The following is a 42,181-nucleotide window of genomic DNA, read 5'->3' as shown; positions in this document are numbered from 1 at the left end:
ACATCCCCGCCTGGCACGAAGTCCTCAACACCGACGCCGCCCGCTACGGCGGCAGCGACATCCACAACCCCCACCCCCGGGCCCACGACGGCGGCCTGCGCCTGACGCTCCCGCCCCTGGCCACCATCTGGCTCCGCCCCTCCTGACGCGCTCTCGCCCCCGCGCCAGGGGCGGCGGGGGCGAAGAAACCGGTCAGGGAGCGGTCGGCTTGCCCGCCGTGCCGATCCAGGTGTGGAACAGCGCGCCGAGATCCTTCCCGGACAACCGCTCGGAGAGGCGAATGAACTGGGCGGTGGTGCCATGGCCGCCACGGTGCTCAGTGGCCCAGGTCCGCAGGATGCGGAAGAACACCCCGTCCCCCACAGCCGTACGCAGCTTCTGCAGAGCCATCGCACCCCGCGCGTACACGGGCGTGTCGAAGATGTGCGCCCCACTCCCGGGATCCGCCGGCGGAAACGCCCACAGACCGCTGCCGGCAGGACTGGCGTACAGGGAGTCGAACGTCTGCTGCGCCGTCTTCCCACCGTGCTGCTCGGCGTACAGCCACTCGGCATACGTCGCGAAGCCCTCGTTGAGCCAGATGTCCTTCCACGCGGTGAGACTGACGGAGTCCCCGAACCACTGGTGCGCGCTTTCGTGGACGAGGGTGCTCAGGTCGGGCGCGGAGTCATAGACGGGACGCGTCTGGGTCTCCAGCGCGTATCCGACCTGCGGAGCCCGGTCGACGATGGCCCCGGCGGCCCGGAAGGGGTAGGGCCCGAAGACACCGCTCTCCCACGCCAGCACGGACGGCAGCTTCTTCAGTACGGGCGCCGCGGCGGTCGCCTCACGGGGGTCGACGGCGTTGTAGACCTTGAGTCCGTCGCGGGTGGTGTACTGCTCGACCTTGAACTTGCCGACCGTCGCCGTGGCGAGGTAGGCCGCCATCGGCTCGGACTGCCGCCAGCGGAACGTCGTACGGCCGTGGCTGGTCGACTGTCCGCGGAGGATTCCGTTGGCCACGGCGGTGTGTCCCTTGGGGACGGTGATGGTGAAGTCGTAGGAGGCCTTGTCCTTGGGGTGGCTGTTGGCGGGGAACCACGTCATGGCGCCCTGCGGTTCGCCGGCCACGAACGCGCCGTCGTCGGTGGGGATCCACCCATCCGAGGAACCGTCCGGGTCGGTGGCCGGCTTGGGCGTGCCCGAGTAGGTGACGGTGACTCGGAATTCCTGGTTCCGCCGGAGGGAGTGGCGGGGGGTGACCACCAGTTCCTGGCCGTCACGCCGGTAGGACGCCTTGGCGTGGTCGACGGTGACGCCGGTGACCTTCAGCCCTTTGAGGTCGAGGTCGAAGCGGGTCAGTCGCTGGGTGGCCCGGGCGGTGATGACCGCTTTGCCGTCGAGGTGGCGGCTCTGGGGGTCGTAGCCGAGGGTCAGGTCGTAGTGCCGGACGTCGTAGCCGCCGTTGCCCGAGAGCGGGAAGTACGCGTCCCCCGCACCGGACGAGCCCACCGTACCGGCCGCCGCCGGGCCCGCCGCGACGAGCAGGGCCGCGACGGCGACGGGAACCGCGGCCACAACTGCCTCCCTTCGAAGGACAGTTGTGCGTCTGGTGGTCTGATGCGGACGTGGCGTCACGTTGGCTCCTCCGGTGCGACGGCAATCAGGTGATCAGGGGATCAAGTGATCAATGACGCACAGCCTATGAGCCCCGCGGGCCGGTGACCCTCATCATCTGGTCAAGTCACGGCCGGGGGCGGTGCACACGCACCGTCGTACAGGAGGGACCCGGCAGGAAGTTCGAGGCCACGCCCGGATCAGCGGGCCAGGCGGCCCAGCAGGGACGAGGCGGACAGGATGCCGAGGACCGCGGCCAGGGCGAGCACCCCGTAATCGAGGGCCAGGTGGGCGTGTGTGCCGAGCAGCAGGCCGCGCAGCGCGTCCACCTGGTAGCTCAACGGGTTGACCTTGCTGATGGCCTGGAGCCAGCCGGGCATGACCGCCACCGGATAGAGGGCGTTGGAGCCGAAGAACAGCGGCATCGTGATGGCCTGGCCGATGCCCATCAGCCGGTCCCGGGTGAGCACGATGCCCGCGATGGTCATCGAGAGACAGGAGAAGAAGGCGGAGCCCAGGACGACGGCCACCGCCACGCCCAGCAGACGGAGCGGGTTCCAGGTCATCGCGACCCCGAGCAGCGCCGCGATGACGACGACCACCACCGCCTGGATCAGCGCCTTGACCCCGGCGGCGAAGGCCTTGCCGGTGATGAGTGCCGAGCGCGGGGTCGGGGTGACGAGCAGTTTGGTGAGGATCCCGGCGTCCCGCTCCCAGATGATCATGATGCCGTAGAAGATGGCGATGAACATCGCGGACTGGGCGATGATGCCGGGCGCCAGATAGTCGAGATAGGGGATGCCGCCGGTGGGTATCGCCCTGATCCGGGTGAAGGTCTCGCCGAAGATCAGCAGCCAGAGCGCCGGCTGGACCGCCCTGGTGTACAGCTCGGTGCGGTCGTGGCGCAGCTTCTGCAGTTCGACCGCGCACATCGCGCCGACCCGGGCGGGCAGCACCCGCCAGCCGGTACGGGCCCGTGGTGGGACGACGAGCAGGTCGAGGCCGCCCGGGTGGATGCGCTCAGCCGACACGGGACGCTGTACGACGGGTGCTTCGGACATCGCTGAAGTCTCCTGACTGTTCGTCAAGGCCGCTGTCGGCGATGTCGCGGAAGACGTCCTCCAGCGTGGGCAGTTCACCGTTCTTCCCCGCGCCGCGCCGCTCACCGAGGCCCCTGCGCAGCTCGTCGGGGGTGCCCAGGGCACGGACGCGGCCGCGGTGCATCAGCGCGACCCGGTCGCAGTACTGGTCGGCCTCGTCCATGTAGTGGGTCGTCACGAGGACGGTCATTCCGGTGGCGGCGCGTACGGCGTTGATGTGCTCCCACACGCTGGTGCGGGCGATCGGGTCGAGGCCGATGGTCGGTTCGTCGAGGATCAGCAGCCGGGGTGCGCTCACCAGTGCCTGGGCGAGTTCGAGGCGGCGGACCATGCCGCCGGAGTACGTCTTGGCGAGCCGGTCGGCCGCGTCGGTGAGGTCGACCGCCGCGAGCGCCTGCTCGACGCGTGCCGCGCGCTCCTTGCGGGCGACGTCGAAGACGCGGGCGAACAAAACCACGTTCTCCCGGCCGGTGAGCCCCGCGTCGGCGGACAACTGCTGCGGTACGTAGCCCAGCAGGCGGCGTACCGCCATGCGTTCGCGGGTGGCGTCGTGCCCGAAGACGCGGACCATGCCGGTGGGGACCGGCAGGAGTGTGGTGATGCAGCGGATCGCGGTGGTCTTGCCCGCGCCGTTGGGCCCGAGCAGTCCGAAGACCTCTCCGTCGTGGACGGAGAGGTCGAGGCCGTCGACCGCGGTGGTCTCACCGAAGGCGTAGACGAGCCCGGCGCAGCTGACGGCCTCCGTGCCGGCATCCGCCACCGCCACGGTCTCCGTGTCCGTCGCCGTTTCCCTCTCCGTCTCCGTCTTCCCGGTGGGGTCTCCCCCGCCCGTCGGGTTCCGCGTCATGTCTCCTCGGCCTCCTCGTGCAGGTTCACCGCCAGCTTGCGGAGGGCCGGAAGGGCCGCCTCCAGGGCCGCGCGTTCGGCCTCGTCGAGACGGGCCACCTGGCGGCGTACGAGAGCCGTGCGCCGCTCGCGCCAGTCGCGCAGTCGTGCGTCCGCCGCCGGTGTGGGCAGCAGGCGTGCCGCCCGCCGGTCGGCCGGGTCCGTCTGGCGGTTCAGATAGCCGTCCCGGGCCAGTTGGTTGACCAGCGTCGAGACCGAATTGCCCGCCAGGTAGAGCTCCTTGGCGGCCTCCGACACACCGATGCCGGGGCGGGCCACGACCAGCCGCAGCAGCTCGACCTCCGCGCCGCGCAGCCGCGGCGCGGTCGTGCCACTGCGCAGTCGGCGCCGGATCAGTCGCTGCACTCCGGCCAGGGCGTCTGCCAGTGCCTCGGGAAAGCTCTCGGACTCCACCTTCCGAGAATAGCTCTGTATCAGAGGTAACGAGGGAAAGGGAGGGTCAAGAACCGCTCACCGGCAGGCCCGCCTGCCGGGCCGCGGCGCACCGCACCCCCTGGTGGAGAGCCCAGCCCGCGTGATGGAGTCTCCCCAGCCCACTCCGGGCGCCAGGACAAGGAGACCTCCGTGACCGCGATCGAGACCGATGCCACGCTGCCGTGGCCCCATCCCCCGGTGAAGGTCGGACTGGTCGGTGCCGGGCCCTGGGCACGGGCCGTGCACGCGCGCGTGCTCGCCGCCGGGCCCGAGACACGGCTGACCGCGGTGTGGGCGCGACGCGCCGAGGCGGCCCGGGAGACGGCCGAGCCCCACGGGGCCGCGGCGGTCACGCGTTTCGAGGAGCTGCTCGACGGCTGCGAGGCGGTCGCGTTCGCCGTTCCGCCCGCGGTGCAGGCGGAACTCGCTCCGCTGGCCGCGAAGGCGGGCAAGGCACTGCTCCTGGAGAAGCCGCTCGGTGTGGATCTGGCGTCGGCGCGGCGCCTCGCCGACGCCGTCGACGAGGCCGGGGTCGTCTCCCAGCTCGTTCTGACCAACCGCTACCACCCGGCCACCCGGGAGTTCCTGAGCAGAGCGCGGGAGCTGGAGATCACGGGGGCCCGTTCGTGTCTCCTGCACGGGGCGTTCCTGGGCGGCGAGTTCGCGACCACCTGGCGGCTCGAGCACGGCGCCCTGCTCGACCTGGGTCCCCATCTTCTGGATCTCCTGGACGCCGCCGTCGGACAGATCGTCCGGGTCCGCGGCACCGGTGACCCCCGCCGCTGGATCGAGCTGACCTGCGAGCACGCCAATGGTGTCGTCAGTCAGGCCTCACTGTCCGGATCGGTCCACGTCGAGCACGGCAACACGCGTATCGAACTCTTCGGTCCGCAGGCCCCGCTGGTGTACGACGCCACCGAACTCGACCACGAGGAGACCTGGCCGGTGCTGCGCCGGGACTTCGCCACGGCCGTACGCACCGGGGTGTCCGGCGAGCTCGACGCCCATCGGGGACTTCACCTCCAGACGCTGATGGCGCAGGCCTCGGAGAGCTGACGCCCGGCACGGAAGGTCACGTGTAGCGTCGCAGCGCCGGCGCCGCGACGGCCAGGATCGCCATGGCGACGACCACCAGCAGTCCGCCGCCCGCGACGGCGGCGCGGGCGCCCAGGACGGAGCCGGCCGTTCCGTGCAGGACGTCGGCCAGCCGCGGGCCGCCCGCGACCACCACGGTGAACACGCCCTGCATCCGGCCGCGCATCTCGTCCGTGGCGGCCGACAGCAGGATCGCGCCGCGGAAGACCATGGAGACCATGTCGGCGACCCCGGCGGCGGCGAGGAACGCCACGGCCACCCAAAGGCTGGTGCTCAGGCCGAAGCCGGTGATCGCCGCTCCCCAGGCCATCACCGCGGCGATCACCATGAGCCCGTGCCGACGGGCCCGGGAGAACGTGCCCGACATCAGTCCGCCGATCACCGCGCCGATCGGGATCGCCGCGAACAGCAGGCCGAGCGCGAGCCCTTCCCCATAGGGCGCGTAGGTTTCGGCGGCCAGCTGCGGGAACAGGGCCCGGGGCATGCCGAGGACCATGGCGATGATGTCGGCGAGGAAGGACAGCAGCAGCACCTTGTGCAGCGCGATGTACCGGAAGCCTGCGGCGACCTCCCGCCAGCCCGCCCGTTTGGCCGCGGAGCCCGTCAGGGGCGGCAGTGCGGGCAGCCGCATCACGGCCCACACGGTGACGCACAGCGCCAGGGCGTCGATCAGATAGAGCTCGTCCAGGCCGATAACGGGGATCAATGCACCCGCGAGCAGTGGCCCCGCCACCAGGCCCGTCTGCATGACGGTCGAACCGAGCGCGTTCGCCGCGGGCAGTTCGTCCTCGGGGACGAGCCGGGCGATGGAGGCGTTGCGGGCCGGGGAGTTCAGTCCGAAGAAGGCCTGCTGGAGGGCGAGCAGCGCCATCAGGACGAACACCGAATCGAGTCCGACGACGGCCTGTATCCAGAACAGCACCGAGGTGACGGCTATGCCGGTGTTGGTGATGAGGAGCAGCTTGCGCCGGTCCATGCTGTCGGCGACCGCGCCGCCCCACAGCGCGAAGACCACGAGCGGCAGCAGTCCGGCCAGGCTCGCGTAGCCGACCCAGGCCGAGGAGCCGGTGATGTCGTAGATCTGCTTGGGCACGGCGACGGCGGTGAGCTGGCTGCCCACCGCCGTGACGATGGTGGAGGACCAGAGCCTGCGGTACGCGGGGCGGCGCAGCGGGCGGGTGTCCATCGCCCAGCGGCGCCAGCCGGTGCGGTCCGCTCCCGCCGCCTCGTCGTGTTCGGCGGATCCGGCCGCCGAACCGCTCCCGGCCCCGCCGTCCGTCCCTCGGTCGATCCCACCGTCCGTCCCGCCGTCCGCCCCGTCCGTACTGCTCCTGCTCGTGTCCACGACCGTCCTGGCTGCTCGATACATCTTTCAGTTGTCAGGGTTCACTATCGCGTACGCCGTCTCAGGCGTCGGCGATCAGCAGGGTGCCCATGGTGATCATCGTCGCGGCGACCACACCGTCCAGGACCCGCCACGACGACGGCCGGGCGAGGAAGCGGCCGAGCAGCCGGGCGCCGAAACCCAGCGCGGCGAACCAGCACAGGCTGGCCAGGGCGGCCCCGAGCCCGAAGGTCCAGCGCAGCGGGCCGCGGTCGGCCGCGAGGGAGCCGAGCAGGAACACGGTGTCGAGATAGACGTGCGGGTTGAGCCAGGTCATCGCCAGACAGGCGAGGACGATCTGCCGCCGGGAGCCCGCCGTACCGGCCGCAGCCTCCAGCGCCGAGGGCCGCAGCACCCGCCGTGCGGCCAGGATTCCGTAGCTGAGGAGGAATCCGCCCCCGATCACTCCGACCGCCGTGAGCGCCTCGGGCCGGGCCACGACCACCGCGCCGACCCCGCCGACGCCCAGCGCGATGAGCAGCGCGTCGGACACCGCGCAGATGCCCACCACCGCCAGGACCGCTTCGCGGCGGATCCCCTGGCGCAGTACGAAGGCGTTCTGGGCGCCGATGGCGACGATGAGGGTGAGGCCGGTGCCGAACCCGGCGGCTGCGGCGGTCAGAGCGTTGTTCATGCCAGAGACGCTAGGAACACGGCCGTCAAGAGTACAGCTAAAGATTCTTACGTATCATTAGCGCCTGTGATGACGGATCTCCCTCTCGACCAGGTACGCACCTTGCTCGCGGTGGTCGACGAGGGCACCTTCGACGCGGCGGCCGCCGCTCTGCATGTGACGCCCTCGGCGGTCAGCCAGCGTGTCAAGGCACTCGAACAGCGCACCGGCCGGGTCCTGCTGATGCGGACGAAGCCGGTGCGTGCGACCGAGTCCGGCGAGGTCGTCGTGCGGTTCGCGCGCCGGCTGGCCCGGCTGGAGCGCGACGCCCGTACCGAGCTCGGCATGAGCGAGGCCGGGGAGCCGACGCGGCTGTCGATCGCGGTGAACGCCGACTCGCTGGCGACCTGGTTCCTGCCCGCGCTCACCCGCGTACCGCGCGAGCTGCGGCTCTGTTTCGAACTGCGCCGTGAGGACGAGGACCACACGGCCGCCCTGCTGCGCGAGGGGGTGGTGATGGCGGCGGTGACCTCGTGGCCGGACCCGGTGGCGGGCTGTTCCGTGCGCGCCCTGGGCCGCATGCGCTACCTCGCGGTGGCCGGGCCGGACTTCGCCGGGCGGTGGCTCGGCGCGGGAACGGACGCGGCGCCGGACGAGCTGATCGCCGACGCTCCGGTGGTGGCCTTCGACCGGAACGACGATCTCCAGGACGAGTTCGTCCGGGGCCTTGGGGGCGGTCCCGGAGCGAGCGCGCTGCGGCACTTCATGCCCACCTCGGAGGGGTTCGTGGACGCCGTCGTCGCCGGACTGGGCTGGGGCATGGTGCCCGAGGTGCAGGCCGAACCGCTGCTGCGGGCCGGACGGCTGGTCCACCTCGCGCCGGACCGGATCGTCGACGTACCGCTCTTCTGGCAGCAGTGGAAACTCGACTTCCCGGCCCTCGCGGCGGTGGCCGAGGCCGTGACGGCCGTCGCCGCGGAGACCTTGAGACGCTGAGCACCGAAATGCCCGGACTCGCACACGCCGAGACCCAAGGGCGCCGTGGAGCAACATCTGCGCGGGGCTCCTGAACGGGGCGCGGGCGCGGTATCTTCGCGCTGGGCGACGCTGAGTACGGCCGTACACGGCCGGATGCGGCCGAGTGCAACTCCAAGCGACCATCACGGCTGGCGTCGAGGTGCGGGTGGGTACCCGTAAGGCGCATTCTTGCTGTGGAAACCCCCTGACGGCGGGCGGACGAGGGCAGACCGATGACTGGGAGCGCCGAGCGTGAGGACCAGGCGCTGAATAGCCTGGCCGCCCTGCTCAGCGGGTCCGTTGCGGACGCGATCCGGGCGGCCCGCGGCTTCGCGGGGGGTGTGTATCTGCGCTCCAGCACCCCCGAACTGCTGCGGCTGGCCGTGCTGGCCGGGTTGCCGGGACAGTTGTTCCGTCCCTGGTGGCGCATGCCACTGGGCCGGCCGTTCCCGGCCGCCGACGCGCATCGGCTGGGCGTGGAGGTGCTGCTCACCGACGCCACCGAGACGATGCGCCGCTACCCGCAGCTCGCGGCGGGGCTGCCGTTCCAGTTCGGTTCGTTGTACGTCCCCGTCGTGGGCGCCTCCTCGTCCTTCGGGGTCCTGACGGTGCTGCGTCCCTCGGCCTCGGACGCCACGGACGTACTGCCGGACCGTGACCGGATGACGGCGGTGGCGGAGAACCTGGGGACGGCTCTGTCGGTCCTGGAGAAGGACGGCGCCGAGGTCGTCTGGGACGGGGAGCCGATGTGCGTACGGCCGCCCGTCGAGGGGCTGCCGCGTCGCTATGTCGGCCGGTTCACCTGGGACCCGGTCACGGGCGAGGTCACCGGGGACGACGCGCTGTGGGCCCTGCTCGGCACCGGCGCCGGTGTCTTTCCCTGGACGCCGCAGGCGCTCACCCACATGCTGGCCCTCGACGATCCGCACATGCTGCTGGCCGCGCTGCACGAGACCGCGGCGGGGCGTCCCCCGGCCCACCCGCTGCCCGTGCACACGGTCAACGGCGGGCTGCGGCTGCTGGAGTTGTGGACCTCGGGCAACGCGCTCGTGCCGCCGTACGCGGTCGGCGGAGCGGTGGTCGATCCGGGCCCGGGCTCGGCGGCGGACGGCGCCGCGGACCTGCTCCCCGAGGGCGTGTTCGCACTGGACCGGCTCGGGCTGATCACCTACGTCAATCCGCGCGCCGCCGAGCTCCTCGGCCGGCCGCGGCCGGAACTCCTGGGGCGACCGCTGTGGCAGGCCGTGCCCTGGCTGAACCAGCCGTCCTACGAGGATCATCTGCGCGGCGCGCTGCTGTCACCGGAGCCGGTGCACTTCCAGGTCGCCCGCCCGAGCGGGGACCGCCGGACACCCGCGGCGGCCCACGGCGACACCTGGCTGACGATGTCCGTGTATCCCGGCCCCGGCAGTCTGACCTGCAAGCTGATCCCCATGGGGCGGGTCGCCGACACCACGGAGGCCCCCGAGGCCGCACCGCTCCACGGCCGGCCCGTGGCGGACGGGTCCGGCATCGCCGAGCCCGCTACCGCCATCACCACGACGGCGCTGTACCGGCCCGTCGTCCTGGCCATGGCCCTGACCGAGGCCGTGACGGCCCGGCAGGTGTCCGAGACCGTGATGCGGGAGCTGCTGCCCGCGTTCGGCGGACGGCGCCTGGCCATCTACCTGTTGCAGGACCGGCGCCTGTACCTGGCCTGGGAGACCGGCTTCCCGCAGGGGTTCCTCGCGCCGTTCGACGGGGTGGGACTGGACGCCAAGCTGCCCGGGGTGGAGACGCTCACCACCGGCCGCCCGCTGTTCTTCGAGTCGATGCCCCAACTGGCCGCCGCCTACCCCGGCATCCCGCTGGACGCGAAGGAGGGTGCCCGGGCCTTCCTGCCGCTGATCGCCTCGGGGCGGCCGGTCGGTTCCTGCATCCTCGGCTTCGACCGGCCGCGCGACTTCAGCACGGAGGAACGTTCCGTACTGACGGCGCTCACCGGACTCATCGCGCAGGCCCTGGAGAGGGCACGGCGCTACGACTCCGAGGCCGCCCTCGCCCGTGGCCTCCAGGAGGCGCTGCTCCCGCACCGGCTGTCGTCGCACCCGCAGGTGGAGACGGCCGGGCGCTATCTGTCCGGCACCAAGGGGATGGACGTGGGCGGCGACTGGTACGACGTCGTGGAGGCCGGTGACGCGCTGGCCCTGGTCATCGGCGACGTCCAGGGCCATGGCGTCCAGGCGGCGGCCACCATGGGCCAACTACGCAGCGCGGTACGGGCGTTCGCGCTCAGCGACCACCCTCCGGACGTGGTGATGAGCCATACCAACCGGCTGCTCATCGACCTCGACCCGGGCCAGTTCGCCAGTTGCTGCTACGTCAGGCTGGACCCGGTGACCGGAGTCGCCCGGGCCGCCCGCGCCGGGCACCCGCAGCCCCTGCTGCGCCGCCCCGACGGCCGCACCGAGCTCCTCGACCTGCCCGGTGGCGTGGTGCTCGGCGTGGCCCCGCGGGCCCGCTACCCGGTGACGGACCTGCTGCTGGAACCCGACGCCGTGCTGGCCCTCTACACGGACGGTCTGGTCGAGCGCCCCGGGGCCGACATCGACGACGGGATCGAGAAGATCCGCGCGACGCTGTCCCGCGCGGGCACCCCGCACGCCCGGCCCGGCGCCTCCTCCCTGTCCGGCACCGCGGACCTGCTGACCGAGGAGGCCCGGCAGGCCACCGAGCGCCCCGACGACATCGCACTCCTGCTCACCACCCGCCGCTCCACCCGCAAGGTCCGCCACTGACCCGCCGAACTCACCAGCCTGCTCCCTCGACAGCAATGGTTCAGGACCTTCGTGCCCGTGCCCTGAACGGCGACGTGATGGGCGCCCCACCACCGTCGGAAGTCGGGGTCCTGAAGTGACAGCTCGCCCGCTTCAACGCAAGGCCTTGAACGGTCCTTCCAGAGCCGCCCACTGCAACAGCATGATCGTCTTGGCGTCGGCGATCTCCCCGGAGCGGATCATGGCCAGTGCGGTACGGAAGGGCAGTTCGACGATCTCGATGTCCTCGCCCTCCTCGTCGAGGCCGCCGCCTTCGTGGGTGCGGGTGGACGGGCCGTAGGTGGCGGCGTAGAAGCTGACCCGCTCGGTGACCGAACCCGGGCTCATGTAGACGTCGAAGACGTGCTGCACGTCGCCGACGGTGTGCCCGGTCTCCTCGATGACCTCGCGCCGTACGGCGACTTCGGGATGCTCGTCGTCCTCGTCGAGCAGGCCGCCCGGGGTCTCGACCAGCATGCCGTCGGGGTGGCCGTTGGTGTACACGGGGTAGCGGAACTGCCTGGTCAGCAGCACGGTTTCGCGCTCGGCGTCGTACAGCAGGAGGGTGGCTCCGTTGCCGCGGTCGTGCGTCTCGCGTTCCTGGGTGCTCCAGGTGCCGTCGGCGTGCCGGAAGTCGAAGGTGGTGGTGCGCTCCACGTACCAGTGGCTGGACAGGAGGGTGACTTCGCGGACCTTGACCCGGGGGTTGCCGGTCAGATCGCGGCCGACGCGGTCGAGTCCGGTACGGCCCCGGCGGTCCGGGGTGTCGATTCCTGCGGTCATCGTGTGCGGGCCGGGCGGAGGCGGGAGAAGTGGTTCATGACCACTGTCTACCATCCCGGCCCGAACATCGAGGCCACAGCGGGGCTTCGCCCGTCTAGGCTCACGGCATGGAACAGACGGAGATCATCCTGCGCGCCATCGGCGTGCTCACCGAGACCAACGCGATGGTGCGCAGGATCGCCCAGGACGAGAACGCCGAGGTCGACTCGGCCGAGACCCAACTGGGCGCGCTCGTCACGGAGGTGTTCCCCAGGGTGGAGGTGCCAGGGGACGCCGGTCCCGCGGAGGCCGGGCAGGCCGTCGCGGACGCCTACCTCCCCGCCACCATCTCGCTCGTGGGCGCCTTCGCGTTCCTCTTCTCCGAACTCGCCGACCTCCACGACTCCGGACGCACCGACGTCAAGACGGCCGACCTGCTCCAGGACCTCGCCCTGCGCATGTCGAGGGCCGACAACACCTAGGACCTGCCAGGGCTGTCCCCATCCCGGGGCTGAGGCCGGCGCGAGGGTTTGCGGGCCCGGGCGTTCCTCGGTGCGGAACGCCCGGGCGCCGGTCAACTCTTCTGCTCCACGCGCACCCAGTCGACCTCGGCCCGCACTCCCCCGGCCGCGACCCGGTCGACACTTGACTGCGGCAGCCCCCAGTACGGAGTGGTGACCTTGTTCCATCCCGCGGGGTAGGCGCCGCCCAGGGCGAGGTTGAGGATGACGTACTGGCTGTGGTCGAAGACCCATTGGCCGCGGGTCGATTCCAGCTTGTTGCGCGTCGTCTCCTGGACCAGGGCGTCGTCGACGTAGAAGCGCATGGCAGTCGGTGTCCACTCCACGGCGTACGTGTGCCACTGGTCGGCACGGCCCCCCGCGGGGTAGGTCTGGCGGGCACCGATGTTGCCGTCGGCCGAGTAGCCGGGGCCGTGCAGGGCCGTGCTGGTCCAGTCCCCGTAGCCGATGTTCTCCATGATGTCCGTCTCGCCGGATGCCGGCCACGACACGGACGGGTCGTCGACGTTGCTGCCCAGCAGCCAGAACGCGGGCCAGAAGCCGTCGCCGACCGGCAGCTTCATCCGGGCGCTGACCCGGCCGTAGGTGAAGTCGAACTTGGTGTGGGTGTCGATCCGCCCGGAGGTGAGGTCGTAGGTCCCGCCCCCGGCCTGGGTGCAGCCCTTGCAGTACTTGGCCTTCAGGAGAAGGCTCCCGTTCTCGGTGCTGATGTTGTCGGTGTTGTCGACGTACGCCTGCGACTCCCCGTTGACCGGCCCCATCTCCTGTCCGGTTCTGACGACGCGCCACTTGGAGCGGTCGAGACTCGCGCCCGTGAAGTCGTCGAAGAACGTCGTCCGGTACGTGCCCGACTGTTCCCCGGGCAGTGCGGGATACGCGGCGGCGGCGCTGCCTCCCGTACCCCAGACCTGGAACTCGTAGAGGGAGTAGCCGAACTGGGCGGTCGCGGGCGCGGGGTTGTAGAAGGACCGGCGTTCCTTGCCGAGCATCCGTACATAGCGGCCGGTCGCGGGCTGCGGGAGGGTGACGGAGTCGTGGCGGCCCACCGCGTCCGCGGGGGACTTCACGTCGGCGCGGCGGGCGGCGACCTCGGCGGCCGACGGCTGGTAGACGGTGCGCCAGGTTCTGTTGTCGTCGGAGACCTGGATTTGGTAGTCGACCGCGTAGGCCGCCTCCCAGTACAGGTCGACGGTGTTGATGGTCGAGGTCGCGCCCAGGTCGACGGAGATCCACCGGTCGGCGTTCCAGTCACTGGACCAGCGGGTCGAGTCGGCCTTGAGGTCGGCCGGCCAGCCTCCGTCGGTCACGAACGCGGGTGAATTGCCCGCGTGCTGGTAGAGGTTGGAGTAGGCCGGGTGGTTCAGCGCGAGGTTGGTGCGGGTGGTCGAGGCCGGGGCCGGTTCGCCGCCGTAGACCTTGAACGCGTACAACGAGTAGCCGTACGCGGTGGCCCGTTCGACGCCGCGCAGCCGTACGTAGCGGCCGGTGACCTCCTGCGGATAGGTGTGGGCGGTGACCGAGCCTCCGGAGCCGCTGGTCTCGGTGAAGAACGGCGTCCAGTCGGTGCCGTTCCTGGACGCCTCCAGGACGTATCGCTTGCCGTAGGCGGCCTCCCAGTCCAGGACGACCCGGTCGATGCGGAGCGTGGCACCCAGGTCGATACGGATCCAGGCGTCGTCCGCGAACTGGCTCGACCAGCGGGTCGAGGCGTCGCCGTCGAAGGCGAGGCCCGGCGTGGTGCCGGGGTTCTCGCTGCCCGAGGCGGTCACGGCGCCGGGGTTCGCGGAGTAGGCGGCCGCGGCCCGGTCGGTGTCCCAGGTGGCGTCGGCGGCCGCGGCGACGTGCTCGGGCGCCGGGACGGCGAAGGCCGGTGCCGGCGAGAGCAGTGACAGGGTGGCGAGGGCGATCATCAGCGTGCGGTGGGTGCGGGATGGCATGCGGCTCTCCTGAGGGAGGTTGGGGGTGCCGGTTCCGTGCTGATGTGCGGGTTGGTCACGCGGTGACGTCGAGGTGCTCCGGCGCCGATCGAGCGCCGTTTCCTGAAGCGATCCGATCCCGAAGGCAGGCTCCGGAGCCTGCCGAACTCAGGCTCTAGAGCGCCGGCGTCGACCGGCGCGCGATCATGTGCGTGGGCAGGACGACGGGGGTGGTCGGCGGCTCCTGACCGGCGAGGCGGGCCAGGAGCAGGCGGGCGGCCGTCTCTCCCATCTCCCGCATGGGTTGGCGGACGGTGCTCAGTGAGGGCTCGGTGTGGCGGGCCACCGGGATGTCGTCGAAGCCGATCACCGCGATGTCCTCGGGCACCCGGATCCCGGCGTCCCGCAGGGCGCCCAGTGCGCCCACCGCGGCCAGGTCGTTGTGCGCGAAGACCGCGTCGAACTCCCGCCCCTCGGCGAGCAGTCGCCGCACCGTCGCACACGCGTCGGCCTCGGTGAAGTCGCCCTCGACGACGAGTTCGAGCCCCACGCCGTGCTCGGCGCAGGCGGCTCGGAACCCTGCGAGCCGGTCGCGTACACAGCCGAACCGCACGGGCCCGGTGAGGACCAGCGGCCTGCGCCGGCCCCCTGCCAGCAGGTGACGCGCGGCCGCCGCCCCGCCCTCGGTGTTGGCGGCCGTGACGGACGGGAACTCCGGGTGGTGGCCCCGGTCGTCGACGAGGACGACGGGCAGACCGTCGCGGTGCAGCGCCGTCAACATCTCGAGGGTGTTCTCCGGCTCCACCACGAGCAGCCCGTCGAAGGCGCGCGCCGACACCTGGCTGGTGAAGCGGGCGACGGACTCGGCGCCCCGGTTGCAGGTGAACAGCAGCAGCCCGAAGTCGGCGGCCTCCACCGTGTCGACGACGCCCTGCAGCACCTCGCCCATCCACGGCCAGGTCAGTGAGGGCACCAGCATGCCCACCGTCCGGCTGCTGCCGCGGGCCAGCCCGACGGCACCCGAACTGGGTACATAGCCCATGCGGTCGATGACCTCGCGGACGCGGGCGGCAGTCGACGCGTCGACCTCGCCACGGGTGTTCAGCACCCGCGACACGGTCGTCTTGCTCACGCCGGCCGCCTGGGCCACATCGGCGATGGTCACGGCCACAACTGCCTCCCGGCACACGGGGATCGCGGCTTCCCGCGCCATGGGTGGAACCGGTACCGGAAGCGGTACCGGAACCGGTTCCGGCGCTGGGCGGGGAGTCAACCGGACTGTCATGGTGCCGTCAATACTTCACGCCGAGATCGCCCGGGACGAACCTGGAGCCCGGCCTTGCCTTCGGAACTTGAACGCGCCCGAAGGCCCCGCCCGTGCCGGCGCGGGGTCAGCCCGTACCCCCGGGTCAGGAGTGCGGAACCACCGCCACCGGGCAGGGCGCGTGGTGCATCACCGCGTGGGTCACCGAACCGATCCGTGCCCCGACCGCCGAGTGGTGTGCGCGGCGACCGACGACCATGAGCTGGGCCCGGTCGGCCAGCGACAGCAGGACCTGCCCGGCGCTGCCCATCTCGACGTGCTGTGTGACGGGCACGTCGGGGAAGCGCGCCCGCCACGGCTGGAGCGCCTCGGCGAGCGCCTTCTTCTCGTACGGCTCCAGGCCGCCGGCCTCGTCCAGCAGCTTCAGCGAGCCGGGGCTGTAGGCGAACACCGGCGGCAGGCTCCACGCCCGTACGGCGCGCACCCCGGCACCACGCGCCGCCGCGGTCTCGAAGGCGAACCGAAGGCCGGCCGCGCTGTCGTCCGGACCGCCCTGCTGGCCCACGACGATCTCCCGGCCGCCCGCTTCGGACGCGGCGCGGTCACCGGCCCGCACCAGGACGACCGGGCACGGGGCCTCGGCGATCACCTGTTGGCCGACGGAACCGAGCAGGAAGCCGACGATCGTGCCGTGCCCACGGGATCCGAGGACCAGCGTCCGGGCCGCCGCGGCCTCGGCCAGCAGCGAGTCGACGGCGCCGCCGTCCAGTACCTCGGTCGTCACCGGCAGGTCCGGGTGCCGGTCGGTGACGGTGCGGGCCGCGTCCTCGGCCATGTCCCGTGCCCAGCGCGCCTGCTCGTCCCGGTCTGCGCCGCCGAGCAGTTCGTGGTGGGACCACTGCCAGGCGTACACCGCGCGCAGGGGCAGCCCGCGGCGGACGGCTTCCCTGCCCGCCCAGGCCAGCGCGGCCCGGCTCTCGGGGGATCCGTCCACGCCCACGGTGATCCTGTCGGTCATGCGCCTGCCTCTCCGCCGCCGGCTCGCCCGCGCTGCCGGTCCCTCGATCCTGCTGACCGGTCCAGTGTCCGTCACCGCCACCGCAGGGTCGCGCAGGGCCCGGAGTGCCGCCTACGCCGACTCGCGCACCACGAGCTCCGGATCGAAGATCACCGAGGTGGGCTCGGTGCGCGCGCCCCGGAGGTGCTCGTCGAGGAGTCGGGCCATCACCGAGGCCATCTCCTCGACGGGCTGGCGCACGGTGGTCAGCGGTGGACGGCACGCCGTCGCCGCGCTGGAGTCGTCGAAGCCGATGACGGCGACGTCGTCCGGCACCCGTCTGCCCCGTTCCCGCAGCACCTGGCACACCCCCTGGGCCATCAGGTCGTTGGCCGCGAACACCCCGTCCACGTCGGGGTGTTCGGCCAGCAGTCCGGACATCGCGGCCATGCCGCTGTCGAGCGTGAAACCGCCCTCGGCGACGGGTACGTACGGATGTCCCCTGCGCGCCATCGTGTCGCGGAACCCGGCGAGCCGGTCCTGGCTGGCGTAGACGCCCAGTGGCCCCGTGACGGTGACGATCCGTCGGCAGCCCCGGTCCAGCAGATGGTGGGCGGCCATCCGGGCGCCGTCCCGGTGGGCCAGGTCGACATAGCTGAGCGGCACCGGGCGCGACGGCCGGGCGAAGAGCACCGCGGGCAGGCCGGCGTCGGCGAGCAGCGCCGGCAGCGGGTCGTCGGCGTGGGTGGAGACGACGAGCGCGCCGTCCGCGCTGCCCTGCCGCAGATCGTTCAGCGCCTGCTGTCGCGTCTGCGCGGAGTCGGCGAACATCAGCAGCGGATGCATCGACCGGGGACGCAGGTAGTCCACCACGCCGGTGACGACCCGGCCGAAGAACGGGTCCGCCAGCACCCGCGCCGTGAAGGCGTTCCGCTCCTCGCCGGACACGTCGCCCGCGCCGGAGACGATGAGCGCGACCGTCTCGGTCCGTCGTGTCACCAGCGACCTGGCGGCCCGGTTGGGAGCGTATCCGGTCCGTTCGACGGCCTGGCGGACCGCGTCCTGAAGGGCGGGATCGACGCTCTGGACGCCGTTGACGACGCGGGAGACGGTGGCGCGCGACACGCCCGCCTCCCGTGCGACGTCCTCAAGCGTGGGGGCGGCCCGTCTGCTCATTTCAGCAGCCTATCGGCCCGGCGCCGCGAGGGCATAGAGCGCTCTCTCGCACCACGGCACCGAGGACGCACCCACCCTCTTGATCGCACCTCTTGAACGCAATCACCCACGGCCCGGCGACCTCGGCGGAGCACAGACATCACCGAACTACCGCAAAACATCCGCCTGTTGACGTCTCATCGGGAAATAATCCACGGCACTCGTGTGACAACTCTTGACGCTGTGTTCACGCGGATGAAGCATGCATCGGCAAGAGAGCGCTCCCCGCACCTCCAACCGTTCACTTTCTGAACCAGGAGAGTCGCCCCCCATGCCTCACTTCCCCATGGATTCCCCGGACTCCGTCCGGTCCCTTCCCGCCAGACGGTCCGTCCTCGGAGCGATGGCCGCCACCGCGGCCGCGCCCACGCTGCTCGGTCTGTCCTCGCCGGCGTCCGCCGCGTCCGCGGCACCCGTCGCGCAGCCGCGAGCCCTGCCCGGCGGCGGCGATCTCGGCCCGAACGTCATCGTGTTCGACCCGTCGACCTCCGGCATCCAGGCCAAGCTGGACGAGGTGTTCCGACAGCAGGAGTCGGCCCAGTTCGGCACAGGCCGCTACGCGCTGCTGTTCAAGCCGGGCACCTACAACGGGCTCAACGCCCAACTCGGCTTCTACACCTCGATCGCGGGCCTCGGCCTGTCCCCCGACGACACGGCGATCAACGGCGATGTGACCGTCGACGCGGGCTGGTTCAACGGCAACGCCACCCAGAACTTCTGGCGTTCGGCGGAGAATCTCGCCCTCACCCCGGTCAGCGGGACCAACCGGTGGGCGGTCGCCCAGGCCGCGCCCTTCCGGCGGATGCACGTCAAGGGCGGTCTCAACCTCGCCCCCACCGGCTACGGCTGGGCCAGCGGCGGCTACATCGCCGACAGCCGTATCGACGGCTCGGTCGGACCGTACTCGCAGCAGCAGTGGTACACCCGCGACAGTTCGGTGGGCGGCTGGGCCAACGCCGTCTGGAACATGGTCTTCTCCGGTGTCCAGGGCGCACCCGCGCAGTCCTTCCCGAACCCGCCGTACACCACCCTCGACACCACACCGGTGTCCCGGGAGAAGCCGTTCCTGTACCTCAACGGCAGCGAGTACCGCGTCTTCCTTCCGGAGCGGCGCACCAACGCCCGCGGCACCACCTGGGGCAGCGGCACCCCGCGCGGCACGTCGCTGCCGCTCACCCAGTTCTACGTCGCCAAGCCCGGCGTCACCGCCGCCACCCTGAACGCCGCGCTCACCCAGGGCCTCCATCTGCTGTTGACCCCGGGGATCTACCACCTCGACCAGCCGATCCAGGTCAACCGCGCGGGCACCGTGGTCCTCGGGCTCGGTTACGCCACCCTGATCCCGGACAACGGTGTGACCGCGCTCAGGACGGCCGACGTCGACGGGGTGCGGCTGGCGGGATTCCTCATCGACGCCGGTCCCGTGAACTCGTCGACGCTCCTCGAGGTGGGCCCCACGGGGGCTTCCGCGAACCACTCCGCCAACCCGACCACGGTCCAGGACGTCTTCATCCGGATCGGCGGCGCGGGCGCCGGCAAGGCCACCACCAGCATGGTGATCAACAGCCGCCACACGATCATCGACCACACCTGGGTCTGGCGCGCCGACCACGGCACCGGCGTCGGCTGGGAGACCAACCGGGCCGACTACGGCATCCGCGTCAACGGTGACGACGTCCTGGCCACCGGTCTGTTCGTCGAGCACTTCAACAAGTACGACGTCCAGTGGTACGGACAGCGCGGGCGCACCATCTTCTTCCAGAACGAGAAGGCGTACGACGCGCCGAACCAGGCCGCCATCCAGAACGGAAGCGTCAAGGGGTACGCGGCCTACAAGGTCGCCGACTCCGTGACCACGCACGAGGGATGGGGCCTGGGCAGCTACTGCTACTACAACGTCGACCCGACGATCGTCCAGCACAACGGCTTCGCCGCGCCGAACACACCGGGCGTGAAGTTCCACGACCTGCTGGTCGTCTCGCTGGGCGGCCAGGGTCAGTACGAGCACGTCGTCAACGAGACCGGCGCACCCACGTCGGGCACCTCGACGGTGCCGTCCACCGTGGTCTCGTACCCCTGACCGCCCCGCGCGGAGCCTGAGTTCAGCAGGACGTCAGGCTCCCGAGGTCCACCGCGTCGGCCATCGCCTGCATCCCCTTGTCGTTGGGGTGCAGGTGATCGCCGCCGTCGAAGAACGGCAGGATCAACTGCGGGTCGTACGGATTGCGCGTGATCCTGTCGAAATCCGTCACGGCGTCGAGCGCGCCGCTGTTCCTGATCCAGTCGTTGACGCCCTGGCGCACGGCCTCGGAGGCGGCGTCGTACTCGGACCAGCCCTTGAACGGCATGACGGTCGCACCGACGACACATTTGCCCGCCGCGTGGGCCCGGTCGATGATCTGCCGATAGCCGGCGATCATGTCGTCCACCGTGACACCGGAGTGGGCCTTGATGTCGTTGATGCCTTCGAAGAGGAAGACCGTGCGGACCCCGGGCTGGGAGAGGACGTCACGCTGGAGTCTGTTCAGGGCGGCCTGCCCGGCGCCGTCCGCGAGCACCTTGTTGCCCGAGATCCCCTCGTTCGCCACTCCCTTCACGGTGAGCCCGGACGCGGCCTGGAGCCGCCGGGACAGATAGTCGGGCCAGCGGCGGTTCTGGTCGGTGGTCGAGGCCCATCCGTCGGTGATGGAGTCGCCGAGGGTCACCACCGAGCCGACCGAGGCGGACGTCTCCACGTCGACGGCGTCCAGCCAGTACCAGGAGCCCATCGGATCGGTCCAGTTGGCCGCGCCTTCTTCGGCCGCGTGGTCGCCCGCGGTCGCGTAGTTGGTCTGCATGGCCATGCCGTGGCCGGTCGTCGGTCCCTGGGCGCCGGTCACGTACAGGCTGATGACCAGGTCGCTCTGGGCGGCCAGTGTTCCGGGCAGCGGATCGCTGAGCACGGTCTCGCCGGCCGGGACGGTGACGGACGCGGCTCCGCCGAAGGACAGCCGCCGGTTGGAGCCGTGGACCAGCTCCGCACCTTGTTTCCGCAGCCCGGCGTACGCGCTCGCGAAGGTCACCGGGTGCTCGCCGAAAGCGTTGGACAGCCGGATCCGCAGGTTCGTGCCGCCGACGCTGGTGCGCACGATCAGTCGGTAGCTGCGGTCGGCGGGTCCCGCCCCCTGCCGGTCGGCGCTGGCACCCCAGGTGACCACGGAGTGCTTCGCCCGCGCCTCGGCCGCGGGCGTCACCGGCGTGCCCGACGAGGCCCCCGGCTGCGCCGCCGCCGAGGCGGTCAGGGGTCCGCAGACCGCGAGGAGCAGCGCCGATACGACGCCCACGGCGCGGCGTCGGAACCGGGCGCCGCTCACCCGAGGCCCCTCAGGGTGACGGACTCGCCGGGCTTGAGGCTGACCTTGCGGGAGGCTCCGCCCGCGACGACGGTCGTCTCGCGGCCGCCGACGCTCTTCAGCGTGGCCCGGGTCACCTTGCCGTTCTTCCAGCTGAGGTCGGCGACGAAGCCGCCGCGGACGCCCACGCCGGACACCGAGCCGGATGCCGCCCAGGCGGCGGGCAGGGCGGGCAGCAGCTCGATGTGTCCGGGCCGCGAGTAGACCAGCATCTCGACGATCGCCGCGGGGGTGCCGAAGTTCGCCTCGATCTGGAAGATGCCCCGGCCCGTCTCCACCTCGTAGATGTCGAAGAGGTTCATCGCGCTGCCGTTGCTGCCGTTGACCGACGGCTTCAGGTTGTTGACGACCAGCTGGTAGGCCTTCTCGGCGTTCTTCAGCCGCGCCCAGCACAGGCTGCGCCAGGCGTTGGCCCAGCCGAAGCTGTTCATCCCGCGCGCGGTGAGCAGGGCGGTCGCGCCGTCGAGGATGTCCTTCGGCGTGGAGCCGTCCGGACGGATCCGGTCGCCGGGGAAGAGGCCGATGAGCGGGGAGAGGTGCCGGTGGGTGGTCTCGCCGAGGTTGTCGGGCGACATCCACTCCTCGAGCCAGCCGGTCTTGGGGCTGACCACGGGCAGGTAGAGGCGCGCCCGCAGACCGTCGATGGTCTTGCGGTAGGCGGCGTCCTTGGCGAGCGCCTCGGTCGCGGTGTGGTAGTTGCCGAAGAGGTTCCACACCAGTTCCTGGGCGTACGTGATGCCCTTGGCGTCGAGCGGACCCTGCTCGGGCGACCAGTCGCTGTCGGCGATGAGGACCTCGCGCTCGGTCCCGGACGTGTCGGTGACGGTCGTGGTGATGAGGCGGGCCTCCCAGAACTGCACGGCGCCCTTGAGGAGGGGGTAGATCTTCTTGAGGTAGGCGCGGTCCTGCGTGTACTCGTAGTGCTCGAACAGGCTCTGGCAGATCCAGGCGTTACCGGCCGGGTGCCACCACCAGCCGCCTCCGCCATAGGGGTTGGTGGAGATCGCCACGGTCCAGCCGGCGATCTTTCCGCTGGAGTTGCGGTACCGGTTGGTGGAGTCGTTGAACAGCCGCTGGGTGACCTCCGTCCAGTCGGGCAGCTGTACGAGGCAGTAGTCGGTGAAGGCGTCGAAGCATTCGGACAGGCCCGCCCGGTCGGCCATCCAGTAGTTCATCTGGAGGTTGACGTCGGTGTGGTAGTCGGCCATCCAGTCCGGGTCGTTGCCGTCCAGCCAGGGGCCCTGGAGGCCCATCGGCAGGCTGCCCCGGGATCCGGAGATCATGAGGTAACGGCCGAACTGCAGGTAGGCGGCCTCGAGTTCCGGGTCGGGGATGTCGTCCCGGTGGCGCGCCCGCAGCCGCTCCCAGGTGTCCAGTTCGCGCTGCGCGACGGAGGACGTACCGAGGTCGATGTCCAGTTGTCCGAACACGGCCCGGAAGTCGGCGACATGCGTGTGCAGCAGGGTGCTCGCCGAGTGGCCGGCCGCGTTCAGGACCTTGGTCCTGGCGAGGCGCTCCGGGGCCAGGGACGGGTCGCGGAACTTCGTCGCCGCGTCGGGCACGTAGTTGGTACCACCGCTGACGACGACGGTGAGGTCCTTGCAGCCGCTGAACGCGATCGACGTACCGTCGACGCGGACCCTGCCCGTGCCGCTGTACGCGGTGACGGCGGCGCCGTACTTCAGGCCGTTGGCCAAGGAGGCGCCGAACGACGCGTAGCGGCCCGCGCTGTTGGCGGTGGTGGACTCGCCGTGGGTGCCCGCGAGGGAGACGGTACCGGTGTAGGAGCCGCCGCCCTGCTGGGAGAAGTACAGGACGATGGCGTCGTCGGGGCGGCTGGCGAAGATCTGCCGCCGGTAGGTGACGCCGGAGATGTCGTACGAGGTGCTGATCAGGCCCTGGGCCAGGTCGAGGGTGCGCCGGTAGTTGTTGACGTTGCCCAGGTCGTGGTCGGGAAGGGCCACGGTGAGTTCGGCCAGCATCGTCAGGGAGCCGAAGTCGTCTCGGCCGTACGGGAACTGACCGTCGCTCTGCAGCTTGTCGTTGAGACCTCCGGTCCACAGGGTGGCGTCGGTGATCATCAGGAGTTCGTCGGCGGGGTCGTTGCTCGCGAGCACCCCGAGGCGCCCGTTCCCGACCGGCAGCCCCTGCTCGATCATCGACTTGGCGGAACCGGGAGCCGCCCACCACAGCTGGTTCTTCGCGGCTTCGGCCGCGGACAGCATGGGCGATGCGGTGGGGCGCATGGGGGCTGCCGAGGCGGTGAAGGCGGGCAGACCACCCAGTGCGGTGGCCGCGCCGGCCGCGGCGGCGAGGGCGAGGAAGCCTCTGCGGCTGGAGGTGTTGTCGCGTGATGCGGTGTGCTGAACGTCCACGGTGTTGCACTCCATATCCGGGAGCTGCTCATGCGGGAACGACGGCTGCGGACCGTCGGCGTGCTGCGGGTCCCCGCGGGGCCCGGGTCGTGTCACCGGGCCCCGCGGGAAGCGGGTCGGACGGACTGCTGAACTGAGAACCGACCGCTGAACCAAGAACCGCCTGCTGGACCAAGAACCGACTGCGGGACTCAGACCGACTGCGGAACGACGATCCTGTCGATGTCGGGGGCGTATCCGCTGCCGCTGTCGAAGGTGATCGTGTTGGAGCCCGCCTTCAGCGCCAGTTGGACGCTGACCGTCTCGGCCGTGCTCCAGTCGCCCGTGGAGGGGAACTTCTCGCTGGTGCCGTTGCCGCTGTTGGAGAAGACGGTCACCGAGCGGGGGTCGCCGCTGACGTAGGCGACCTGGACGGTGTAGATGCCGTCCTTCTTCACCGTGACGTCGTTGAACCGCAGCTTGCCGCCGGTGTAGAGGTTGCCGACCTTCTTGCCGCCGGAGCAGGCGTCACAGCCGGCGACCGAGGCGTTGCCCGACAGGGTGTTGGCGTCGGACTCGGCCTCGTAGCTCGTGGTGGTCAGCGTGCCGCTGCCTGGCTTGACGGTGAACAGCCGTGAGCCGTGGGCGGGCAGCGCCTCGGTGATCTTGTTCTTGTAGGTCCCGAGGTTCGCCTTGTTCCACAGGTCGCGCACGGAGGCGTTCCCGGTGAATCCGAGGGAGGCCCACTGGGCGGTGACGGAGGCCGGCGAGTCGGCGAGGTTGAACAGGGCGACGGTGTAGCTGCCGTCGGGGTTCTTGGTGCCCCAGACCTGCTGGTCGCCGACGGGCGTGACCGGACGCGCGACGGGCGAGTCGTTCTGGTCGACGGCGATGACTTCCTTGTTGGTCAGCAGGGAGACCCCGTAGCTGTCCAGCTTGGTGAGGTCGTCACCGGTGAACAGCGGCGACTTGTTGATGGCCCACAGGGTCATGTAGCTCTGCCGCTCGGCCTTGGTGAGGCCGTCCATCTCGCCGTTGCCGACGTCGATGCCGTCCAGGTCGTTCCAGCCGCCCGGGCCCGCCTTGCGGCTCCACGCGGGGGCGTCGTCCCACCGGTCGTTGACCGAGTTCTCCCAGGTGACGAGGGTGTTGCAGTAGCACTCGACGTCGGTGTCGATGCGCCAGCCGTTGGAGTACTTCTTCCAGTCGGCGGCGTGGCCGATGTCGAGCGACCAGGAGAGTTCGAGGTGGATCGGGCGCCCGGCGGTGGCGATGGCCTTCTGCCAGGCTGCGACGTCGGGGACGTTGTTGTAGTTGTCACCGGACTTGAAGGAGCCCGGGCCCACGCCGTCCAGCTTGAGGAAGTCGTAGCCCCAGTCCGCGAACTGCTGCGCCTGCGAGTCGATGTACTTCTGCGCGCAGGGCTTGTCGAAGTCGATCTTGTAGGCGTTGTCCCAGCCGTTGGTGGTGCGCAGGTCCGGGTAGACGATGTCGGCGGTGGTGCAGCCGGGGGCGTTCCAGATCGGCGTACTGCCGTCGCCGTACGCGCCCTTCTCCAGGCCGACGGGCAGGTAGATGCCGGCCTTGAGGCCCTTGGAGTGGATGTGGTCGGCGACCGACTTCATGCCGTGGGGGAAGCGGACCGGGTCGGGCGTCTGGCGACCGTACTGGTCGAAGCCCGTCTTCCAGGTCTTGTCCATCCACCAGCCGGCGTCGATGTTGACATGGTCGTAGCCGTAGTTCTTCAGCCTGGCGGCGAGGGCGTCCGTCTGCTTCAGGACGTTCGCCTCGGTGAGGTAGCTGTAGTCGCCGTCCGGGTTGAGGCCCGGGTACTTCGACGACTGCATGCTCCAACTCGACCAGCCCATGTACGGCTTGGCGGCGACGGGAGTGGTGGCGGTGGTCTCGCGCGGCACCGGGGTCTTGGCCTGTGCGGCCGGGACGGTCGTCGCGAGTCCTGCCGTGAGGGCGAACACCACCACGGCTCTCAGGGTGCGTGCGGGCAGGACGGAATACGAGGATGACCGCATGGGTCGTGCCTCCTGTGGGGTCAGGGTTGGGGCGGCTCAGCCCTTGCCCGAGCCGATGGTGAGTCCGCTGATGAACTGGCGCTGGAGCGCGAAGTACACCAGGAGTGTGGGGATCGCGGTCATCAGTGCACCGGCCGCGATGAGGTTGGGATTGGTGAAGTACGCACCCTGGAGGTTGGCCAGGGCGGAGGTGATCGGGCGCTTGTCGCCGCTCTCGATCAGCGCGAGCGGCCAGAAGAAGTCGTTGTAGATCCAGATCGATTCGAGGGTCGCGAGGGCCGCGAACGCGGGGCGGCACAGCGGCAGGATGATCTGGAAGAACTGGCGCCAGACGGGGGCACCGTCCACGAGCGCCGCCTCGGAGATCTCCTTCGGGATCGTCTTCATGTAGTTGCTGAGGACGAAGGTGCAGAACCCCGACTGGTAGGCGATGTGGATCGCGATGATGCCCCAGGCCGAGTTGTAGAGGAGGAGGGAGTCGCTCATCCACTGCGGCAGCGGGATGAGGAGGTAGAGGCGGTACAGGGGGGTGATGAGGACCTGTGCCGGGAGCAGGTTGCCCGCGGTGAACAGCATCAGCAGGACGATGTTCCAGCGGAAGTCGAAGCGGGAGACGAAGAAGGCGACCGCCGCCGAGAACAGCAGGGTGCACAGGACGGACGGCACCGTGATGAGGACGGAGTTCCAGAAGAAGTGCGGCATCCCGGACTGGCTCCAGGCGTCGCTGAAGTTGCCGAGACTGAGGCTGTGGGGCCAGGAGAGATAGCCGTGCTTCGCGGTGTCCGAGTAGGGCCGCAGCGAGGTGTACATGGCCCACAGCAGCGGGACGAGCCACAGCAGGGCGATGCCGCCCAGCATCAGATGACGGCCGGTCTGGCGCCGCGGCCCGGAGGGGGTCTTCGGCGTCTGCTGCGCGCGCCGGGTCCGCGGTCGGGAGGCCGGGCGCGGCACGGTCGTGGTCACTGGTCCTCCTTGCGGAAGTTCTGGACGAGGAACGTCCCGATGGCGGCAAGGGAGACCACGAGCAGGACGACCGCGAGGGCGGACCCGTAACCGATGTGACTGGACTCGCCGATGATGTTGTCGGTGATGAGGAGGGACAGGAGTTCCATGCCCGGCTTGCTTCCGACGCCGCCGCCGAGGACGTAGACGACGTCGAAGGACCGCAGGGACTCCATGACCGTGATGACCAGGATGATGACGTTGACCGGTTTCAGGGCCGGAAAGACCACCCGCAGGAAGGTCTGGCGTCCGTTGGCGCCGTCGAGCGCGGCGGCCTCCTTGAGCGCCGGGTCGAAGCCCTTCAGGCCGGCCAGGTAGAGGATCATGATGTATCCGGTGTGCCGCCAGCTGGAGGCGACCAGGACGGCCCACAGGTTGAGGTCGGAGTTGCCCAGCCAGTCGATGTGGTGGCTGGATCCGGCGGCGCCCAGGATGCCGTTGAGGAGCCCGGTGTCGGGGTTGTAGATGATCTCCCAGATGAAGCCGACGACGGCCAGGGAGAGCACCATCGGCAGGAAGATGGCGGTCTGGTAGATCCTCGTGAAGCGGATCTTCCGGTCGAGCTGGTAGGCGAGGAAGATGCCGAACGGGGTCGGCAGCAGGGCCGTGAACAGCAGCCAGATCACGTTGTGCCGCACCGCGGGCCAGAACGGCGGGTAGTTGGTGAAGATCTCCTTGTAGTTGTCCAGGCCGATCCAGTGGATGTCGGCCAGGTCGATGCCGTCCCAGGTGGTGAAGGACAGCCCCAGGGAGGCCAGCGCGGGCAGCCAGACGAAGAAGAGCAGGGCCGCCAGCGGGATGCCGATGATGACGGTGAGGAAGATCCGGTCGCCGGTGCCGAGCCGGCGGGGGCGGGCGCGTCGCGAGGCGGGGGGCGTGGTGGGCGCGGAGGACACGGTGCGTGAGACCTTTCCGGTCCTGGTCAGGCCGTGAAGAAGCGCGAACGCTGGGACTCGATCTTCTTCAGCGTTCCCGAGCCGTCGTCGGGGTGGCTGAGCCACTCGGTCAGGCCGGGAAGTACGACGGTGGAGATGAAGCCGGGGTCGCTGTCGCGGTCCGCGAACTGGCTGATCTGCTTGGCGGAGGCGATGAGGTCGGCGGACTTCTTCTGGAGCGCGTTGTACGAGCCGGTGCTCGCCTTGTCGTTGACGGCGAGGTTGCTCGGGTCGACGCCCATGTACAGCTCCTCGGTGTGGGCGCCGCCGAGGAACTCCAGGAACTTCTTGGCACCGGCCTCGTTCTTGGGCCGGCGGCTGAGCATGAAGCCGTCGGTGGGTGCCTCGACGGCGTCCTGACCGTGCGCGGCGTCGATCTCGGGGAAGGGGAAGAAGTCGATGTCGGCGCGTATCTTCTCGTCCGTGATCTGCTGTCCGAGGAAGAGGCCGATGACGGCCATCCCGGACTTCTTGTCGAGCAGCGACTGGGCGGCGTCCTGCCAGGAACGGCCGGCGGCACCCTGCTGGTAGTAGGGGGCGAGTTCGCGCCAGTGGTCGAGGATGGCGAGGGCGCGCTTGTCGGTCCAGGAGACCTTGCCGCGCATCAGCGACATGTGGAAGTCGTAGCCGTTGGTCCGCAGGTTCACGTAGTCGAAGGCGCCGAGGATGCTCCAGGCGTCGCCACCGCCGTAGCCGGAGGCGATCGGCGACAGCCCGTCCTTCTTCATCCGCTTCGTGAGCGCGATGAACTCGCTCCACTTCTGCGGGACTTGGTAGCCGCGCTCCTTGAACAGGCTCTTGCGGTAGAAGACGGCCCACGGGTAGTTGTACAGCGGCACGAAGTAGTACTTGCCGTCCTCGCCGCGCGCGAGCTGCTTGGTGGCGTCGCTGAAGTCGGCGCCTATCTTGTCCCACACGTCGTCGAGGGGGCTGCAGAGCTTCTTCTTGGCGAAGTAGTCCATGCGGTAGCCGGCGAACCAGGTGAAGACGTCGTCGGGGGTGCCCTGCAGATAGGTGGAGATGCTCTTCTGGAAGGTGTCGTGGTCGACGGTGTTCGTCTTCACCTTCAGCCCGCTGTCCTTGACGAACGCCTCCGTGACGGCGGCGTAGGCCTTCTTGGGCGTGGCGTCGCCGCCGTTGGATCCGAAGGTGACCGTCTTCGGGTCGGCCCCCGCTCCCCCGCCGCAAGCGGTCAGAACGGGCGCGGCCAGTGCGGCGGCGCCGAGTCCGAACAGTCCGCCGACGACTCTGCGGCGGCCCGGGTCACGCGCAGCCAGGGGGTTGCGGCTCTGCTGCGTCATTGTTGCTCCTCACGCGTGTCCGTACATGTCTGATCTTCAGTGCGTGGCTGTGCTTCAGTACGTGCTGGTCGGTGCGTGGTGTGCTCGTCGGCGCGTGCTCGCCCCTCAGGGCGTCGTGCTCCTCAGCGCGCGTCCGAGGTGGTGAAGGACTGGATGGCGGTGGCCGCCGCGCCACGCGCCCACTCCTCGAAGGGCAGCGGCCTGGTCTGTACGTCGCAGTCCGCGGCCGAACCGAACGCGGCCGCGGCGAACGCGTCACGGATCTGTTCGGCGAACAGGTCGTAGGCGGCCAGTCCTTCGCCGGAGATGATCACGCGCTCGGGGCCGAGGAGGTTGGCCACGGTCGCGATGCCCCGGCCGATCGCCGCTCCCGCCCGGGCGTACACCTCCCGGGCGCCGGGGTCGCCGTCGTGGGCGAGGGCCAGGGCCGCGGTGGCGTCGGCGACACTCGCGCCGGTCACCTCCCGGATCCGGCCGACGATCGCGGGGTCCGAGGCGATCGCCTCGACGCAGCCCCGGTTGCCGCAGTGGCAGCGAGGACCGGCCGGGTCGATCGCCACGTGCCCGATCTCACCGGCCACGCCGTGCGCTCCCGCCACCACCTGTCCGTGCACCACCAGGCCGCAGCCGATGCCCGCGCCGACGGTCACCAGCGCGAAGTCGGACAGCCCCACCCCGGCCCCGAACCACTGCTCGGCCACCGTCAGCGCCCGAACGTCGTTGTCGAGGGTGACCGGCAGTCCGGTCGTGGTCGCGGCCAGTTCGGCGAGGGGAACGTCGCGCCACTCCAGGAACGGCGAGTAGCGCACCACCCCGGCCGCCCGGTCCACGTCACCCGAGACGGCGATGCCGAGCCCCCGGACCTGTACCCCGAAGCCGTCCGCCTCCGTCAGCAGTTCCTGTACGAGTCCCGCGACGGAGGTCAGTACCGCCTTGGGTTCGCGGGAGGTGAGCGGAACGCGCCGGGCGACCCGGATGCGGCAGCACAGGTCGGTGAGTACGGCGATGAGCTCGTCGCCCGTCACCTTGATTCCCAGGAACAGGGCCCTCCCTCCGTCGACCCGCACCGGGTTGGCGGGCCGCCCGAGGACGGGCTGCCGTGCGTCCTCGGCGATGTCCTCCACGAGGTAGCCGGCCTCGATCAGCGGCCGGACCGCCTTGGTGACCGCCGCCGCCGACAACTGGGTCCGCCCCGCTATCTCCGACCGCGTGAGCGGGCCGTGGGACAGCACGGTGGTGAAGATCTGGGAAGCGGCCGGCGTGTGGGCCGGGAACGCCTCGGTGAGAGAGGTCGAACGCATGGCCGGAACCTAAGGCCCTTATTTTCTGCTGTCAATGAAAGAAACAGGATTCTCTTGAGGATGCTCCATGAGGTACCTGTGACCTGTGAATTCCAGAATGCGAGCAGCCATTGACACGTGATCCAAGGTCAGGGTTGGCTTTTCCTTGTCTCGTACGTGAGCACCACCCGAACGCGAGGATCCATGTCGCCGATCTCCTTCGCCCCGGACACCGGGGTCTGGCTGCTGTCCACACCGCGCACCTCGTACGCGCTGCGGATCGACGAGACCGGAGCGCCCTGCCATGTCGCGTGGGGTCCACGACTGACGCCCGCGGAGGCCGAGGAGCTCGCCGTGCCACCCGCGCCCGAGGCCAGCAGCTTCGAGGGCAGGCCGCCCGTCGGGGAGGAGCTGCCCGTCGACGGCGGCACACGCTACGGACCGCCGTCACTGCAGGTCCGGTTCGCGGACGGCTCCCGCGCCTTCGAATGGCAGCCGACCGGCCACCAGGTCGACGAGGGCGAGCTGACCCTGTCGTTCCGCGACCGCCGCTACCCGTTGCGGGTGGCGCTCCACTACCGGGTGCGCGAGGACACGGACGTCATCGAGCGCTGGACCGTCGTCCGCAACGACGGCGACGAGCCCGTCACCCTGCTGCGTGCCGACTCCGCCGCCTGGACCCTGCCGCCGCAGCGGGACTACCGGCTCAGCCATGTCACGGGCCAGTGGTCCGCCGAGAGCCAGTTGCGACGCGACCGACTGCCGTACGGCGAAACCGTGTTGACCAGCCGTCGCGGGATCACCAGCCACCACGCGAACCCGTGGCTGATGCTCGACGCGGGTGAGGCGACGGAGGAGCACGGGCGGGTGTGGAGCGCCGCCCTCGCGTGGAGCGGGAGTTGGCGCGTCACCGTGCAGCGCACCCCCGACGGGCGGGCCGGATTCACCGGCGGCCCCGGCCAGGACGGCACGACCGTGCCGCTCGCGCCGGGCGAGGAGTTCGCCACTCCCCCGTTCGCGGGACTGTGCACCGACGGCGGCTTCGGCGCGGCCAGCCGCGCCTGGCACGCGTACGTCCTGGCCCATGTCCTGCCCCATGCGGACGAGTTCGCCCCGGTGCTCTACAACTCCTGGGAGGCGACCGGCTTCGACGTCGACGAGGTCGGGCAGAAGGCGCTCGCCGAGCGGGCGGCGGCACTCGGGGTGGAGCTCTACGTCGTCGACGACGGCTGGTTCGGGGCGCGCCGCAGCGACCGGGCGGGCCTCGGCGACTGGACACCGGCGCCCGACCGCTTCCCGGACGGGCTGGCCCCGCTGGTCCGCGCGGTGCACGGGCTCGGGATGCGCTTCGGCCTCTGGGTGGAGCCCGAGATGGTGAACCCGGACAGCGACCTGTACCGCGAACACCCCGACTGGGTACTGCACTTCCCCGGCCGCCCCCGCTCCGAGCTGCGCAATCAGCTGGTCCTCAACTTCGCCCGCCGCGAGGTCGCCGACTGGGCCCACGGCTGGCTGACTCGGCTGGTCGGCGACCACGGCATCGACTTCCTCAAGTGGGACATGAACCGCGCGTTCAGCGAGGCCGGCTGGCCCGACCGGGAGGACGGCGCCGACCGCCTCGGCCCCGCGTACGTGCGCAATCTCTACGGCGTCCTCGACCGGCTGCGCGCGGACCATCCGGCGCTGCGGATCGAGACGTGCAGCGGTGGCGGCGGCCGGGTCGACCTGGGCATTCTCTCCCGTACGGACCAGGCGTGGGCGTCGGACAACACCGACGCCGCCGACCGGATGGGGATCCAGCAGGGCTACGGCCAGATCTACCCCGCCCGCACGATGGGCGCCTGGGTGACCGACGTACCCAACCAGCTCACCGGCCGTACGGTCCCGCTGCGCTTCCGCTTCCACGTCGCGATGGCCGGGGCGCTCGGCATCGGGGGCGATCTCACCCGCTGGTCCGAGGAGGAACTGCGGGAGGGGGCCGACCTGGTCGCCACGTACAAGAGGGTCCGCCATCTCGTCCAGCACGGCAGGCTTGACCGGCTGTCGCCGCCCGCCGAGGACTCGGTCTGCGTGGTGCAGTACACCGCCGCGGACGCCTCCGAGACCCTGCTGCTCGCCTACCGGCGTGTCTCCCGCCACGGCGCGCCGAGGCTGCCGGTCCGGCCGCGCGGTCTGACTCCCGGGGGCCGCTATCGCGACGCCCGCACCGGCGCCGTGCACCACTCCACGGTGCTCGGCGAGTACGGTATCGACCTCGAGCTGCCGGCGGGCGACTGGTCCAGCACGGCGGTGCACCTCGTCCGGGAGGACTGACACCCCGTCAATGTGCTGGTGGGCCGCCCGATGTCGCTCTCGCTCTCGCCAGTCGGGGGCCCGTCAGTACCGCTGGGCCTTCGCCAGGACCGGGGTGAGCTGGGGTTGGGTGGGCTGTCTGCTGATGGCGACGGGCTGAGCGCGCTGGCCCGGCTTGAGGTTCTCCGCGCCCACGAACCTGGTCTCGACGACCTTGCCGTCGGCGTTCTTGAAGTCGACCTGGACGGCGTACGAGGCCGTGCGATCGGTGTTGTTGGTGATGTTGACGAGCACGGCGAGCAGGCCGCCCGTCTTCGCCCTGGGCAGGCCGGTCATGGCGACGTCGGACCGCGCGTTCCCGGGGCCCTGCACCTTGTTCAGCTCCGCCTGTGCCTGCGCGCTCGCGCGGGCCGTGTCGGCCGAGACGGACGCCTCGAACTCCGAGGCCGCGGCGGACAGCGAGGAGGCCGCCGCCGAGGCCGAGGCCCGGGCGGAGCCGATGATCGAGGAGGCGGCCGAGGCCAGGGCGGACGGCGGTGTGCCACTGAACGACGAGGTGTCCGGCGGGGTGGCGCGCGGGGCGACAGCGGCGGCGCCGCTGTCGCCGCCGCTGTTCGTGCTGCACGAGACGAGCGCGGCGCCGCAGGTCAGGGTGGCCAGGAGGGCCGCGGTCGCGCGGCTGCGGCGGGTCCGTGCCGGGCCACCGTGGGTGCGTCTGCTCATGGAGCTCGTCCTCTTCCTGCCGGTCCGAAAACCCGGTCTGCGGGCCTCCCTCATGCTCCGTGCCGGGCTCCGCGTCCGCGATCGGTGCTGACCCGTTGGGGTTGCCCGGCCCACGGCAAACCGGGGTCTCGGCGCGGGACGGCACGAGCAACGCCGAGCCGCCTTCAGCGTGGCGCCCGGGGCGCTCCCAGTTCGACGGAAAAGGGTTGGGCGGGACGATGCCAGGGCTGCTAGCGTCCGGGACACCGTGACATCGCGCGAGGAGGTGAGACCCATGAAGGCCGTATCCAATGGGTGCTCCCCCTCTTCTTCACGGTTGGGCGATTGACGTAGGTGTCGCCGGGAGCGCCTCAACAAGGCACTCCCGAAGGGCAACAACCCATGCATTTCACCGCGGAGACATCGTCGAACGGTGTCGTCGAACGCAACTTCACTCTGGATGAGGTCACCGGCGTGCTCTGGTCACCCGCATCCGGCTCCGATGGTGCACCCCTGGTCCTGATGGGTCACAGTGGCGGCCTGCACAAGAAGGCACCGGGAATCCTGGCCCGTGCACACCACTACGTGACCACCTGCGGTTTCACCGTGGCCGCCATCGACGCGCCTGGACACGGCGACCGGCCGCGAAACGCGGAGGACAAGCAGTGGGTCGCCGCTCTCCTGCAGGCCCGGGCGGCAGGAGAGCCGATCGGCCCGATCATCGTCGACTTCAACGGCTCACTGGCGGAGCGCGCCGTGCCGGAATGGCAGGCAACCCTGGACGCCCTCCAGGCTCTGCCCGAGATCGGCCCCGAAGCGCCGGTCGGCTATGGCGGCATGACATTGGGCACCGCGACCGGACTGCTGCTGGCGGCCATCGAACCCCGGATCACCGCCGCGGCGTTCGGCGGGGTCTTCGTGTACGAGGCGCTGACCGAGGCGGCCAGACAGATCACCATCCCGATCGAGTTCCTGCTCCCGTGGGACGACGAGGAAATCAACCGCCAGGCCGGTCTCGCGTTGTTCGACGCCTGCGCCTCGAAGGAAAAGGCCTTGCACGCCTACCCGGGCAGGCACAACCAGGTGCCCGGATTCGAGGTCGACAACTCGGCCCGGTTCTTCCTCCGGCATCTCGGCCGGTCCGGCACGTCACCGGCCTGACCTGACCTGACCTGACCTGACCTGACGGCGGTGTCGGCGTCCGGCTTCGAGCCGGTCGCCGATACCCCGTCCCATCTCGGCCAGCCGCCTCGGCTCGCGCCGTACCCCCCGCAGCCGGGCCACGATCTGGGTGGGGTGGCGTGGGGCCGTTCGCTTGGGTGTCGACCGATTCGAGCTACGGCGACCGTCAAGCGTCCGTTTGCCGAGCTCGGCCCAGCACTCGCGTGGCGCGACAACCTCCGGAGACCCGTAGGCCGCGCTTCGCGAGAAGCTTTTCAGTTGCATTGGACGGCAAACGGCAAAGGCAAGGAGAGCTCTCTCCTTGCCACTCTCAACGTATAGCGCGCTGGGGGGCTTGCCGCAAGACCCGGGTCATGCCGCAGAATCGTCGGCCGATGCCACAACCTGCGGAAATGGGGACACGACGTGCGTGTGTTGTTGTCGACGCATTGGCCCGACCGGGCGGAGCGGTCGGTCGGCTCATCAGAGGGACGGCAACCAGGGACACGGAGCACGGTTGCCTCGGAGGTATCGCAATGACTGAGCGGTACGTGTTGGATCTTCAAGAGGTTGACGAGACGCAGGTCGCGGTCGTCGGCGGCAAGGGCGCGCACCTGGGCGGGCTGTCGCGGATCGAAGGCATCCGCGTGCCGGCCGGCTTTTGCGTGACGACGGACGCCTTCCGGCGGATCATGGCAGAAGCGCCGTCGCTCGACGATCGGCTCGATCAGCTGTCGCGCCTGAACCCGGACGACCGGGAAGCGATCCGCACGCTCAGCGCGCAGATCCGCCGGACCGTCGAAGGGATCGCCATCCCGGGCGATCTCGCGGCAGTGATCACCCGCGCGCTCGCCCAGCTCGGCGGGCAGGCCGCCTGCGCCGTCCGATCCAGCGCGACGGCAGAGGACCTGCCGACGGCCTCCTTCGCCGGCCAGCAGGACACGTACCTGAACGTCGTGGGGCCGACGGCGATCCTCCAGCACGTCAGCCGGTGCTGGGCCTCGCTGTTCACCGAGCGGGCCGTGACCTACCGCCAGCGGAACGGCATCGACCACCGTACGGTCCACATGGCCGTGGTCGTGCAGCGGATGGTCTTCCCGCATGCGTCCGGCATCCTGTTCACGGCCGACCCCGTCACGGGCAACCGGAAGGTCGCCACCGTGGACGCCGGCTTCGGCCTCGGCGAGGCCCTGGTCTCCGGCCTGGTGAACCCGGACGTCTTCAAGGTGCGACACGGCGAAGTCGTCGCCAAGGCGATCGCCGCCAAACAGCGTGCCGTTCACGCCCTGCCGACCGGCGGTACGCAGGAAGTGGCGATCGACTCGCGGCGGCAGGAGCAGCCGGCGCTGACGGATGCGCAGGTCGTGCGGCTCGTGCAGCTCGGGCGGCGGATCGAAGCGCACTTCGGCCGCCCGCAGGACATCGAATGGTGCCTGGTCGACGATGACTTCCAGATAGTGCAGAGCCGGCCGATCACGACCCTGTTCCCCATCCCCGAGACCGGCGACCAGGAGCATCACGTCTACGTCTCCGTTGGTCACGGGCAGATGATGACCGACCCCATGAAGCCCCTGGGGCTCTCCATGTGGCAGCTGACGGCCATGGTGCCGATGCACACGGCCGGCGGGAGGCTGTTCGTCGACGTCACCCGGCGCCTGGCCTCGCCCGCGAGCCGCGCCGGCCTCCTGGACGTCGTGGGGAGAGGCGATCCGCTGATCAGGGACGCTCTGGAGACCGTCCTCGACCGCGACGATTTCGTCCCGTCGCTCCCGGACGCGGGTCCCGGCGGGCCGCCGGCCGGCGGTGCGTCCGCCACGATCGAGACCGATCCGGCCATCGTCACCGAGCTGATCGAGCGCAGCCAGGAGTCCATCGCCGCCCTGGAGCGCGACATCCGGACGAAGACCGGACCGGCGCTGTTCGACTTCCTGCTGGAGGCCTTCGAGGAGCACAAGCGAGTCCTCAGTGATCCGCTGAGCATGCAGGCGATCATGGCGGGGATGGAGGCCACGTGGTGGCTCAACGACACGCTGCAGGAGTGGCTCGGCGAGAAGAACGCGGCTGACACACTGACGCTGTCCGCCCCCGACAACGTCACGTCGGAGATGGGACTGGCGCTGCTCGACGTCGCGGACGTGATCCGCCCGCACTCGGAGGCGGTGGCGTTCCTGCAGGGAGTCGAGGACGAGGGCTTCCTGGACGAGCTGGCGAAACTCACCGGCGGGGCCGAAGCGCGCGACGCCATAGAGGCCTACCTCGACCGGTACGGCATGCGCTGCGTCGGCGAGATCGACATCACGAGGCCACGTTGGCGCGAGCGCCCCACCACGCTCGTGCCCGTGATCCTCGACAACGTCAGGAACTTCGAGCCGGGCGCCGCCGAGCGGCGCTTCGAACAAGGGCGGCAGAAGGCGCAGAAGAAGGAACAGGACGTGCTGTCACGCTTGCGGGCCCTGCCGGACGGGGACCGGAAAGCCGACGAGGCCAAGCGGATGATCGACCGGGTCAGAACCTTCATCGGGTACCGGGAGTACCCGAAGTACGGCATCGTCAGCCGCTACTTCGTCTACAAGCAGGCCCTGTTGGAGGAGGCCGAGCGCCTCGTGCAGGCCAACATGCTTCCTGAGAAGGAGGACATCTTCTACCTCACGTTCCAGGAACTCCACGACGTCGTGCGCTCGAACCAGCTGGATGGCCCGCTCATCCAGCAGCGCAAGGACGCCTTCCGGTCGTACCACGCGCTCACACCGCCCCGGGTGCTCACCTCGGATGGTGAGGCCGTCACCGGGGCGTACCGGCGCGACGACGTGCCGGCCGGCGCCCTGATCGGCCTCCCGGTTTCCGCCGGGACCATCGAGGGGAGGGCCCGCGTCATCCTTGACATCGCGGAGGCCGATCTCGAAGCGGGCGACATCCTGGTCACGACCTTCACGGACCCGAGTTGGTCGCCGCTGTTCGTCGGAATCGCGGGCCTGGTGACGGAGGTGGGCGGCCTGATGACCCATGGCGCGGTGATCGCCCGGGAGTACGGCTTGCCGGCCGTCGTGGGCGTGGAGCAAGCCACCCGGCTGATCCGGGACGGGCAGCGGATCCGCGTGCACGGAACCGACGGGTATGTCGAGATCCTGCCTTGACCGAGCACACCGAGAAGCCCGATCCGTGGCTTCCGGCTGAACAACGCCAAGCAGTGAAGCCCGAGGCTGGATAGGGGGCCTGGCGGCTTCCGGTGCGAATCCCCCGTCCACGAGCTCGCGAACGGCGAAGACTCAGGTGGGCCGCTCCGGTGAGCCGCCGGAGTGGGCCCACCGTCGATGTCAGCGGCGGGTCTCCCATCACAGGATGATCAGGGTCACGGCACGCTGCCGAGTTGTACGCCGCGCCCTGCAGGAAGTCACCCGGGACGTTTCGGCCCGCCGCCGGTCCCGGCGGGACGGATGCTCGGGCCAGTCTCTCGCGTGACTCCGACCACCAAGGTCCATCTCGCGGCACGCCCAACAGTCGGTACGGCACTGCCGGGCTCGACCCGGCTCGCGTGGTGTCCGTTCCGGAAGCGAGTCCTTACGGGTGTGCGATGTCGGTGATCACCTGGTCGTACCGCCGAACGTTCCCGGTGAATGTGTAGTTCGGGTACCTAGGTCGCAGGCGGGCCAGGGCCGCGTCGACGAAGGCCCACATGTCGCCGATATCGGCGTGGGCGTCGAAGATGGCGTGGGTCAGCCATTCGCCCTCATCGTTGGCCACGTAGGCTTCGTACTTCTGCTCTTCGGTGGTGACGGCCATGGGTGTATCGGTCTCCTGGTTCGTGGCCTGCCGGGTGTCGTCGCTCTTGTCGTCCACGGTGGCGGCTGCCTGCGCTGTCCCTGCCGTGGTGAGAAGCGCTGCCGCTGCGGCCGTGCCGGCGGCGGCGCCCAGCACGGTCCGCCGGGAAATCTCTGACACAGTTCTCCCCCTGCGTTGGCCCCTCCTGGTGAGCGGCCGCAGCCGACCGTACATTCAAGTCCCGTTAAAACGAGCGCAGTTGGAAGAAATCCGCACCCTCACTGGCGCGCGACGACCTGGGGATTCACGCGGCTCTGACCGGGCTTCCGTGAGGTGGCCCAAAGGAGAATGGACGGTCGTCCGGTGCGCCGCCTAGAGTCCCGCTCTTACGAATGATCGTTCTCATCCGCGTCCCGCCCATTCGGAGCAGACGCCACATTGGCAAGGGAGACCCGCTGATGAGTACCGATCCGGAGCGAACGCTGCACCACGCTGTGGACGTCACGGCGGACGACGCGTGGGCGATCGCAGACTTTCTGACGCCACGTCTGGAAGCGCTGGAACGCACTCACCATGACGACACGGAGGAGCACCGAACGGCCGCAGCTCTCGCCGAGGCCGTGTCCGCGCTCGTGATGGCACTCGACGCGCAGATCCTCGGCCCCCCGAGGGGTCGTTTCCGCAACCGCCCGGCGGCACCACCGGCTGCCAGCACAACGCTGACCACGGACGAGCGGCTCGCCGCGGAGAAGCAGCGACTCACCGTGATCACGGAGTGCTGGAACCAGCTCTGCGGCATCCTTCACCCCTGGCGCGAGTGCGACGGCTACGACCGAGCCCGGTGGCACCGGGTGACCTTTCTGGACACAGCCGCTGAGGCTGAGTATCACCGGCTCGTCGACGAAGCCGGCCTCCGGCGGGCCAAGCGGCCGTGAACACCACGATGCCCGTCTCGGACCGCCGGCCAGAGCCAACTTGACGGCTCTGGCCCACGTCACCGTCCAGTGGAGCCGTCGACGAGGGCCCGCTTGAGGATGGCGCTGGTGAAGGTCACGGTGCCGGGCTTCATCAGGCGGCGGTCGACTGCGGTCGCACGCGGGTCGCGGAACCTGACCTGTGTCCTGAAAGCCTTCTGGACGGCTGACGCGAGGTCAGGACACCTCTGTTACAGGGCTGTTGATGATCTCCTCGTACTGTGGTGATCAACACGGCGCCCTCCCAGCGCCCCTCATGCAACGGAGAAGAACCACCATGCGCCTGTTCCACGCCGCCACCGCACTCGCCGCCACGTCCGCGCTGGCCCTGACGCTCACGGCCTGCGGGAACGGCAGCGGCAACGACGCGTCGGGCGACCAGTCGTCCGCACCGGCTTCCTCGCCCTCGGCCACTGCGACTGGCGGCGCCCCGGCCGAGAACGCGGGTGCCACCAAGGATGCGGGCAGTAGCACGGGCGGCGGCGGTACGGGCACCAGCACGGGCAGCGGTACGGGCACCAGCACCGGGGGCAGCGGTGGCGGCACCGGCGCGGGCCGCTGCCACACCGCCGGACTGGGCTTCTCGTTCGGCTCCGGCGACGGCAAGGTCAGCAGCTCGGACGACCAGCAGCAGCTGGCCGTGGTGCTGAAGAACAAGACGTCCGCCGCGTGCACCATCCAGGGCTTCCCCGGGGTCGACCTGAAGTCCTCCGGCGGCAGCTGGTCGCTGACCCGCAGCAGTGCGACGCCCAAGAAGGTCACCCTGGCCGCCGGCAGCAGCACGACGTTCACCATCACCTTCCTGCCGTGGAACCAGGGCAGCGGCACCGAGTTCAAGGCCACCTCGGTCGTCGTCACCCCGCCGAACGAGACCACCTCGACCACCCTGGCCTGGCCCGGCGGCAGCGTCCTGCTCCAGGACGGCGCCACGCACCCCGGCACCTACACCGGCCCCGTCGGCAGCTGACGGCCGGACTGAGACGTACGCACTGTCGCATGCCTCCAACAAGTCCCGGCAGGAACTGAGCCGCAACCGCACCTCCGACCTCAGGCTGGTCACGCAGAACATCCAGTGGCTGCTGCCCATGGGAATCCGGGCGGTTCGGGGCTGTCTCCACCGCGCTGTACGGAGACTTGGAACTACGCGCTGTACGGAGACTTGGAACTACTGGGCCGGACTGCCGGGCACGTGTCCGGCGGCCACCACCGTGGTCCGGGAGCCGAACCTGGCCGGAGGGAGGGGGCACGCGGTGGCCGCCCCACGGCTTCCGGAGGATCTCCATCACCGACGCCATCCTCTCCGGGTCGCCCTCGCACATTGCGGCCGAGGTCTGGGGCCACTCCACGGTCGACACGACGATGGGGTACATCGCGATCCGTCCCGAAGACGTAATCGCGCATCACCGAGCCTTCATCGCCCGCCGCCACGCGGAGCGGTCCAGCGACGAATACCGTGAGCTCATCGCCGCCGAATGGGACCAGTTCCTCGCCCACTTCGAGCTGCGAAAGGTCGCTCTCGGAACCTGTGGCCACGACCACGGAACGCCTTGCCGGCACGAAAATACGTGCGTCAGATGACCCTTCCTCCGGAGCGACCAGACCCAACTGCCCCGGCTGGAGGAGATCCACGCCATCCTCACCGACCGTCTCCAGGAGGCCGAGGAGCAAGGCCGGCTCGGCGACGTCGCCGTGATCGCAACCACCATGGCCGCCGCAGCCCAAAAGCTCGAAGCCATGCGCACTGCCCGCGAGACGCCTGTTCTCCTCGGCACGCCTCATCGGCAGAAGAGGGTGCGAAAGTCGACGTCTGTGCTGCTCGGGTCTTTCACCGCCGCGTCTCTCGCGAGGTCGATCGGCCGGCGGACGGGCGGACGGGCGGACGGCGTGGACTGTATGCGTAAAGCCAGATCTCTCGACCGGCCCTCGTCGTCGATCTCGGGCTCACTGGACTCCCGAACGCAGTGGGCATCGGCACTGTCAGGATCGTCGACCCACGGCTCAAGGTCCCACTCATCGCGGAGAGTCGGCCGCACGCGGCCCACGCGCCACAACCTGGCCAGGGGCTGGCCCGTGGAGACGACGAAAGACCCCCGCCCCTACGATGGACCGATGGCGTCGATCAAGCAGATCCAAGTGACCTTCGACTGCGCAAAACCTGAGCGCGTCGCTCGTTTCTGGTGCGAGGTGTTGGGGTACGTCGTACCGCCGCCACCGGAGGGGTTTGCTACTTGGGACGATTTCGATCGCGCACTGCCGCCTGAGCGTCAGGGTTCAGCGTTCGCATGCGTGGATCCCTCAGGTGTGGGCCCGCGACTGTTCTTCCAGCGCGTTCCCGAAGGCAAGGTCGTCAAGAATCGGCTGCATCTTGACGTGCGGGTCGGCACCGGGCTCGTGGGTGAAGAGCGCCTCGCCGCACTCGAGGCCGAGTGCGCACGACTGGTCGCGCTCGGCGCGGTACGCGTGCGACTACTGCGTGCCGATGGCCACAACGAGTCGTGCCTCCTGATGCAGGACATCGAGGGCAACGAGTTCTGTCTCGACTGAGTGGCCGCGAACGTGGCACCTTCGCGAGTCGACTGGTGCCGTTCGCCGTCACGAGGGTCGCCGTCCCGCGGCGCGCCAACGGTCCTGAGCCAGAACCACCCCACGGTGTCCACGAGCACGAATCTGGCGACGATCGGCGCGAACATCCGCTCACGCCGCAGACAATGCGCGCTCACGCACCTCCGTGCACTCCTGCGACCGGATCCGGTCCTGAGGACCCGATTGGAGGAGATCCGCCACACCCTGATCGCCCGCATCGCCGAGGCCGAGCGGGAAGGACGGCTCGGCGAGGTCGAGGGACTCCAGGTCAGCCTCGCCGGGGCAGAGGAGAAGCTCGCCCCACCGGAAGCGGCACGACGGCTCGATGCGGTCATGCGTTCGACCAAACAGTCCTTGCCTAGGCTTTGTGGGCGAGCAGTTGAACGCCTTGGAACTGCCGCCGGTCGGTGGGCTGAGGCTCGCGAACCATCCGGGCCATGTCGGCCAACCCGGACTTGCGCAACAGCGCGGCGAGGTGATCAGGTCACCACCGATACGCCGACGCGACTGTGTGATCGAAGACCTGCGTCGGGTGAGACGGATCATCGCTTCCCGAAAAGCCGACCAGAAGGTGGCCGCCAGGTGCCAGCACACGATGGAACTCCGTCAGGATGATGGGGAGTTCCTGCGGCGGAGTGTGGATGATGGACCAACGTGAGAGATAAGCGGTGATATGGCCGGGTCCACACCCCAGGTCCGCGACCTGACCGTCCCCACTCGCACTGACGACCTCGGCAAAGGCACCCAAGTTCGCGCGGCCCAGGGGACTGTCACGCAGCGTGTCGCGGAACAGCTGCGCACAGGTGGGGGCAGCAGCGTCG

The 42,181-nt window shown here is 70.1% G+C and carries 32 protein-coding genes and 2 pseudogenes (1 of these 34 only partly in view); 12 read left to right on the top strand and 22 right to left on the bottom strand.

The genetic code is table 11. The annotated features are described in order from the left end of the window. A partial coding sequence (locus tag KVT44_RS11955) for an alpha amylase C-terminal domain-containing protein (protein ID WP_217567034.1) occupies nucleotides 1-146 on the top strand: 146 nt, incomplete at its 5' end. 46 nt (nucleotides 147-192) lie between these two features. Here the strand turns inward: KVT44_RS11955 and KVT44_RS11950 are convergent. From KVT44_RS11950 to KVT44_RS11935, 4 genes are all read right to left on the bottom strand, one after another. Then, nucleotides 193-1,557 (bottom strand): M1 family metallopeptidase, encoded by a 1,365-nt coding sequence (locus KVT44_RS11950; protein ID WP_099924628.1) that lies wholly within the window; start codon nucleotides 1,555-1,557, stop codon nucleotides 193-195. A gap of 239 nt (nucleotides 1,558-1,796) precedes the next feature. Next, nucleotides 1,797-2,657 carry an ABC transporter permease gene (locus KVT44_RS11945; protein WP_217567008.1) on the bottom strand — a complete coding sequence of 287 codons (861 nt, stop codon included), beginning with the start codon at nucleotides 2,655-2,657 and terminating at the stop codon, nucleotides 1,797-1,799. Next, the gene (locus tag KVT44_RS11940; protein WP_217567007.1) at nucleotides 2,617-3,543 is read right to left on the bottom strand and encodes an ABC transporter ATP-binding protein; all 927 of its coding nucleotides are present in this window, start codon (nucleotides 3,541-3,543) and stop codon (nucleotides 2,617-2,619) included. Before KVT44_RS11940 ends, KVT44_RS11945 begins: the two co-directional genes overlap by 41 nt. Continuing rightward, complete coding sequence (locus tag KVT44_RS11935; RefSeq protein WP_217567006.1) at nucleotides 3,540-3,995, bottom strand: MarR family winged helix-turn-helix transcriptional regulator; 456 nt, start codon at nucleotides 3,993-3,995, stop codon at nucleotides 3,540-3,542. The genes KVT44_RS11940 and KVT44_RS11935 overlap by 4 nt, the downstream gene beginning before the upstream one ends. A gap of 180 nt (nucleotides 3,996-4,175) precedes the next feature. On the opposite strand from KVT44_RS11935, the gene KVT44_RS11930 reads away from it, so the two are divergent. Further along, nucleotides 4,176-5,072, top strand: coding sequence for a Gfo/Idh/MocA family protein (locus tag KVT44_RS11930; RefSeq protein WP_217567033.1), 897 nt, complete (start codon nucleotides 4,176-4,178; stop codon nucleotides 5,070-5,072). Between the two features lie 16 nt (nucleotides 5,073-5,088). Here KVT44_RS11930 and KVT44_RS11925 read toward each other — a convergent pair whose 3' ends face one another. Further along, nucleotides 5,089-6,480, bottom strand: a complete 1,392-nt coding sequence (locus KVT44_RS11925) for an MFS transporter (RefSeq protein ID WP_217567005.1) — start codon at nucleotides 6,478-6,480, stop codon at nucleotides 5,089-5,091. A 37-nt stretch (nucleotides 6,481-6,517) separates the two neighbouring features. Continuing rightward, nucleotides 6,518-7,129, bottom strand: a complete 612-nt coding sequence (locus tag KVT44_RS11920) for a LysE/ArgO family amino acid transporter (protein ID WP_217567004.1) — start codon at nucleotides 7,127-7,129, stop codon at nucleotides 6,518-6,520. Between the two features lie 69 nt (nucleotides 7,130-7,198). Here KVT44_RS11920 and KVT44_RS11915 point away from each other — a divergent pair, with 69 nt between their 5' ends. Both KVT44_RS11915 and KVT44_RS11910 read left to right on the top strand, forming a co-directional pair. Continuing rightward, nucleotides 7,199-8,104, top strand: a complete 906-nt coding sequence (locus KVT44_RS11915; RefSeq protein ID WP_217567003.1) for a LysR family transcriptional regulator ArgP — start codon at nucleotides 7,199-7,201, stop codon at nucleotides 8,102-8,104. 254 nt (nucleotides 8,105-8,358) lie between these two features. Further along, complete coding sequence (locus KVT44_RS11910) at nucleotides 8,359-10,902, top strand: SpoIIE family protein phosphatase (protein WP_217567002.1); 2,544 nt, start codon at nucleotides 8,359-8,361, stop codon at nucleotides 10,900-10,902. A gap of 35 nt (nucleotides 10,903-10,937) precedes the next feature. On the opposite strand, the pseudogene KVT44_RS57985 reads toward KVT44_RS11910, so the two are convergent. Beyond that, nucleotides 10,938-11,030: pseudogene (locus KVT44_RS57985) on the bottom strand (transcriptional regulator); the annotation flags it as partial. 4 nt (nucleotides 11,031-11,034) lie between these two features. Beyond that, complete coding sequence (locus KVT44_RS11905) at nucleotides 11,035-11,703, bottom strand: NUDIX domain-containing protein (protein ID WP_060900628.1); 669 nt, start codon at nucleotides 11,701-11,703, stop codon at nucleotides 11,035-11,037. A gap of 107 nt (nucleotides 11,704-11,810) precedes the next feature. On the opposite strand from KVT44_RS11905, the gene KVT44_RS11900 reads away from it, so the two are divergent. Then, nucleotides 11,811-12,164 (top strand): hypothetical protein, encoded by a 354-nt coding sequence (locus KVT44_RS11900; RefSeq protein ID WP_060900627.1) that lies wholly within the window; start codon nucleotides 11,811-11,813, stop codon nucleotides 12,162-12,164. Between the two features lie 92 nt (nucleotides 12,165-12,256). On the opposite strand, the gene KVT44_RS11895 is transcribed toward KVT44_RS11900, so the two are convergent. The 4 genes from KVT44_RS11895 to KVT44_RS11880 form a co-directional block, all read right to left on the bottom strand. Next, nucleotides 12,257-14,140 (bottom strand): discoidin domain-containing protein, encoded by a 1,884-nt coding sequence (locus KVT44_RS11895; RefSeq protein ID WP_217567001.1) that lies wholly within the window; start codon nucleotides 14,138-14,140, stop codon nucleotides 12,257-12,259. A 154-nt stretch (nucleotides 14,141-14,294) separates the two neighbouring features. Beyond that, nucleotides 14,295-15,290, bottom strand: coding sequence for a LacI family DNA-binding transcriptional regulator (locus tag KVT44_RS11890; protein WP_217567000.1), 996 nt, complete (start codon nucleotides 15,288-15,290; stop codon nucleotides 14,295-14,297). 238 nt (nucleotides 15,291-15,528) lie between these two features. After that, entirely contained in the window at nucleotides 15,529-16,401 is an 873-nt protein-coding gene (locus KVT44_RS11885) for a universal stress protein (protein WP_217566999.1), read from the bottom strand. Between the two features lie 111 nt (nucleotides 16,402-16,512). After that, entirely contained in the window at nucleotides 16,513-17,556 is a 1,044-nt protein-coding gene (locus KVT44_RS11880; protein ID WP_217566998.1) for a LacI family DNA-binding transcriptional regulator, read from the bottom strand. A 310-nt stretch (nucleotides 17,557-17,866) separates the two neighbouring features. Here KVT44_RS11880 and KVT44_RS11875 point away from each other — a divergent pair, with 310 nt between their 5' ends. Then, a complete protein-coding gene (locus KVT44_RS11875) occupies nucleotides 17,867-19,675 on the top strand; it encodes a coagulation factor 5/8 type domain-containing protein (protein ID WP_217566997.1) in 1,809 nt (602 codons plus the stop codon). A 22-nt stretch (nucleotides 19,676-19,697) separates the two neighbouring features. Here the strand turns inward: KVT44_RS11875 and KVT44_RS11870 are convergent, their stop codons facing one another. From KVT44_RS11870 to KVT44_RS11840, 7 genes are all read right to left on the bottom strand, one after another. Then, nucleotides 19,698-20,948, bottom strand: a complete 1,251-nt coding sequence (locus tag KVT44_RS11870) for an SGNH/GDSL hydrolase family protein (protein ID WP_217566996.1) — start codon at nucleotides 20,946-20,948, stop codon at nucleotides 19,698-19,700. After that, on the bottom strand, nucleotides 20,945-23,377 hold the full coding sequence (locus KVT44_RS11865; RefSeq protein ID WP_217566995.1) for a glycoside hydrolase N-terminal domain-containing protein: 2,433 nt from the start codon (nucleotides 23,375-23,377) through the stop codon (nucleotides 20,945-20,947). Before KVT44_RS11865 ends, KVT44_RS11870 begins: the two co-directional genes overlap by 4 nt. Before the next feature lie 176 nt (nucleotides 23,378-23,553). After that, nucleotides 23,554-25,371: a carbohydrate-binding protein gene (locus tag KVT44_RS11860; RefSeq protein WP_217566994.1), complete on the bottom strand. Its 1,818-nt coding sequence runs from the start codon at nucleotides 25,369-25,371 to the stop codon at nucleotides 23,554-23,556. Between the two features lie 36 nt (nucleotides 25,372-25,407). After that, nucleotides 25,408-26,232 (bottom strand): carbohydrate ABC transporter permease, encoded by an 825-nt coding sequence (locus KVT44_RS11855; protein ID WP_254649277.1) that lies wholly within the window; start codon nucleotides 26,230-26,232, stop codon nucleotides 25,408-25,410. A 98-nt stretch (nucleotides 26,233-26,330) separates the two neighbouring features. After that, entirely contained in the window at nucleotides 26,331-27,269 is a 939-nt protein-coding gene (locus KVT44_RS11850; protein ID WP_308313968.1) for a sugar ABC transporter permease, read from the bottom strand. A 26-nt stretch (nucleotides 27,270-27,295) separates the two neighbouring features. Further along, nucleotides 27,296-28,609 (bottom strand): ABC transporter substrate-binding protein, encoded by a 1,314-nt coding sequence (locus KVT44_RS11845; RefSeq protein WP_217566992.1) that lies wholly within the window; start codon nucleotides 28,607-28,609, stop codon nucleotides 27,296-27,298. Between the two features lie 122 nt (nucleotides 28,610-28,731). After that, entirely contained in the window at nucleotides 28,732-29,910 is a 1,179-nt protein-coding gene (locus KVT44_RS11840; RefSeq protein WP_099924611.1) for an ROK family transcriptional regulator, read from the bottom strand. 183 nt (nucleotides 29,911-30,093) lie between these two features. On the opposite strand from KVT44_RS11840, the gene KVT44_RS11835 reads away from it, so the two are divergent. Further along, nucleotides 30,094-32,202 (top strand): alpha-galactosidase, encoded by a 2,109-nt coding sequence (locus tag KVT44_RS11835; protein ID WP_217566991.1) that lies wholly within the window; start codon nucleotides 30,094-30,096, stop codon nucleotides 32,200-32,202. A 63-nt stretch (nucleotides 32,203-32,265) separates the two neighbouring features. Here KVT44_RS11835 and KVT44_RS11830 read toward each other — a convergent pair whose 3' ends face one another. Next, the gene (locus KVT44_RS11830; protein WP_217566990.1) at nucleotides 32,266-32,904 is read right to left on the bottom strand and encodes a hypothetical protein; all 639 of its coding nucleotides are present in this window, start codon (nucleotides 32,902-32,904) and stop codon (nucleotides 32,266-32,268) included. Nucleotides 32,905-33,285: 381 nt separating this feature from the next. Here KVT44_RS11830 and KVT44_RS11825 point away from each other — a divergent pair, with 381 nt between their 5' ends. Continuing rightward, the gene (locus tag KVT44_RS11825; RefSeq protein WP_217566989.1) at nucleotides 33,286-34,044 is read left to right on the top strand and encodes a dienelactone hydrolase family protein; all 759 of its coding nucleotides are present in this window, start codon (nucleotides 33,286-33,288) and stop codon (nucleotides 34,042-34,044) included. Between the two features lie 536 nt (nucleotides 34,045-34,580). Next, entirely contained in the window at nucleotides 34,581-37,178 is a 2,598-nt protein-coding gene (rph, locus tag KVT44_RS11820) for a rifamycin-inactivating phosphotransferase (RefSeq protein WP_217566988.1), read from the top strand. Nucleotides 37,179-37,602: 424 nt separating this feature from the next. Here the strand turns inward: rph and KVT44_RS11815 are convergent, their stop codons facing one another. Beyond that, nucleotides 37,603-37,983, bottom strand: coding sequence for a hypothetical protein (locus tag KVT44_RS11815; protein ID WP_143687875.1), 381 nt, complete (start codon nucleotides 37,981-37,983; stop codon nucleotides 37,603-37,605). A 278-nt stretch (nucleotides 37,984-38,261) separates the two neighbouring features. On the opposite strand from KVT44_RS11815, the gene KVT44_RS11810 reads away from it, so the two are divergent. The 3 genes from KVT44_RS11810 to KVT44_RS11800 all read left to right on the top strand — a co-directional run bounded on the left by KVT44_RS11810 (nucleotide 38,262) and on the right by KVT44_RS11800 (nucleotide 41,321). Further along, nucleotides 38,262-38,738: a hypothetical protein gene (locus KVT44_RS11810; RefSeq protein ID WP_217566987.1), complete on the top strand. Its 477-nt coding sequence runs from the start codon at nucleotides 38,262-38,264 to the stop codon at nucleotides 38,736-38,738. A gap of 316 nt (nucleotides 38,739-39,054) precedes the next feature. Continuing rightward, nucleotides 39,055-39,744, top strand: coding sequence for a DUF4232 domain-containing protein (locus KVT44_RS11805; protein WP_217566986.1), 690 nt, complete (start codon nucleotides 39,055-39,057; stop codon nucleotides 39,742-39,744). Between the two features lie 1,142 nt (nucleotides 39,745-40,886). Further along, nucleotides 40,887-41,321: a VOC family protein gene (locus tag KVT44_RS11800; protein WP_190172018.1), complete on the top strand. Its 435-nt coding sequence runs from the start codon at nucleotides 40,887-40,889 to the stop codon at nucleotides 41,319-41,321. A gap of 397 nt (nucleotides 41,322-41,718) precedes the next feature. On the opposite strand, the pseudogene KVT44_RS57980 reads toward KVT44_RS11800, so the two are convergent. Then, nucleotides 41,719-42,181: pseudogene (locus tag KVT44_RS57980) on the bottom strand (SAM-dependent methyltransferase) (it continues 40 nt past the right edge of the window).

Source organism: Streptomyces sp. GbtcB7, from assembly GCF_019091445.1.
Lineage (GTDB): Bacteria > Actinomycetota > Actinomycetes > Streptomycetales > Streptomycetaceae > Streptomyces > Streptomyces mirabilis.
Note: the sequence above shows the minus strand (reverse complement) of the source record. Positions and strands in the feature narration are given on the sequence as shown.

Excerpts from the sequence above, each read along its gene's own strand:
- KVT44_RS11915 (WP_217567003.1), top strand. The coding sequence starts at position 7,199 with ATGACGGATCTCCCTCTCGACCAGGTACGCACCTTGCTCGCGGTGGTC.
- KVT44_RS11875 (WP_217566997.1), top strand. The coding sequence starts at position 17,867 with ATGCCTCACTTCCCCATGGATTCCCCGGACTCCGTCCGGTCCCTTCCC.
- KVT44_RS11800 (WP_190172018.1), top strand. The coding sequence starts at position 40,887 with ATGGCGTCGATCAAGCAGATCCAAGTGACCTTCGACTGCGCAAAACCT.
- KVT44_RS11885 (WP_217566999.1), bottom strand. The coding sequence starts at position 16,401 with ATGACCGACAGGATCACCGTGGGCGTGGACGGATCCCCCGAGAGCCGG.
- rph (WP_217566988.1), top strand. The coding sequence starts at position 34,581 with ATGACTGAGCGGTACGTGTTGGATCTTCAAGAGGTTGACGAGACGCAG.
- KVT44_RS11925 (WP_217567005.1), bottom strand. The coding sequence starts at position 6,480 with ATGTATCGAGCAGCCAGGACGGTCGTGGACACGAGCAGGAGCAGTACG.
- KVT44_RS11945 (WP_217567008.1), bottom strand. The coding sequence starts at position 2,657 with ATGTCCGAAGCACCCGTCGTACAGCGTCCCGTGTCGGCTGAGCGCATC.
- KVT44_RS11865 (WP_217566995.1), bottom strand. The coding sequence starts at position 23,377 with ATGGAGTGCAACACCGTGGACGTTCAGCACACCGCATCACGCGACAAC.
- KVT44_RS11905 (WP_060900628.1), bottom strand. The coding sequence starts at position 11,703 with ATGACCGCAGGAATCGACACCCCGGACCGCCGGGGCCGTACCGGACTC.
- KVT44_RS11880 (WP_217566998.1), bottom strand. The coding sequence starts at position 17,556 with ATGAGCAGACGGGCCGCCCCCACGCTTGAGGACGTCGCACGGGAGGCG.
- KVT44_RS11805 (WP_217566986.1), top strand. The coding sequence starts at position 39,055 with ATGCGCCTGTTCCACGCCGCCACCGCACTCGCCGCCACGTCCGCGCTG.
- KVT44_RS11825 (WP_217566989.1), top strand. The coding sequence starts at position 33,286 with ATGCATTTCACCGCGGAGACATCGTCGAACGGTGTCGTCGAACGCAAC.
- KVT44_RS11840 (WP_099924611.1), bottom strand. The coding sequence starts at position 29,910 with ATGCGTTCGACCTCTCTCACCGAGGCGTTCCCGGCCCACACGCCGGCC.
- KVT44_RS11830 (WP_217566990.1), bottom strand. The coding sequence starts at position 32,904 with ATGAGCAGACGCACCCACGGTGGCCCGGCACGGACCCGCCGCAGCCGC.
- KVT44_RS11835 (WP_217566991.1), top strand. The coding sequence starts at position 30,094 with ATGTCGCCGATCTCCTTCGCCCCGGACACCGGGGTCTGGCTGCTGTCC.
- KVT44_RS11895 (WP_217567001.1), bottom strand. The coding sequence starts at position 14,140 with ATGCCATCCCGCACCCACCGCACGCTGATGATCGCCCTCGCCACCCTG.
- KVT44_RS11810 (WP_217566987.1), top strand. The coding sequence starts at position 38,262 with ATGAGTACCGATCCGGAGCGAACGCTGCACCACGCTGTGGACGTCACG.
- KVT44_RS11860 (WP_217566994.1), bottom strand. The coding sequence starts at position 25,371 with ATGCGGTCATCCTCGTATTCCGTCCTGCCCGCACGCACCCTGAGAGCC.
- KVT44_RS11900 (WP_060900627.1), top strand. The coding sequence starts at position 11,811 with ATGGAACAGACGGAGATCATCCTGCGCGCCATCGGCGTGCTCACCGAG.
- KVT44_RS11910 (WP_217567002.1), top strand. The coding sequence starts at position 8,359 with ATGACTGGGAGCGCCGAGCGTGAGGACCAGGCGCTGAATAGCCTGGCC.
- KVT44_RS11920 (WP_217567004.1), bottom strand. The coding sequence starts at position 7,129 with ATGAACAACGCTCTGACCGCCGCAGCCGCCGGGTTCGGCACCGGCCTC.
- KVT44_RS11845 (WP_217566992.1), bottom strand. The coding sequence starts at position 28,609 with ATGACGCAGCAGAGCCGCAACCCCCTGGCTGCGCGTGACCCGGGCCGC.
- KVT44_RS11940 (WP_217567007.1), bottom strand. The coding sequence starts at position 3,543 with ATGACGCGGAACCCGACGGGCGGGGGAGACCCCACCGGGAAGACGGAG.